We start from the raw sequence: 48,291 nt of genomic DNA on the forward strand, positions 1-48,291 counted from the left end.
CGCCCCCCCCCCCCCCCGCGGCGGCGCCTAATAAAGCAGGGGCCGCCGCGGACGTCAAGGGCACGAACACTATCTGAGACGAATTCCCACGCCGCAACAGTGCCGGGTAACATCCCATAGGAACACGTAACCCGGCTCACAGTATCCAGCGCAGTGTACGAGCCAAGTCCGAACCCTCGAAAGATAGTTTCCATGGCTGACACTGCAGTAAATCCAGGCTCCCATCTCGCAGCAGGCGCTGACACGGCGGGCCCCGATGCCAGCAGCGATCTTGCGTCCGAACTCCGGGCGGACGTCCGTCGCGTCTCCACCCTGCTGGGCGAATCGCTGGTCCGCCAGCACGGGCCCGAGCTCCTCGACCTCGTGGAGCAGGTCCGCCTCCTGACCAAGGAATCCAAGGAAGCCGCCCGCGGCGGCGCGGATGCCACCGGCCCCTGGAGCTCGCACGACGTCGTCGCCCAGGTCCGCGAACTTCTCGGCTCCCTGCCGATTGACCAGGCCACCGACCTGGTCCGCGCTTTTGCGTTCTACTTCCACCTGGCCAACGCCGCCGAACAGGTCCACCGGGTCCGCGGACTGCGGACCCGGCAGGAAAAGGACGGCTGGCTGGCGAAGGCCGTGGAAGAGATTTCCGGCCAGGCCGGACCTGCAGTGCTCCAGGAAGTGGTCAATGAACTGGATGTCCGTCCCATCTTCACGGCCCACCCCACCGAGGCGTCCCGCCGCTCCGTTCTGGACAAGATCCGCCGGCTTTCCGACGTCCTGGCAGTTTCCACCGAGGAAGGCACTTCGGCCCGCCGCCGCCAGGACCGTCAGCTCGCCGAAGTGATCGACCAGATGTGGCAGACGGACGAGCTCCGCCAGGTCCGGCCCACCCCGGTGGATGAGGCCCGCAACGCCATCTACTACCTCAACAGCATCCTCACCGACGCCATGCCGGAGATGCTCTCGGACCTCTCCGAACTGCTGGCCGAACACGGAGTCACGCTGCCGTCGCAGAAGGCGCCCCTCCGCTTCGGCTCCTGGATCGGCGGCGACCGCGACGGCAACCCCAACGTCACCGCCGCTGTCACCCGCGAGATCCTCCAGATCCAGAACCAGCACGCTGTCCGCATCAGCATCGCGATGATCGACGAGCTCATCGCCATCCTGTCCAACTCCACGGCACTGGCCGGGGCGGACCAGGAACTGCTGGACTCGATCGACACTGACCTCAAAAACCTGCCGGGCCTGGACCGCCGGGTGCTGGAACTCAACGCCCAGGAGCCCTACCGGCTCAAGCTCACCTGCATCAAGGCCAAGCTGCTCAACACGGCCAAGCGCGTCGCGGCCGGCTCCTCACACGAGCCGGGCCGGGACTACACCTCAACCGCGGGCGTCCTCGCCGAGCTTGGACTGCTGGAGGACTCGCTCCGCAACCACCACGCCGGACTGGCTGCCGACGGTGCCCTCGCACGGGTGCGCCGCGCCATCGCCTCCTTCGGGCTGCACCTCGCCACCCTGGACATCCGCGAGCACGCCGACCACCACCATGACGCCGTCGGACAGCTCATGGACCGCCTTGGCGGCCCCGGTGTGCGGTACTCCGAACTCAGCCGCGCCGAGCGCCTGGAAGTGCTGGGGGCGGAACTGGGCTCCCGCCGTCCGCTGTCCGGCCACCCGATTAAGCTCGACGGCGTCGCTGACGGCACGTACGACGTCTTTCGTGAGATCCGCCGCGCCCTGAAGACCTACGGCCCGGACGTCATCGAGACGTACATCATTTCGATGACCCGCGGGGCCGACGACGTCCTGGCCGCTGCGGTGCTGGCCCGCGAAGCAGGACTGGTCAGCCTCTTCGGTGAGGCGCCGTACGCCAAGATCGGGTTCGCGCCGCTGCTGGAAACGGTGGAGGAGCTGCGGGCTTCGGCGGAGATCGTGGACCAGCTGCTGTCCGATCCGTCCTACCGGGAACTCGTCCGGCTGCGCGGCGACGTGCAGGAAATCATGCTTGGCTACTCGGACTCGAACAAGGAATCCGGCGTGATGACCAGCCAGTGGGAGATCCACAAGACCCAGCGGAAGCTGCGCGACGTCGCGGCCAAGCACGGCGTCCGGGTGCGCCTCTTCCACGGCCGCGGCGGTTCCGTGGGCCGCGGCGGCGGACCCACCTACGACGCGATCATGGCCCAGCCGAACGGTGTCCTCGAAGGTGAAATCAAGTTCACCGAGCAGGGCGAAGTCATCTCGGACAAGTACTCGCTGCCCGAGCTGTCACGCGAAAACCTGGAGCTTTCGCTCGCTGCCGTGATGCAGGGTTCCGCACTGCACCGCACCCCGCGCACCTCCGAGGACCAGCGCGAGCGCTACGGCCACGTCATGGAGACCATCTCCGATGCCGCCTTCGCCCGGTACCGCTCGCTCATTGACGATCCGGATCTGCCGGCCTACTTCATGGCCTCCACCCCGGTGGAACAGCTCGGCTCCCTGAACATCGGCTCGCGTCCGTCCAAGCGGCCGGACTCGGGCGCAGGACTGGGCGGGCTGCGCGCCATCCCGTGGGTCTTCGGCTGGACCCAGTCGCGGCAGATTGTGCCGGGCTGGTTCGGCGTCGGTTCCGGTCTGAAGGCCGCCCGCGAAGCCGGCAACACGGATCAGCTTGTGGAAATGATGGAGCGCTGGCACTTTTTCCGCTCGGTGCTGTCCAACGTGGAAATGACGCTGGCAAAGACGGACATGGACATTGCCGGCTACTACGTTTCCACGCTGGTCCCGAAAGAGCTGCACCACCTGTTCCGGGCCATCCGGGACGAATACGAACTCACCGTCACGGAGATCCAGAACCTCACCGGCGAGCACGTGCTCCTCGACGCTCAGCCAACCCTTAAGCGTTCCTTGGAGATCCGCGACCAGTACCTGGATCCCATCAGCTACCTTCAGGTGGAACTGATGCGCCGCATCCGGGCCGAAGGTTCCGAGGGCGAAAGCATGTCCGGGGCCGAGATCGATGAGCGCCTCCAGCGGGCCATGCTCATCACCGTCAACGGCGTAGCAGCCGGCCTCCGCAACACCGGATAGTCCCACTCGTCCGATGCCCGGGACGGTTAGCGCGAACGGGCAGATAAGGCCCTGCGGACGAGGATCTGCGGGCGTTATCTGCCCGTTCGCGCTGACGCTAGGGTGGATTCCATGCCTTCGTTCCAGACAAGACTTAAGATCACCGGGCTGAAGCCTGGCAACGCTCCCGAGGCCGTGATGGCCGCCGCCGTCGAAGCCCTCGGAACAAGGCACCACGTGGAGTCCAACCAGTTGCAGATCGCCGGCGGAGTGCCGGAACTGAACCTCCGCTTCCTGGTGGAGGCAACCGAGTACACCGGGGAGAACAACCAGGCGCGGGAGTCGGCAGCGATGATGCGCGACGCCGTCGAACGCGTTGCGGTGACCGGTGCACTTCTTGTGCTCCGCCGCAGCCGCGGCCGTTGGGCTCCCGTCTGACCTGGTTTCCCGTTTAGCCCGAAGGCGCTGCGTCCGGGCTTGGGTCGTCGGCCGGCTCGTCCACCGGGGACCGGCTGCCGCGGCGGCGGGTGACAATCATGCCCACCACCGCGCCGATCACCAGTCCGACGGCGACGCCGATCAGCGAGCTCGCCCAGAACGGCAGCTTGGTGGCGGAGCCCGTGAAGTAGCCGAGCCCCGTGAGCCAGGTGCCCCAGAGAACTCCGCCCACGGCGGCGCAGAAGCTGAACGCGCGGGTGGTGACGTCGGCGATGCCGGCAGCGGCCGACGTCGCCAGCCGGCCGCCCGGAATGAACCGCACGCCGATGATGGCCCCGTATGTGGTGGACCGGCCCGCCTTGGCGATGGCCGCGTGGATGCCGCGGTGGAATTTACGGCCCCACCGCCACCGGTCCAGGACATGGCTCAGGCGGCGCTTGAACAGCTGGAACACCACAACGTCGCCGATCCACGACGCCAGTGCGGCAAGGAATCCCACCAGCAGAAAGTTGGCGCGGCCCTCGGCGGACAACGCTCCGCCCGTGATCACCACCATTTCGGAGGGCACCGGCGGGAAGATGGCGTCGCCAAGGACGATGGGGATGATCCAGAAATAGATCGCGGCGCCCCAGGTGTCAGCGTTGGCGAGGTCCATGGGCACAAGGTACCTCATTTTTGCGCCTCGGGCGGGCCAGTGATGTCTTACTTACGCCAGTCTCAGGCCGGGGCTACGCAGGAGCTTCGCTGAGCTGGAGCCTGCTGCGGTACTCCACCGGCTGCTGGGTGATGGGGTCGACAAAACGGATCCCGCGGGCCAGGAGCTGGAGCGGCCGGGTGTAGTCGTCCGGCGCCTTGTCCAGCAGTTCGGGGTAGAAGGCATCGTTCACGATCCCCAACCCGAGGGACGCCATGTGCACCCTGAGCTGATGGGTCTTTCCCGAGTGCGGCTCAAGCCGGTACAGCGCCCGCCGTTCCGGGGCACCTGGTGAAGTGCCGGCGTCGTACGTTTTCATCACGTCGATCCGGGTTTCCGCATTCGGTTCGCCGTCGACGACTTCGGCGAGCAGGTAGCTGCGGGACTTGGTCATGCGGTTCCGCACCACCACGGGGAACTCGACGGCGGGATGTCCCGCTGCCGGTTCCGCGGCGGACACGCACTCGTACTCCTTCTGGACCTGGCGCTTCTCGAACAGCACCTGGTACCTGCCGCGGGTCTCCGGGTTGGTGGAGAGCAGGAGGATGCCGGCCGTCATCCGGTCCAAACGGTGCATGGGGATCAGGTCCGGGAGGTTCAGCTGGTTCCGGAGCCGCACTAGGGCCGACTCCTGGATGTAAGTGCCGCCCGGGGTGGTCGGCAGGAAATGAGGCTTGTCCACTACCAGGATGTGGTCGTCCTGGTGCAGGATGTTCAACTCCACGGGCAGGCGGGTCTCCGGCGGGAGGGTGCGGTAGTACCAGATGAAGGTGTGGTCCTCGAGCCTGGTCCGCCTGTCCAGGGGGATGCCGCCTTCGCCCACAATCTCGCCGGCGTCGAACCGGTCCTCGATGCCCTGCGGGTCGATGTGGCCCCAGCGGTGCATCATGTAGTCCATTGCGGTGTCCCACGGCCCCTCGTCCGGGAGGCGCAGGCGGGTCGCGTTCACGCCGTCGCGCACGGGGAGGGGGGATTGCATCACCGGTCCATTCTACCGGGGTGGCGCCCGGTGTCCCTCGGCCCGGCAGCTCTGCCCCCGCGCGGCTCGGCCTCTCGCGCCTCTCGGCCCCGCGCCTCTCGGCCCCGCGCGCCTCAGCCCCGCGCGGCCCGGCCCCGCGCGCCGAATTCGCCGGAACCATGCCCGGATCGCCGGAAAATTCCGGCGACCCCGCACGGTTCCGGCGAACTCGGCACCGACGGTAAAAAAGTTCTTGACAAATAAAATTGTCGGTGGCGATACTTAAACCATGTTGGACATCGAAGTGATCGAGGACCCGGCGGCGGCGGAAGCCTCACTGGACCCCATCCGGACCCGCATCCTCCAGGAGCTTGCGGAGCCCGGCTCGGCCACCCAGCTCGCCGCGAAAGTAGGGCTGCCGCGGCAGAAGGTGAACTACCATCTCAAGGCGCTGGAGCGGCACGGCCTGGTGGAGCTGGTGGAGGAGCGCCGCAAGGGCAACGTCACCGAGCGCGTGCTTCAGGCCACGGCCGCTTCCTATCTCATTTCGCCGGCGGCCCTGGCCTCCGTGGCGCCGGATCCGCACCGTTTCGCGGACCGGTTCTCCGCCTTCTGGCTCCTGGCGCTCGCCGGGCGCATGGTCCAGGAAGTGGGGAAGCTGATTGCCGGGGCCGCGGCCGCACGGCAGAAACTCGCCACGTTCGCCATCGACGGCGAAATCACCTTCCGCACCGCCGCGGACCGGGCCGCGTTCGCCGAAGAACTCGGCGTCGCGGTTACCCGGCTCGTGGACAAGTACCACGACGGCGGCGGGACGGGCGGGCGGAAGCACCGGATCGTCGTCGCGCTTCACCCGGCACTCAAAGAACCAAAACAAACCACCCCGTCCGGGGAAAAGGAACAGGAGCAGGACAATGACTGACAACCGGAAATTCGAGATTGTTTACGACACCGAGCTGCCCGGCACCCCGGAGCGCGTCTGGGAAGCCGTCACCAACGGGACGCCCTGCTGGATGTTCCCCACGGACCAGTGGCCGGCCGTGAAAACCGTGGAGGAGTATCCGCAGCACCTGGTGTCGCGCATGGACGGACCGGACGGCTGGTTCAACCAGCTGGAGCACGTCCTGGAACCGCTCGACGGCGGCCGGGCCAGGCTGCATTACGTGCACAGCGGCATCTTCGCCGACAACTGGGACGAGCAGTACGACGGCGCCAGCAAGCACACCGAGTTCTACCTCCACACCCTGGGCCAGTACCTGGAATACTTCGACGGCCGGCCCGTGGTGTTCACGGACATCCAGGGTCCCGCGGCCTCGCAGGTCCAGGACGGCTTCGTGCAGCTGAAGAAGGCGCTGGGCGTGGATGCAGCCTCGCAAGGGGACACCTTTGATGTGGAGCTCGACGGCGTCGGGCGGCTGACGGGGCAAGTGGACTTCGCCAACGAGAATTTCCTGGGCCTGCGCTCCGCGGACACGATGTACCGCTTCTTCGGCCGCAACGCCTTCGGCGCACCGGTGGGCATGACCGTCCATGACTTCAGCAGCGGCGGGGATTCCGAAGCCACGGCGAAGGCCTGGGGCGACTACCTCGGGAAGGTCTACGCGTAGGCGGCCCGTCGACCCGCAAGACGCGACGCGCAAAATACCTGACGATACGCAAAGTGCCTGGCGCTACCGGAATACCGGCGCGTCAGGCATTTTTGCGCGTCATCAATGAATGCCTGCTCAGGCGATGGCGACGGCGGGGGTGTGCCGGAGGCTGCGCCGGAGCTGCGGTGCGGCGCCGAGCTTCTCCTGGGCCGAGCGGAGCGCCCGCACCGACGTCTCCAATTGCCCGGGCGAAAGAGTGAAGGGGAGGCGCAGGTAGTGCTCGAAAGCCCCGCCAACGCCGAAACGGGGTCCGGCCGCCAGCCTCACGCCGAAATCCGGGCCGATGACCGTCAGTGCCGTGCTGATCGGCGCCGGGAGCCTGCACCACACGCTCAGCCCGCCGTCGGGCCGTTCCGGCTGCCAGTCGGGGAGGATGCCGCCGATCAGGTCCAGCAGCGCGGTCCGGTTCTCGCGAAGGTCTGCCAGCCGGGCCGGAAGCGGTTCGTCGAGGGACCGGACCAGGTGAGCCGCGGCCAGCTGTTCCACCACAGGTCCGCCCAGGTCCATGGTGGTACGGGCTGCGGCGAAGCGCCGGATCAGCGAACTTCCGGCCCGTATCCAGCCGGCCCGCAACCCCGCCCAATGCGACTTGCTCAGGGAGCCGATGGTGACCACTTCCGGACTGAAGGCCGCCAGCGGGGCCGTGTCCACGGCGTCGAGGTTCAGTTCGCGCAGTGTCTCGTCCACCACCAGCACCGTTCCCGCAGCGGCTGCGGCCCGGACCAGGCGGCGGCGCTGGGGATCGGACATCAGCCGGCCCGTCGGGTTGTGGAAGTCTGGCACCACGTATGCCATCTTGGGGCGCTGCTGCATCATGGCGGCCTCCATGCCGGACACGTCCCAGCCGCGGCCGTGGGGGAGGGCGACCGGCACGGGCCTGCAGCCGCTGGCCCGGATGGCATCCAGTGCGTGCGGGTACGTGGGGTGGTCCACCAGCACTTTGTCCTGCCGGCCGGCCAGGGTGCGAAGCACGATGTTCAAGGCGTGCTGAGCGCCCGACGTCACCAGGATCTGGTCCGCCGTAGTGGGGACGCCGGCCTCCATGTATCGGGCAGCGATCGCCTCGCGGAGTGGGGCAATGCCAATCGCGTCATAGCCAAAACCCGGCAGCAGGGCCGGCAGTTCCGTCAGTGCGGCGGCAAAGGCGCGGTGCACCACTTCGCCGCTGGCCGGCAGGGACGCATACGCGAGATCGAGCAGGCCCGGCGGGGCTGCCAGTCCCGGCGCGCCGGCCAGGGCGTTGGGGCTGATCAGCTCGGTTGCTCCCGGACCGCCTGCGCCTGCGGGCATCTGGCGGGGGATGCAGGTCCGGCCGCGGCTGCCCTGGCGGCTGCTCAGGAATCCCTGCTCGCGGAGGCTCGCATAGGCGGCCGTCACCGTGGTCCGGCTCACTCCCAGCGTTTCGGCCAGGGCGCGCTCGCTGGGCAGTGCCATATCCAAGGGGACGCGCCCATCCAGAACCAGGAGGCGTACGACGTCGGCCAGCTCGCGGTATGCCGGGGCGGCGCCGCGGTTCCATCCGCCCAGGAGGCGCATCAAGGCAGTGGGGTTCAGGGAGCCGGACATGTAGCCAGTATCTCAAACTGGATATGGATTGCAAGGCCAGTTCTGACGGAGGATGGACGTCATGATGACACGCAGACTCCTCCAACTGTTCACCGGCCTGGCCATGTACGGCATCTCGCTGGCCATGTTCATCCGCGCCGGCCTGGGCCTGGACCCCTGGGATGTTTTCCACCAGGGTCTTGCAGGAAAGACGGGCCTCTCTATTGGGGCGGTGGTGGTCATTGTGAGCTTCCTCGTCCTGCTCCTGTGGATTCCGCTCCGCCAGTGGCCCGGGTTCGGCACCTTGTGCAACGCCGTGCTGGTGGGGGTCTTTGCTGATGTGGGGCTGGCGCTGATTCCGGAGTTCTCACATCTGGGCGGCCAGATCGGCATGCTGGCGGGGGCGGTCCTGCTCAACGGGATCGCGTCGGCCTGCTACATTGGCGCACGCTTCGGCCCCGGCGCCCGCGACGGCCTCATGACCGGCCTGGCGCGGCGGACCGGGTGGTCGGTGCGGACGTCCCGGACGGGCATCGAAATCGTTGTCCTCGCAACCGGCTGGTTGCTGGGCGGATCCGTCGGAGTGGGCACGGTGGTCTACGCATTGGCCATCGGTCCTTTGGTGCAGTTGCTTTTGCCGCGGTTTACGGTGCCGGAGGCTTCCCGCCCGCTGCCGCCCGGGTCAGGCCCGGATCAGCCGGTTCCTGCCGGCGGCGGCTGGCAACTCGGGCACCAATAGATGTCCCGCTCTTCGGTGCCGGCCTGTGTGGCGAGCACACCGTGGCGGATGGGCGTACCGCATTTCAGGCACGGCTGGTGCTCACGGCGGTATACCCAGTATCCAGGCCGGCCGGCCATCCGGCCCACCGGCATTCCGCGCGGGTTAAGGACTGTGGTGCGCCGGCCCGGTCCGAGGTTGGCTTCCAGCAACTGTTTGGCGGTTGCCATCATGGCGGGCAGGTCGGTGACGTCGGAGACCGGAGCGGCGGGGTGGATGCCGGACAGGAAACAGGCCTCGCAGCGGTAGATGTTGCCGATGCCGGCGAGGTTGCGCTGGTCCAGCAGGGCCACGCCGATGGGAACGTCCGGCGCCGCGCGCAGCCGCCGTGCAGCCTCCTCCATGTCCCAGTCCGGCCCGAGCAGGTCCGGCCCGAGGTGTCCGACGACGGAGTCCTCGTCAGCCGTACGGACCACTTCCAGGATGCCGAGGGAAAACCCGACGGCGTCCGCGGTGGCTGTGCGGAGCACGCACCGGGCAGTGAACCCCGGTTTCCGCCAGCGTCCGCCGGGCGGGTAGACCTGCCACGCGCCTTCCATCTTCAGGTGCGAATGGATGGTCAGGCGTTCGTCAGCGGGACTCCGAAGGCGCATGAGGAGGTGCTTGCCGCGGGGCACCACCTCGTCCACAGTCCAGCCTGCCAGCTTCAGGGTGGCGAACCGGGGCACACGGAAATCGGAGGCAGTGAGCTGGTGTCCGGCCAGGGCAGCGTGAAGCTGCGCGGCCGCCCGCCAGACGGAGTCGCCTTCAGGCACGGATTCTCAGTCCTTTCGGGGTGGAATATGCGCCGGCGTGGGTCAGGGCTGCGGCCACGGGCGTGTCCAGGATGCCGTGGCCGTTGACCTTCTCCATGATGAGCTTATCCACGGCACCGCTCCGGACTACCCCGACCAGGGCAGCCGCGGCGGCGGCCAGAACCTCCGGGTCGTCGTCGAAGGCGAGCAGCGTCTTGCCGCCGCGTTCCACGTAAAGCGCCAACGCGCCGTCGACCATCACCACCAGGGCCCCGGCCTTCCGACCCGGGCGATGGCCGCTGCCGGCTTCGACGTTGAGCGCGGGCCACGGCAGGGCGGCGCCGTAGGGGTTGGCGGGGTCCGTCGCGGCAAGCGCCAGGGCAACGGGCTCCGGCTTCGCCAGCTGCGAGTCCTCCGAGTACGACCGCAGCCGGTCCACCGTGGCAGGAACCGCAAACTGGGCGGCGCCGAGGTGTTCAATGAAGTAGCCCCGGCGGCAGCGCCCGGACTCTTCCAGCCTGGCGAGGACTTTGTACATCAGGCCGAATCCACCCAGAATGTTCTCCGCCATGACGGAACCGCGCGTCACGACGCCGTACCGGTCCAGCAGCAGTTCGGCCGTGGCGCGGGCGTGGATGGTGGGGTCCAGTTCCGGCGGCGGGAGGGCCGACCACCGTCCGGCCGCCAGCGGCGGGGTGGGAGCGGCGCCGGTCACGGACCCATAGCGTCCGCCGGTCAGCCCGGCAGATCCCATGAGGCCCGTGCCGTGGGCGCGTCCCAGCCTGCTCATGCGCGGTGCGCGAGCCCGCGGGGCCCGGGCTACCTGCCGGTGCGCTGTGTGGCCACCGGCGATCATGGCTCGGACCGGAGCGAAGGTATCGCCGGTGATGCGGCCTGCCCACGCGAGGTCCCAGAGGGCTGCCACCACATCCTGGTCGCTGAGCACGGAGTCCATACCGCCGGCAATGTCCTTCAGCTGGCGGAAGAAATAGCCGCCACCGTTGTTCTGCAGGTGCTCCAGCAGCCGTTGCTGCGCGTCCCCGGGCTCGTAGTCCGGTGAAGGGTTGAGGGTGAGTTCGGCCGAGTCCGCGAGGTGCAGGCTCACCCAGCCGTCATTGCCGGGCAGCGCACCGGCGCCGGACCAGAGGACTTCTCCGGCGGCCATCAGTTCATCCAGCATGGCGGGCTGGTAGTCACTGATGCGGCCGGCGAGGACAAGCGGTTCCCACGCGGAGGCCGGAACCGGCACGCCGGAGAGCTGGTCGACGGCGGTAATGATGCCGTCCAGACCCCGCAGGGCGGACTGACCCCTGCCGCGTCCGGGGATCCGGACGTTTTGCCAGGCAGGGAGGAACCGTCCGTAGGCGGCGCCGTCCACCGGCTCCACTTCGGCCCGCAGCGCGGCCAGCGAGCGGCGGCGCAGTTTCCGCAGCACCTCGGCATCGCACCATTCACTGGTGCCGGCCAGCGTCGTGACCGAAGCGACCGGCGCAGCCGGGGCCGCAGCATCACCCGGTACTTCGGTTTCGAGGGCGGGTGCGGGCTGGTGTTCCGGCTGCGGGGCATGCGGCCGGAACTCGCCCTCCACCGCGCGGCCGTCCGCGGCGAGCCGCTTGAGCGCGGTGCTGACGACGGCGACGCCGAGTCCCAGCCGGGCCGCCGCTTCCGCTGCAGTGAACGGCCCGTGGGTGCGGGCGTAGCGGGAGACGAGGTCGCCCAGGGGATCGGCCACGGGCTCGATGAACGCCAGAGGCACCCCCATGGGCAGGGGCACACCGATGGCGTCCCGCAGGCGGGCGGCGTCCTCCACGGCCGCAAAGCGTTCGACGCCGCCGATGTTCACCCTGAGTGCGCGGTTGGCCCGCTGCAGGGCGGTGAGGTGGGCGACGGCGTCCGCCACCGGGGCGGGCTCAACCGCCGGGGCAGGCTCACCCACCGAGAGCGCGGCGGGCTCAGTCACCGGGGCAGGCCCAGCCGCCGGTTCCAGCCGCGCCGCCACTTCGTCGGGCGTCAGCGGTCCAAGGAGGCGCAACAGGTCCGCGACTCCCTCCATGCCCCGCACCCGGCGGTCCGGGGCCAGCCGCTGCAGTTCACGCTCGGTGGCTTCGATGACCTTGGCGTCCAGCAGTTCGCGCAGCTCCACCCGGCCCAGGAGCTCGTTGAGCAGGGTTGAATCCAGGGCCAGCGCGGCAGCCCGGCGCTCCGCAAGGGGCGAATCGCCCTCGTAAAGGAACTGGGCCACGTAGCCGAACAGCAGGGACTTCGCGAACGGGGAGGGCTGCTGGGTGGTGGTCTGGAGGATCCGCAGTTCGCGCCGCTCAATGGACGCCGCGATGTCCTTCAGTGCCGGGAGATCGTAGACGTCCTGCAGGCATTCGCGCACGGTTTCCAGCACGATCGGGAACGTCGGATACTTCCGGGCCACGTCCAGCAACTGCGCGGACCGCTGGCGCTGCTGCCACAGGGGCTGCCGCTTCCCGGGGTTCTGCCGGGGCAGCAGCAGCGCCCGGGCAGCGCACTCGCGGAAGCGCGAGGCAAAGAGGGCGCTGCCGCCCACTTCCGCTGTGACGATCTGCTCCAGCTCGTCGGGTTCGAAGAGGAACAGCTCGGCGCCCGGCGGCTCGTCCTCCATCATGGGCACCCGCAGCACAATGCCGTCGTCCGCGGCCATGGCGGAGCCGTCCATCCCGTAGCGCTGGTGCAGCCGCTGGCCAACGGCGAGGGCCCAGGGCGCGTGTACAGGCATGCCGAACGGGCTGTGCAGCACCACCCGCCAGTCGCCCAGCTCGTCATGGAACCGCTCCACCACCAGCGTGGTGTCGCTGGGGACCACTTCGGTGGCGAGCTTCTGTTCGGCGAGGTACTGGATCAGGTTGTTGGCGGCGAAGTCGTCCAGGCCGCTGGCTTTGCAGCGCTCGGTGGCGGGGCCGACGTCGGACGCGGACAGTTCGCGGACGAACGCGCCGAGGGCGCGGCCCAGGTCAACCGGCCGGCCCAGCGAATCGCCCTTCCAGAAGGGGAGCTTGCCCGGCTGGCCGAAGGCCGGGGAAACAAGGACGCGGTCGTGCGTGATGTCCTCGATCTTCCAGCTGGTGGCGCCCAGGGCAAAGATATCCCCCACCCGGGATTCGTAGACCATTTCCTCGTCGAGTTCGCCCACGCGCCGTCCGCCCTTGGCGGCGGATGCACCCGGGCTGGCAGCTTTGCCCTCGCTGGACGGCGACGAGGAGCCTTCCACCTCGGTGCCGATGATGTAGACGCCGAACAATCCGCGGTCCGGAATGGTGCCGCCGGATGTCACGGCCAGCCGCTGCGCCCCTGGCCGGCCTTCGATGGTGCCGGCATTGCGGTCCCAGATGATCCTCGGCCTGAGCTCGGCGAATTCGTCGGACGGGTAGCGGCCGGCCAGCAGGTCCAGGGTGGCCTCGAACGCCGAGCGGGGGAGGGACGCGAACGGGGCCGAGCGGCGGACAGTGGAGAACCATTCCTCCACGTCGATGGAGCCCAGCGCGGTGGCGGCCACTGTCTGCTGCGCCAGGATGTCCAGCGGGTTGGCGGGAACGCTGAGCCGTTCGATCTTGCCGCCCAGCATGCGTTCCACGGTGATGGCGGTGTGCACGAGGTCGGCGCGGTGCTTGGGGAACAGGACGCCCTGCGAGACTTCACCCACCTGGTGACCTGCGCGGCCCACCCGCTGCAGCCCGCTGGCCACGGACGGCGGCGACTCCACCTGGACCACCAGGTCCACGGCGCCCATGTCGATTCCAAGCTCAAGGGAGGACGTGGCAACAACGCACCGCAGCCGGCCCGACTTGAGGTCGTCTTCGATCAGCGCACGCTGGTCCTTGGAGACGGAGCCGTGGTGCGCCCGGGCCAGGACAGGGTCGGCGCCCGCGGTGCTGCCTGCCTGCGCCATCATGTGCGCGGGGGTTGCCGTGGACGTCGGCGTGCCGGCCCCCGCTGCCGGCACTCCGGCCGGTCCATCAGCTGGCGCTCGGCCGGGTCCACCCGCCGGCCCGCCGGCTGGCACCGCTTCGAAATCCGGTGCCCCGGCGCCGAATTCTCCCCAGCCGCCCGCCGCCACCAGCTGGCGTTCGGCATAGATCTCGTTGAGGCGTGCCGTCAGCCGTTCAGCCAGACGGCGCGAGTTGGCGAACACGATAGTGGACTGGTTGGCCATCACCAGGTCCACGATCTTTTCCTCAACATGTGGCCAGATGGATGCCGGCGGCTGCAGCCCGGAAGCGGGCCCGGAATCAAAGGCGCCGGCGGCCCCCTGCAGATCGGACATGTCCTCCACCGGCACGGAAACCGTCAGGTCCCAGTTCTTCTTCGACGGCGGTGCCACGATTTCCACCGGTGCGGAACCGGCCAGGAACTGGGCCACGAGTTCGCGGGGCTCCACAGTGGCCGAAAGGCCGATCCGCTGCGCGGGCTTGGGCAGAAGTGCGTCCAGGCGTTCCAGCGAGACGGCCAGGTGCGCGCCGCGCTTGGTGCCGGCAACGGCGTGGACCTCATCCACGATGATGGTGTCCACCTCGGCCAGTGTTTCCCGGGCCCTGGACGTGAGCATCAGGAACAGTGATTCCGGGGTGGTGATGAGGATGTCCGGCGGGTGGCTGAGCAGCGCGCGGCGGTCCGCCGTCGTCGTATCTCCCGAACGAACGCCCACGGTGATCAGCGGGGCTGGCAGGCCCAGCCTCTTGGCGGTCTGGGTGATCCCAATGAGCGGCGCGCGGAGGTTGCGTTCGACGTCGACGCCAAGCGCCTTCAGCGGCGAAATGTACAGGACGCGTGTTTTACGCTTGGGCGCCTTCGGCTTCCTGCCTTTGGCCGCCGGGTCGAGACCCGGCAGGGCTTCCGGCTCGGCGGGAGCGGATGACTGGAGGCGGTCGAGCGCCCAGAGGAATGCCGCGAGGGTTTTGCCGGATCCTGTCGGGGCGACCACCAGCGCATGCGAACCGGACGAGATGGCCTGCCAGGCGCCGATTTGTGCAGGCGTCGGTGCCGAAAAAGCGCCGAGGAACCACTCCCTGGTGGACTCGCTGAACCTGTCCATGGTCCGCGCGGATGGTGTCTCACCTAATGCGCCGCCGGCGGGCTCCTTTCCCTGCATTCCTCCATCATGCCTTACAGCACTGACACTATTGGCGGCACCCTCCAGGGCACCCACCACCGCACCCACTACGGCACGTTTCGCTGTTCCGGGCACGCCGCCGTCCGGCGGCGCCGGCAGCGGGACCGGTCCCGCCCGGTCAGTCAATCTGGCGGAGGTTCCGGGTGGCTGGTCCTTCCAGCACCGTCCCGTCGCTGCTGAAGCGGGAGCCGTGCAGCGGGCAGTCCCAGGACTTTTCGCTGTCGTTCCAGCGCACGATTCCGCCCAGATGCGTGCAGGCGGCGGACAGTTGGCATCGGACGCCGTCGACGGTGGACACGGCTACGGGTTTCCGCCCGCGACGGGTCACTCGGCCTGCCCCCTCAGGCGGTGGCTCGCGCGACTCATCCAGGCGCTTGAGTCCCACCTGCCCCCAGTCCCGTGCCACGGTGGCCGCAACGGCAGCATTAAGGGAGACCGCGGAGGCGGCCCCGGCCGGGGACGTGACCCGGTGGTGGATGATGCTGGCCCAGGGGAGCCGCGTGCCGAGGATGTCGGCGGTGATGTCCAGCGCCGCACCCACGGCGTTGGTCATGCCCCATTTGTTGTAGCCGGTGGCGAAATAGACCCGGCCCTGCCCCCGCGGGAGCTTGCCGAAGAACGGCATCAGGTTGGTGGCCTGGTAGTCCTGCGCGGACCAGGAGTGGGTGAGGCTGGCACCCGGGAACTGGGCCGTTGTCCATTCAACCAGGGTGTCGAGGTAGGCCTGCGCTGACCTGGCGCGGCCCACAGGGTGTCCGTTGCCACCCACCAGGAGCAGCCGGCGGCCGTCGCCGGGGTAGTCGCGCAGGGAACGGACCGGCTGCTCAACCGAAAGGAACATGCCGTCCGGCACGGCGGTTGTCCCAGGCAGTTCGAACGCCGCAGCATAGGACCGCAGGGCCTTGAGCTTGGCGAAATAGAGCCCGCGGTCCAGGACCGGTGTGCCGGTGGCGAGCACCACCTCCCGGGCGCGAACTGGGCCGTGATCGGTCTGGACCACCGCCGGACCCGGTCCCGTCAGTCCCCGGAGTCCGTTCAGCCGCACGCCGGAGACGATCTGTCCGCCATGCGAGCGGACGTCGTCCACCAGGGCGTCGATGACTTCCAAGGGATGGATCTGGGCCTGTCCGCGAACACGGACGGCACCTTTGACAAGGAAAGGCAGTCCGGGATCGGTGACGTACTCGGCCTCAATCCCGGCGGCCCGGGCAGCGGCCAATTCGAGGCGGAGGGTTTCGGTTCCGTCCGTGGACGTGGCGTAGGTGTAGGCATCGCGATGCTGGAACGGCACACTCCGCTCTGCCAGGTACCGGAGCAGCCATGCCTGGCCTTCGCGGTTCATCTCGACGTAGGCACCCACCACTTTCTCTGAATACTGCTGGCGCAATGCCGACAGCACGGTTCCCTGCAGCAGGGAAACCTTCGCCGTGGTGTTGCCGGTGGTGACGGCGCCCGGGCTCCGGGCTTCGACAACCAGCACTTTCTTGCCGGACCGGGCCAACAGCAAAGCGGCCACCAGCCCGGTCAGCCCGGCCCCTGCCACCACGGTGTCAACCGTGCTGCGGGGATGGAACTGGTCGCTGCGGAAGGAGTGGTTACGGTCCAACCAAAGCGAGGTCACAGTCCTGCCTGCCTTTCCCGGTCCCCGAAGACCCATGCCGTGGCGCTAGCGGCGGGACTCCGAAGGGGTTCATAAGTAGACTTATCATGTCATGAGCAGCGTGACCGGGGAACAGGAGCGGCACCATGAAAACATCCGAAGCCGCCAGGGCCCGATTCGGTTTGCGGAAGAACGTCCAGAAGTCATCACTTATCGCGGGGGCGGCGGTATTTGTGCTGGGCGTGCTGGGTTTCATCCCGGGCATCACCGCAAACTATGGCACGCTGGCGTTTGCCGGACACGGCTCGGAGGCCATGCTCCTTGGGGTCTTCCAAGTGTCCGCCCTCCACAACCTCATCCACTTGCTGTCAGGAGTGGCAGGTGTGCTGATGTCACGGCGCCCGTTGCCGGCCCGGAATTTCCTCATCGGCGCGGGGGTCGCCTACATGGTCCTTTGGACCGTCGGGCAGTTCCTGGCAATGGACTCGCCCGTGAACATCCTCCCCGTGAACAGCGCCGACAACTGGCTGCACCTCTTTCTGGGCTCGGCGCTGATCGGGTTCGGGGTTGCGTTCTCCCGCGATGCGCCCGCAAAGTTGCGGGAATTTCGGGCGTAGGTTCGGGAAGTCCCGGCAGGCCCTACCGGGCGTGGAACGCCCCGATGGTCAGCAGTTCGATCGCGTCGTTGCTGCACGCGGTCCGGGGTTCGGCGAGGAACAGCGAGGCGGTCTCCTCCGGCGGATAGATCCGGTAGCCGGCAGCCTCCGTAGGCGTGCAGTAGGTGTAATTTCCTGCCTGCGTGTAGCGCATGTCCGCGGCTCCGGCCTGCCCCGGAGCAAGCAGGACGTCTGCAACGGACGAGGACCCGTCCTGCCGGGCGGGGGCACCGATGGGGGCGCCGTTGGCGTCTGCGGTGAGGGACACTCCCGGGAAGCCCCGCAGAAGGCAGGGTTCGGTCCCGGAGTTGGTAAGGATGAGCTTGGAATAGACGCTGCCGGCGGCGCCGCCACCTGAGGAATCCGATGACACCGTCAGGTTGGCTGCCTTGCACCGTGACGGTCCCGCGGACGACGGCGACGTCGCCGACGAGGACGACGCCGGAGTGCTGGCCGCCTGGCTGTCGGCCGGGGTGGACGTGGCGGGCGGGGCGCTGGAAGTGGAAGCGCCCGCGGAGGTTCCCTGGGGCTGCGGCTGGCTGGGCCCGCATGCGGTGAGCAGGAAGGCGGCGGCCGCAACCGCCGTCGCGATGGCAAGTCCGTTTTTGATTGGCTGAGACCTCATGGGTCACACTTTATGCCCGCCGTTGCCTGAGTCAACGATGCCACGACCGCTGCAGCGGATTGATGCCCGGATTGTGATTTCCGGGCACCAATCCGGTGCGTTACTTTCCGGGTTCCGAGGGGGTTCCTGAAGCGGCGGCTGCGGCGGGTTTCCGGCTGCGGATCAGCGCCACCCCGCCCAGGGCGAGTCCTCCGACGCCGGCCACCAGGCCCGCCCAGCTGCGTGCCTGCGATCCGTCGTCCGCGCCGGAGCCCGTCACAGAGGAGGCCCGGGCGGTGTCTGCCGCTGTGTCTGTCGACGCCGACGCATGGCTGCCGTGTCCGTCGTCCGCGGCGGCCGTGACGGTGAGCGAGGGCGCAGGCGCCTTGAGCGAGTGCGGGTCCTGGCCGTCCTTGGCGATCTCGGACCAGTCCGTCTGCCCCTGTTCACAGTTTTGCAAGGTGGGGAAATGGAGGGTCTTGCCGGCGGTGTCGGGGAGCTTGACCGAGAGCACCAGGGCGTCCCGCAGCTCGGGGTTCAGCGGAGCCTTGGCGGTGTAGACAATCTTGCTGGTCCGCTTGGTGATGGTGGCGCCGTCGGCCAGCTTTTTCGGTTCGGGCAGCTGCTCCACCACTTTCTCCACGGTCCAGTTCGGGTTCACCGTGGGCTGGGCGTCGTTGAGCTCGTCGGGCAGCGTGATGGTCACCTTGGTGGTGCCCGATTCGTCGCAGCCGTGCGGGATCCCGAAGGTGAGCAGTGCGTAGGAGTTGGCGTCGGTCTTGTCCGGTGTGACGCCGACGTGTGCGGAGGCAGCCGTGACTCCCGCCAGCATGAGGGCTGCGGTGCCGCCGGCCGCAGCCGTAACGGAGAGGGTGCGGCGGAAGGACAGGCGTGAAGAAGACTTTTTCATTGGGGGCCTTTCAAGGGTGCACGTCGCACTAACAGCGGTGCACAAAACTAAGGATTGGGCGTCCGGGCGACTGTCGGACACCGCCCGGAAACGGACGGATCAGCAGGCAGGGCGGAGCCGGGAAAAAAGTGTCAGGAAAGTTAAAGCACGACGACGGCGGGTGGGCCGCGCAGGCAGTCGGCCCTGAGGTTTCGCCAGGGGAGAGGAGCCCAATCGGACGGCCAGCTGGCGTCGGCAGGTGCCGCGACGACGTCGGGCATGGCCGCTTCGGGAAGTTGAACGAGTGGCCGGAGCCACGCCGCAAGCGACCACAGGGCAGCTTCGCCCTTGGCCAGCAGGAGGGCGCAGGCGAGCGTGGCCAGGGCGTGTCCGGCCAGCATCAGGCCGGCAGTCCAGGCGGAATCGAACTGGTGCAGGTGGCTGGCGGTGCTGCCGGCGGTGTCCAGCGTGATGCCTGGCGGCCATGCAGTGGAGTGGTGTCCCGGGGCGGCGGGCTGTCCGGTGCCGGCCGGAGAGCTGAAGGCGCTGAACGCCTCATGGAGGACCAGTTGCCCGGCTCCCAGTAGCGAAGCCATTGCGGGGAAGTTCAGTTTGAGCCGGGTGGCCGCGGTGGCCGCCAATCCGGTGAGGGCCAGGACGGCTGCCATGATGCCGGGTGCCGGCAGTTCGCCGCCGCCAAGGACGTGGGCTGCAGCTGCGAGGGTAACTATCGTCGCGGCGACCATGGCCGCGCGGAGGGAATGGAAAGGAGTCCGGGCGTGGTGAGTGCGCACGGAGTCCTCCCTCGGTTCGGTTCGTTGCCTGTAATTCTAGCGGGGGAAGGTGATAGCCCGGCTAGTCTGTTTCGGGGCCCGAGCAATAGTGGCAGTCGTCGTCGCAGTGCGTGGTGCCGGAGGTGGCCTGCTGCGCGGCGTCCGAGCCTGTAGTGCTGCTCACCGAATTGTCCTGCAAAGTCACGATGGTCCCCGATGCCGTTTCTGAAGCCTGGTTGATTCCCGGTGCCGTCAACTGGTGGTCAGCGCCGACCTGATCCATCTAAGCCGCCGGCAGCGGGGCCACTCAATGGATGAAGTGCCGAGGCGGGGCGGAGCGAATTGTGCAGGCGCCCAGCAACCCCCTATGCCGCACCCGGAGCCCGGCCTAGACTGCTGGCATACGCAGCCAACCTCAAGGAGACAACCATGGACTATGCAGGTACGGGCAACGAGAAAGCGGTTGCGGCGGGCGAGCTTAACCGGACGCACGTCGGGCACACGGTCAGCTTCCAGCCGGACGAGTTCACGCTGGTGTTCGGCCGGATCGGGGCCATTGCGCGCAAAGAGGGCGGGGTGACCATCGCGCTGGACGGCGTTGACGGCGCGGGCGGCCTGCAGTCCCATTACAGCCTGCCTCCGACGCAGGATGTCTACGTCCAGCCGGACATGCTTACGAATACGGAGTCCACCATCAAGGATCTCTTCGGCAAGGTCCAGGACAACCTGCGCGGCCACAAGGGAGACCAGCGCCCCGACGCTCCGTAGCCTGGACGCTCCGTAGCCGCCGGCGCCGCTCAGTGCGGGGTAGCCGGGCCCGCTTCGGCGACGGCGGCGGGGAACGAGGCGCGGAGGGCCGCCAGCAACTGGCCGAAGACCTCGTCTTCGCTGCCCATGCCGTCCACGCTCAGGAGGATCCCGCGCTCGGAATACATCTCTGCCACCGGCTCCGTCTCCCGGTAGTACAGCTTCAGGCGGTGCCGGATGACCTCCTCGGTATCGTCGCTGCGTCCGGTAACGGTGGCGCGTTGGAGGACCCGGCGGACCAGCTCGGTGTCGTCGGCCGTCAATTGCAGTGCGACGTCCAAGGACTGCCCGGCGGCGGTAAGAATCGTGTCCAGTTCAGCCAGCTGGGCTGTGTTGCGGGGATATCCGTCCAGCAGGAATCCATCCTGCACGTCGGCCTGCTCCAGGCGGTCCCGCACCATGCGGTTTGTCAGGCCGTCCGGCACGAGGTCGCCCCCGTCCAGATGCTCCTTGACCTCCTGACCCAGCGGCGTCAGGTTCTTCACATGCTCACGGAACACATCGCCGGTGGACACACCCGGGATGCCGAGGTGCCGCGATAAGCGGTCCGCCTGGGTACCTTTTCCGCAGCCCGGAGGACCAATTATCAGCATTCGCAACATTGAGCCCGCTCCCTGGTGCCGTTGAAAGGTGTCCCACCATGGTGTCCGCCCGGTGGCGGCAGCACAAGGGACCGAGGCGGGACGCGCCGCCTGTTCCGTGTCCCAATTGTGAGCAAATCTTTCGGCGATCCTGCGCCTCGCGGACGTTTGCATGGGTAGCTTCGATACACCACTAGATGGAAGGTGTACCGAAATGACGATCACTGACTACTTCTCAGGCGTAGCCATCATGCTTGGATCCCTGATAGCGGCTGCAGGGCTATCAGCCGGGATCATCCGAGCCAGGTCCCACCATTAGGAGTCCTTCCCCGTCCGTCGCCATCGGGCACGGGGCGACACCTACCGAAGGGTAGTCCGGGCAAAGCAAAAGCCCCGGGTTTTCATCGAAGAAAACCCGGGGCTTCGCTACTTGGCGGTGACGGTGGGATTTGAACCCACGTTGGCTTTGACACCAAACAACATTTCGAGTGTTGCACCTTCGGCCGCTCGGACACGTCACCAACCTGAATAGGTTACCGGAGCAAGGCGCCCTTCCCCAAAACGAGGGCGCGCCGGGCAGTGAACGTCTTCCCCACGCACGCGCCGGGGACTAGATTCATAAGCAAGATGATCAACTCCCAGCCGCACTCCCAAGCCCGGTCACAAGCCGGTTCACAGGCCCGGTCCTATTGGACCGTCGGCCACGAAAAAGGCGAGCTCCGCACCGAGGAGCTGCCCGCACCGGGTCCCGGCGAAGCTTTGGTCCGTGCCCTGTACTCGGGAATCAGCAAAGGCACCGAAACGGTGGTTCACTGCGGCCAGGTGCCGCCGAGGGTTGCCGAACAAATGCGGGCCCCGCTTCAGGAGGGCTCCTTCCCTTCGCCGGTGAAGTTCGGCTACCTCTCCGTGGGGATAGTGGAAGCAGGCCCCGACGAATGGGTGGGCCGCACGGTGTTCTGCCTGCACCCGCACCAGGACCGCTACGTTGTTCCCGTCGAGTCCCTGACCGTGGTCCCGGAGAATGTCCCGGCCCGCCGGGCCGTGCTCACGGGAACTGTGGAAACCGCCGTCAACGCGCTGTGGGAGGCCGGGCCGCGCCTGGGCGACCGCGTGGCAGTGGTGGGCGCCGGACTCGTCGGCGGCATGGTGGCCACGCTCTTGCGTACCTTCCCGCTGCAACGGCTCCAACTCATCGACGTCGATCCCGGGAAGCGTGCCTTCGCCGACGCCCTCGGCGTCGAATTCAGCCACCCCGACGACGCCCTGGCCGACTGCGACATCGTCATCCATTGTTCAGCATCGCAGGAAGGGCTCGAACGGAGCCTTCAGCTAGTGGGCGACGAAGGGGACGTCATCGAGATGTCCTGGTACGCCGACCGCAAAGTCACCATTCCGCTGGGGGAGGACTTTCACGCCCGCCGGCTTTCCATCCGCGCCAGCCAGGTGGGCGTGGTGGCCCGCGCCCGCCGCCACCGCCGGACCAACGCAGACCGCCTCGCGCTCGCCGTGTCCCTGCTCAGCGATCCCGTCTACGACACGTTCCTGACGGGGACGTCACCCTTTGCGGAACTTCCCGCCGTCGTCCACGAACTGGCCGACGGGCGCCTGGACGCACTCTGCCACGTGATTGAATACCCTGCCGAACATCCCGACGAAGACACGAGGTAGCCCTTGTTCAGCCTGACCGTCCGCCGCCACTTCATGATTGCCCACAGCCTTCCCCGCGAGGTCTTCGGACCTGCCCAGGGCCTGCACGGGGCCACCTTCGTTGCGGAGGTGACCTTCCGCCGTCGGGCGCTGAACGACGATTCAATCGTCCTGGACATCGGGGCGGCCGGCGGGCTCATTGAAGAAGTGCTGGCCGGCCTGAACTACAAGAATCTGGACGAGCACCCTGACTTTGCGGGGAAGCTGACCACCACCGAGGCGCTGGCGCAATACATTGCCGAGGCTGTGGCGGCCAAGGTCCGCGGCAACGAGGACGGGCGGGAGCTGGCCGGCCTGGCCGTCACCCTGCGCGAGAATCCGGACGCCTGGGCGTCGTTCTCCCTTGACTTCGACGCCGAATAGCGGCTGATGACTGCGTCCGGCGCTAGCAGGGCGGCGATCCGGCTGATCGTTCCGGGCAATGTGCGGCACAACTCAGGGGGCAACGCCTACAACTCCGCACTGACCCGCGGGCTCACCGCCCTCGGAATGGACGTGGAAATCTGCCCCGTTGACGGCCACTGGCCGGTGGGCCGCGAGGAAGAACGACGGCGGCTGGCCGGAATGCTGCTCGGCGACGGCGGTGCCACGTCCCCGGCGCCTTCCAGCGCGCGGGTCACCATCGTGGATGGACTCGTTGCGCTGGGTGCGCCGGAGGCACTGGAAGCGGCCGCCGCCGCCGGAAGACCGGCCTGGATCCTCGTGCACATGACGTTGCCCGGGCACGCGGATCGGGAGGGGATGGCCTTGGCTGCCGCGGCTGGCGTCATCTGCGCGAGTTCGACGGCGGCCGCCGAGCTCCGGGGCCGCCACAGTTCGGCCGAGCGAAGCCCGGCCCGGATCCATATAGCGCTTCCGGGCACGTCCGCCGCTCCCCTGGCCGCCGGTTCCAGCCCGCCGCACCTCATAGCCGTGGCAGCCCTCCTGCCGAACAAGGACCAGCTCCTGCTGCTGGAGGCGCTCGCGGGGATCAGGGACCTGCCCTGGACCGCGTCCCTGGTGGGATCCGATTCGGCAGATCCCGCGTATGCGGAGTCCGTCCGGGGTGCCGTCATCAGGCTGGGGCTGACGGAGCGGGTCTCAGTCCCGGGGGAGCTCAGCGGGCCGACCCTCGATGCGGAGTGGGGCCGGGCGGATCTCAGCCTGCTCATTTCACGGGCAGAGGCGTACGGGATGGTGGTCACCGAATCCCTGGCCCGCGGGATCCCGGTAGTGGTCAGGGACGGCACCGGCGCGGTCGAGGCGCTCGCGGCCGGGTCGCCTGGCGGATCGGAAGCCCCCGACGACGGCGGGCCGCCCAATCTGCCGGGCGCCGCCGTCGTGCTCGGCGCGGACCCTGCCCCGATGGAAGCGGCACTGCGCACCTGGCTAACAGATCCCGGGCTTCGCTCCCGCTGGCGTGACGCGGCGCTGGCTGCGCGGACCCGGCTGCCGGGCTGGGACGTCACAGCCAGGACCGTGCTGGACGCCATTGCCGCAAGCGGACCCGGGAACTGAATGGTCCCGCCTCATTCCGTTGACGCGCCGGCTGATGGACAATGGCCGCTATGACCAGCGAGCCGCTCACCGTCGAGACTCCGCCTGCAGGGACTCTCACCGCCGAACGCCTCCGTGCCTGGGCTTGGCACCGTCAAGGACTCGACGGTAGCCTCGCCGGCCAGAGCTCTGCCGAGGTGCTGTCCAGCGCCGGCTGGGCACGTTCCCTGGGCGGCGCCAACCCCTACCTCACGCTGTTCGCCCGCGCCGGAATCCGGCGCGAACAGGTTGATGCCGACGTCCTTGCGCTGCGGATCTCCGAACTCCCCAGCGCACGCGGGTGCACTTACATCCTGGGCGCGGAGGACTTCGCGTGGGCGTTGATGCTGGGCAAGGATTCCGCCGAAGTCTTCAAAGTGCTTGGCAGGCTGGGGGTGGACCGCGGTGAACTCACGCTGCTTGAGGAGCAGGTGCTGCATGCCCTGGCCGAGGCTGGCCGCCCGCTGGATCCGAAACAGCTCAAGGACGAGCTGGGTGATTCCGTCCGGAGCCTGGGCGAGGAAGGGAAGAGGCAGGGCGTATCCACCACCCTCCCCACCGCCCTTGGCCTGCTGCAGCGCGACGGCCGGATCCGCCGCGTCTCCGCCAACGGTCGTCTCGACCAGCAGCGCTACGCCTACACGCTGTGGGACCTGCCGCCGAGCCCGTTGGGCATCGATGCCGCCCGCACAGAGCTGATCCGCAAGTACTTGGGCTGGACCGGCGGCTCCACGCTCAGGCAGTCGCAGTGGTTCTCCGGGTTCACGGTCGCCCAGAGCAAAGCAGCGCTGGCCGCCGTCGGGGCAGTCGAGCTGCCCACCGTCCACCCTGCGGCCAAAGGCGAAGCGCTGTGGATGCTGCCCGAGGACGTCGAGCGCCTCGCCGCTTTCGAATTGCCGGCCGAGGAACAGATCCAGCTCCTTGCCGGGACGGACTCGCTCGTGATGCAGCGGCGGAACGCCGCGGACTTGTTCGGAGACCGGGACGGGGACGCGGAGCTGCTCGGCGCAACTCTGGCGCAGCAGGCCGACCTGCCGGACCACCCGATCCTGGACCGCGGCCGGATCATTGGGCTCTGGCAGTACGATCCCGAGGGGCAGCGGATAGCCCACTGGCTGTTCGCCGGCCCCACGCCCGGGGTGCTGCAACGGATCGATGAGGTGGAGTCCTGGATTCGTGCGGACCTGGGTGATTTCCGTGCCTTCAGCCTCGACTCGCCGGCGTCGCGGCAGGAGCGGATTGACGCCCTGGACGCGGCAAATGCCGGCTAGCTGACCTGCCGGTGTCCGGCGAAGAAATCCCGGAGCAGGGTGGCGCACTCCTGCTCGCGGACTCCGGCGTAGACCTCCACCCAGTGGTTGAGGCGGCGTTCGCGAAGGATGTCGAACACGGATCCCGCAGCCCCCGCCTTCTCGTCCCATGCCCCGAACACCACCCGTGGAATCCGGGCAAGGACGATGGCGCCGGCGCACATCGCGCAGGGCTCCAGGGTCACCACGAGCGTGCAGTCCGCGAGCCGCCAGCCGTCGCCTCGGCCGCCGTTTGCCTGTCCCAGCGCCTGGAGCCGGGCGGCCGCCTCGCGGATAGCCACCATCTCGGCGTGCGCGGTGGGATCACCGTGCGCTTCCCGTTCGTTCCTCCCTGTACCCAGGACTCCGCCGTCGGGCCCGATGACGACGGCGCCGATGGGCACGTCTTCGGTGCCCAGCGCCCGCCGTGCCTCGGCGAGGGCAAGGCCCATCCATTGGGCATGGCGCGGCTCCGGGGAAGTCATGGCTCAATGATAGTTTCGAAGGTACGGCAGGCGCAGACGACGGATGAGCTCGGGAGACGTAGTGAAAACCTTGACTGACCGCATTACCGACCGGTGGGGGCGGTGGGTTGTGCCGTACGCCGCCCTCTGGATCACCATGCTGATTGGCGGCGTGATCGTGGTGGCGCTGGCAGTGATGGGCGCCGAAGTCTACGACAACGTGGTGGATGAGGCCGGCCTGGCCAACCTGGACAAGCCTGCGCTGGCGCTGTCTGAGGACCTCCGGACCCCCTGGCTCAATTCCGCCGTCACTGCCTTCACCAATGTCGGCGGCGGGATCGGCATGCCGATCGTCGGCAGCATCCTGACGGCCTGGCTGACGTGGGCCGGGCGCACCTGGCGGCCCCTCATCCTGGTGGGCGGCGCCGCGGCTGTTTCGGTCTCCGCAACCACCTTTGGCAAGAAGCTCTTTGGCCGCACCCGGCCGGATCATGCAGACGCTGTTCCGCCCTATGAATCCTCGCCTTCGTTCCCCAGCGGGCACACACTCAACACCACCGTGGTGATCGGACTGGTGGTCTATCTGGCCTGCCTGCAGATCCAGCGGACCGTTGCGCGGGTGTCCATCATCACGGCTGGTTCGATCTTCATCATTGCCATGGGCCTGAGCCGGGTATTCCTCGGCCATCACTGGCTGACCGATGTCATCGCCGGGTGGCTCCTGGGCCTCGCCTGGGTGGGAATCGTGATCCTGGCCCACAGACTCTTCCATGTGATGCGGCACCGCGAGCATGCCGGGCCCGCCCCGACGTTCGACCACCCGGTGCTCCGGGAGGAACTTGGCGCCCGCCATGGCGCCCACAGGGGCGAGGGCCACCCGGAGGAGCCCCACGGATCACGGGGCCGGGACACCACCTCCGGGTGATAGTTTTGACCCATGCGCACACTCGTCGTGGACCACCCGCTGGTCGCTCACAAGCTCACCGTTCTGCGGGACAAGAACACCCCTTCTCCGGTCTTCCGGCAGCTCACCGAGGAACTCGTCACCCTTCTCGCCTATGAGGCAACCCGGGACGTCCGCACCGAGCCCGTCACGATCGAAACGCCCGTCAGCACCACCATCGGCACCGCGTTCACCAAGCCCACGCCCCTCGTGGTCCCTATCCTCCGCGCAGGCCTCGGCATGCTCGAGGGCATGACCAAGCTTGTGCCCACGGCCGAGGTCGGTTTCCTGGGCATGGCCCGTGACGAGGAAACCCTGGACATCATCACGTATGCGGAGCGCCTGCCGGAGAACCTGACGGACCGGCAGATCTTTGTCCTGGACCCCATGCTCGCCACTGGCGGCACGCTGCGCGAAGCCATCAAGTTCCTCTTCAAGCGCGGTGCCTCGGACGTGACCTGCATCTGCCTCCTGGCAGCGCCGGAGGGCCTTGCCAAGCTGGAAGAAGAACTCGCGGACGCGAACGTGACCATCGTCCTGGCATCCATTGACGAGAAACTCAACGAGAAGTCCTACATCGTGCCCGGACTCGGGGACGCCGGCGACCGCCTCTACGGCATCGCCGGCTAACGAGGCAGCGGGCCGGGTCTACGGTGAAGGGGAGCCGGGGCAGCGAGGCGCTTGCCCCCTTCCGGTTTTCGGCGGCCGCCGCTAGCCTGTGGCCCATGGACTGGAAACTTGAACTGGTGTTTGTCCCTGTGTCCGACGTGGACCGTGCCAAGGATTTTTACGTCAATAAGGTGGGCTTCAACGCCGACTACGACGAACGGCCCATGGAGGGCATCCGTTTCGTCCAACTGACTCCGCCGGGCTCCGGCTGCTCGATCGCCATCGGCGAAGGCTTGAACGATGCCCCGCCCGGCACCGCTCCAAGCCTGCAGTTGGTGGTCAGCGACATCCAGGCAGCGCACAAGCAGCTCAAGGACAACGGCGTTGACGTCAGCGACATCGACATTCAGGCTTGGGGTCATTTCGTGCATTTCGCTGACCCGGACGGCAACAAATGGGCCGTCCAATACATCCCCCACCGCCCGAACGGATAAGTCACAGAATCCGGCTTCGCCCCGGGTGGGGCAGGATGGAAGCATGAGCTTCCGCCCAAAAGCCGCCGTACCGCGCATCGCCGCATCGCCTGTCGCCACGATCTCCGCCAAGGCCGTGCTGTTCGACATGGACGGCACCCTGGTCGACTCCACAGCCGTCGTGGAGCAGGTATGGGGCGAGTTTGCGGCCCGTTACGGCCTGGACATCGCCGAGATCCTCCACACCTCCCATGGCGTCCAGGCAGGGGACACCGTTCGGCGGTTTGCACCTGTCGGCGCCGATGTTGTGGCCCTGACCGCGGAGCTCGGCGCCATGGAACGGGTTCGGACCGAGGGCATCGTTGCGCTGCCCGGAGCCGCCGACCTGCTGCGCAGCCTCCCGGCAGATGCCGTGGCGCTGGTGACTTCCGCCGACCGGATCCTTGCCGACATCCGGATGGGCGCCGCGGGACTGGCCATGCCGGCCACCGCAGTCACGGCCGACCTCGTCACCCGGGGCAAGCCGCACCCGGAAGGCTACCTCCGGGCCGCCGAACTGCTCGGTGTGGACCCGGCCGACGCGCTTGTCTTTGAGGATGCCCCCGCGGGCATTGCGGCCGGACTGGCCGCCGGAATCCGGACCGTGGCCATCGGTCCCAATACCGGCCCCCTGCCGGACGGTGTTCTGCACCTTGCGGACTACTCCGGCGTGTCCGTGACCACGGACATGGACGATTCCGGTGCCAGGAGGATTTCCTTCCGGTTCTGACCCCAAACCGGTTTTCGGTCCATTAGTCTCGGGAGGGACGTCTGAAACTATCTTGGGGGGATAGGATGACCGAGATCCCGATTGCCGGCGACAGAGGCATTGTTCAGCTGCGCACCGGCGTTTTGCATGTGCAATGGATTCCAGGCCTGGCTATTTGCGAGGAAGCTGCCTTGGCTGTCATGGCAGCCGTCAATGACCTGAGCCGCGGGCGTTCGTTTCCGATGCTGGTGGATATGGCTGCGACGGCGTCCATGAGCCGGGGGGCCCGGCGCGTCTTTGCCCGCCCCAGCACCGTAGCGAGGGTGGCGCTCCTCGGATCGTCCCCGGTGGACCGGGCCATGGCCAATTTCTTCCTCAGCATCAACGCTCCTGCCGCACCAACGCGCTATTTCACCTGCCCCACGGCAGCCATGGCGTGGCTCAGGGAAGCGTAGCCGCCGTAGCGACGGGGGCGTAAACCTGGGCGAGTTCGGAACGAAGCTCCCGCACCGGAATGCGGTCCGCCGCCAAGTCCCGGATAAGGCGGCCCATCCCGCGGAGGTCTGCGAGGGCCGTGTGCAGCAGGTCCACGCCCGCGTCGGCACCGCATGTCCAGTCAACCGGAACCTCGTGCACGCGGAGTCCGCATTTTTCCGCCACGATCAGCAGCTCGGTGTCGAAAAACCACTCGTTGTCCGCCGTGTGCGGAAGGATGCGGCGGGCAACATCTGCGCGAATTGCCTTGAATCCGCACTGCGCATCGCTGAAATGTGCACCCATCAGCGCGTGCAGCAGAAGGTTGTAGCCGCGTGAAATGAAACCACGCCAAGGGCTGCGGACCACATGGGAAGCGCGCGCCAGCCGGGTTCCGATGGCCAGATCGGCGTGCCCGGAAATGAGTGGCGCCCCCAAAGGGGCGAGCGCTGCCAGATCGGTGGAAAGATCCACGTCCATGTAGGCCAGCACGGGTGAGGGCGAAGCCAGCCAAACGGTGCGAAGGGCGTTGCCACGCCCTTTTGCGGCAAGCCGCACCACGCTGACTTCGCGGAGTTCACGCGCGATGCGCTCAGCCACCTTAAGAGTGCTGTCGGTGCTGGCGTTGTCGGCCACGGTAATCCGGAACGGGTGCGGGAAGGTGCCGAGCAGATAGTTGTGCAGTCGCCGCAGGGACCGCTCCAGGTCCCGTTCCTCGTTGTAGACCGGGAGGACAACATCAAGGACGGGGATGGCGGTTCCTGAATCCCCCGCGGTCCTGGTGTCGATCGGGGCACGGCGGGTGTTCCCCGTTGCGGGCGGCGAAACGCTGCCGGGCGGGACGTCGACGGCGGCCCGCGGCTGCGATGGCAGTTGGAGCAGTGTTCCCGCGGACTGGTCTGTGAGCGTCATGGTTCCACTATGGGACCGGCGCATATGAAGGATTTAGGCCAAAGCTGTGCAGCTGCTGTGGGATTTGCCGGGTGCGGAAGCGTGCAAGGAAACGGCGGCGGTGCGCCCACCGCCATTGGTGGACGCACCGCCGCCGCGGTTGGGTTCGTTAGGGGGCCAGTACGGCGCAGACGTCGATGACCGTGCCAGGTCCCGAGTACCTCCGGATTTCCGTTTGGAAGTCCCCGGTGACGGCGAAGTTGAAGTTGCCCGATACGAGCACCACACCGGAAACGTCCTCGCCAGCCTGGTCCGTATCGGCGAATGAAAGGAGGTTCCGGCCGGTCGACTTGAATTCGACGCTGTCGGGATCCGTGGCGGTGGGCACGAATTGGATGTGGGACGCGCCCGTGATGACATAACTAACCGTCTCACCGGCATCGTTAGTCAGGGTCACGTTGAGGTTCGGGGCTACGGAAATGACTCTGTCCCCCGGGATAACGATGTCCTTGACCCGCCCGGTCACGGTGGCTTCGATGTCGAAGCCACCTGCGGCTTGGCCGCAGTGAAAGATGTACTCAGTTTGAAGCGGTGGATGCGGCGGGCCGGAAGGCGCAGCCGCGGCCGGAGCGGCGGCTGCGAAAATTGAGGCCAGGACGGCCGTCGGAACTAACCATTTTTTCATTGTTGTGCTCCCTGCATCTTGACGACGGCCCTGGGGCCGGCAGCCGCTTGGAAGACGATTGAAAGCGGCGGCGACCCAGAGTCACTCCACAACCTTGTGAAAACCTTGTGGCTCCAGGAATGAGGGTAGGGACACGGGCGAACCAGCGGGAGAAATGTGCTGTCAGACAGCCGGAGGCCCCGAACCACGTGGATTCGGGGCCTCCGGCTCATGCAGACCAAGCCTGGCGAAGATGCGCCGGCTTAGTACCAGTTGTTGGCGTAGTGGAAGTTCAGGGCGCCGCAGGGGGAGCCGTACCGTTCCTTGACGTAGTTCAGGCCCCAATTGATCTGGGTGCGGAAGTTGGTCAGGTAGTCGGACCCGGCGCTGGCCATCTTCTCGGCCGGCAGGGACTGGACAATGCCGTAGGCGCCACTGCTGGCATTCGTGGCAGTGGTCTTCCAATCCGATTCCTTGGTCCACAGCGTGGTCAGGCACTGCATCTGGTCAGCCGCCCAGCCGTAAGTACCGAGCTGCGATGCGGCATACGCCTGGGCAGCTGCGGGATCGTCGACGGCTACAGGCGGTGCCGGGGCAGGAGCCGGTGCGGGGGCCGCAGCCGGTGCAGGTGCAGGCGCGGGTGCCGGTGCTTCCGGTGCGGACTTCTCCTCGGATGCCGGTTGCGCGTCGGACGACTGCGCTGTCAGGCTGACAGAGGCCGGGGCGGGCATGGCGGAGACCAGGATCTTTTCGAACGCGAGCTTCGACTCGGCGTTTGCGGTAGCGGCGCTGGCTTCGCCCGTTGCAGATGTTGCCGGGGCTGCAGGTTCTGAGGCCTGGCCGGCGGCGCCGACGCCGATCAGGACGGCGCAGGCCGTGGCTACTACTGCGGCCCGCCGGCCTGAGCCCTGCAATCCGGCAGCAATCCGGGACATTGGCGACGCGGTGGTGGCTGGTTCGGCGCGGTGGCGTGAGCGTTCGGCAGGCGCCTTGGACTCGTCGGAAGCGCGCTCCGGACGTACTTCTAGCGTGGATTTAGTCATGGTTGCCTCTCGATGCCGGCGGAGTTAGCTGTCGGGTTCGGATGAGGTCATCCGGCCGCACGGAACTTCACGTGTCGGCTTCACCCCGAGGGCGGCTATGCAAAATGCCCGGAGACCTGGGTCCCCCGCCTCTGCCTAATCATGAGGAAATCCGGGTAGCGGCAGAGTTTGGCGTCCATCCGGATATGCGGCTATAACGGTTGCCGCACTCTAAAAACGCTACAGGAGTCTCGCGCTTAAGTCACATTTAGGTAACGAGGGTCACGACGACGGCGCGTTGACTTGCGCCGGAACGGCTGGCTTGCCAGTGATGCGCCGGAGCTAAGCTGCCGGTGGTTCGCACGGTAGGCGGAGGGCGAACTCGGTGCGTCCCGGGCGGGAATTCACTTCGACGGTTCCGCCGTGCGCTTCCACAATGGACTGCACAATCGAAAGGCCCAGGCCGCTGGTCCCTTCGGACGCAGAGGCGCCGGTGGCTTCCGCGCCCGAAGCGGAGCGGGCCGGACTCGTGCGGGCGGCGTCCGCCCGGGCAAAGCGGGCAAAGACCCGGCCGACGAACTCCGGCGGAATCCCTGCACCGTTGTCGGTTACGGTCACCACGGCACTGCCGTCGGCCGACCGCATCACGCCGGTGACCACGGTGGTTCCGGGGTCCGTATGCTTGCGGGCATTGGAAAGCAGGTTAGCCAGCACCTGGTGCAGCTGCTTGGCGTCGCCGCGGACCACAACGGGCTCGTCGGGCAATTCGAGCTGCCAGATACGGTCCGGCGCCATGACCTTCTCGTCGCTGACGGTTTCCACCACCAGCTGGGTCAGGTCCACGTCGCTGATCTTGAGCGGCTGGCCTTCATCCAACCGGGCCAGCAGCAGGAGATCCTCCACCAGGGTGGTCATCCGTTCCGACTGGCTCTGTACCCTGGCGAGGGATTTCTTGCCGTCCGGCGTAAAGTGCTCGGTCATCCGCATCAGTTCTGTGTAGCCGCGGATGGCGGTGAGCGGCGTGCGCAGCTCGTGCGAGGCGTCGGCAACGAACTGGCGCACCTTCGTTTCGCTCTGCTGCCGGGCCTCGAGTGCCTGGGACACGTTGTCCAGCATGAGGTTGAGTGCGTAGCCCACGCTGCCCACTTCAGTTCCAGGATGCGCGTTCGACGACGGCACCCGGACTGCGAGGGCCACCTCACCGGCGTCGAGAGGCAGTTGGGAAACCTGCGTCGCAACTTCGGACAGCTGCTCGAGGGGTTTCATGGTGCGGCGGATCAGCACAGTTCCGGCAAGGCCGATCAGGGCGAGCCCGCCCATCGACACGATCACCATGGTCCACACCAAGGAGCTGAGGGTGTTCTGTTTTTCATCGAGGGGGAGTCCGGTGATGATCACGTCCCCGTATGGAGCCTCCACTGCCACCAGCCGGTAGGAGCCGGTGGACAGCGTCCGGTCAACCGGCGTTGCGTCGTGTTGGAGCGCCAGGAGGATCTGGTCATCCTCGGGGGACAGGGAAGACGGCGTGGCATCGCTCGCGAGGAACCCGGCGCTGCTGACAGTGCCATTGTCGATGCGGGCGATCAAGGTCCCCACACCTTGGCCCCTGCCCTCCAGCGGATCAGGCCTGCCGGCGGGGTTGCCGAGCCGTGGCCGTCCGGCCTCGTTCGAGAGCCTTGAGGCCTGGCTCAGGCGATCATCGAGCTGCTTGGTCAGGAAGGAATCCATGGACGCGTAACTGAACAGGCCAATTGCGCCGCAGATGGCCACGAGCAATGCCATGGCCACCAGAACCAGCCGCGTGCGGAGGTGCCAGGTGGAAGGATCGAGCAAGCGGCGGCGGTCCTTGCGGATCTTGCCGGAAAGCGTGGGCACCTCAATCCGCCGGTTTAATGACGTAGCCTGCGCCGCGCACCGTGTGGATCATGGGCGGGTGCGTGGCATCCACCTTCTTGCGCAGGTAGGAAATGTAGAGCTCCACGATGTTGGCCTGGCCGCCGAAGTCGTAGTCCCACACGCGGTCAAGGATCTGGGCCTTGCTGACCACGCGCTTGGGGTTTTCCATGAGGTAACGGAGGAGTTCAAACTGGGTTGCCGTCAACTGCAGCTCTTCGCCGGCGCGGGTCACTTCACGTGTGTCGATGTTGAGGACGAGGTCGCCCACTACAAGTTCGGCGGTGTCCATGGCTGCCACTCCGGAGCGCTGGACCAGCCGGTGCAGGCGAAGGAGCACCTCCTCCATGCTGAAGGGCTTGGTGACGTAATCATCGCCGCCGGCCGCCAGCCCGAGGATGCGGTCCTGTACAGCGTCCTTCGCCGTCAGGAAGAGCGCAGGCACCTCCGGCGCGAAGGCGCGGATCCTGGTGAGCAGCTCAACGCCGTCGAACCCCGGGAGCATCACGTCCAGCACCAGGACATCCGGCCGGAACTCCTTGGCCAGTTTCACGGCCTCGGGACCGTCTCCTGCGACAGCCACGGACCAGCCTGCCATCCGCAGGCCCATGCTCATGAGCTCGGAGAGGCTGGGTTCGTCGTCAACCACCAGGGCGCGGATGGGGGAGCCGTCCGGGTGGGTGAGCTGGGGAAGGTTGTTAGTCATGGAGTGCGAAGTGGCCATGGGACAACTCTCCGATCTGCGGTTTAGCCGACGCTATGGGGATCCTGTGGGCCAGCTGTGAATCCCAGCCTAGCGAGCTGGACGCGCGGAGGGGCCCTTCGTCTGCCAACCGGCGCGGATCCGCTGCCTTCCCGCGGCCGGAACGGGCGCATCAAAGGTCACAGCTTGACCCCTTGTCCCGCACAGGCTCCGCACAGGAACCCTCCGGAGTCTGGAGTGGACCAAGCCCCCCTGCCCCAGGAGTACGCCATGAACAACGACCACACCACCCCGGTACCGGAGAGCGAAGCTGACCAGGTGCCGGAGGGCAAGGCGCCGGAGGGCAGGACTCCGGCGGCCAGCTCTGTCAGTAGGCCTGCGGGTGGCGGGCAGAAGGCCGGGTGGGGAACACCGTCGTCGGCAGCTGGCTCCGCTTTCCCGCCCGCAGCAGGATGGGGCTCGCCCCGACAGCACGGCGGCTGGGATGCCCCGGCTGGACGTTCGAAGCCATGGACCATGAAGCGGGGAGTGATGGTGGCCGGAGCTGCGGCTGTCCTTGCGGGCGGAGCCGGCGTAGGAATCTATGCCCTGACGACCAGTTCCGCGGCGGCCGACGGCACCGACGGCACGGCCGATGCAGGCGCGTTGCAGGAAACGTTGCCAGGCTCCCGCGGCGGCGCGCAGGGTGGTTTTGCCGACGGCGGGATGCCGCCCCAGGGCGGCCCCGGAAATTTCGCCCCGGAAGGCCTGGGTGGAATGGGCAGCGGAGTATCCGCCGCCGTTCACTCCGAGTACGTCATCCTCCAGGACGGTGCCTACGTCACTAAAGTTGAACAGCAGGGGACGGTCACTGAGGTCAGTTCCGGCGCCGTGACCGTCAAGAGCACCGACGGGTTCAGCCGCACCTATTCACTGGATTCGGACGTGGCGGTGAGCAATCAGCAACAAAGGCGTCAACAGGCTGGCGGGACGTCCGCCAGCACACTGACTGTGGCCGATATCGTGTCCGGAGCCATGGTAAGGATCGTTGCCGCAAAGGATGGTGACAGCTTCCCTGCGGAGTCCGTCCAGCTCGTGGCCGCGACGCTCACCGGGCAGTCAAACTGAGCTGGCGTGCTGCGGGGGCAGGAATTTTTCTGCGCGGCCCGGCCAAGGGCTGGACATGTGCCACAAGGCAGCGTTGGCATTTCAGCAATACGGTACGGGCTGAATTTTCGCACCGAAAGGCTTCGTTTTGAAGAAGAAAATTCGGATTTTCGTGAATTCTGATCGATCGTTCTGAAAAACACCTGTTATTTTATTGGCATTTCAGAATCGTGATTTGGGCCACATTGTGTGATTTTGTCTCACGATGCGGACGATTCCGTCCATTGTTACTTGCAAGTTTTCATTGTTACGTTGCACACTTCAATTGTGAACAAGAACTCAACAGCACCTGCAGCCGCAGAATCCTGGACCAGCCCACCCGCTGGCGAAGACATGCGCTGTTGTCGAATGCACGCCTAACTTTCCCACCCCGAGAAGTTTTTAGGCATTCGCCCCAAGCCCAGCGTCGGGCGCCCCTCCCCAGATCTCATTGCGGGGAAAGCCAGCATTCGAGCCGCGATGACGGCCATTCACATTGAGGTAAGCATTCCATGTCAGTTGCATCTGGATACGTCCACATCTCCGTCCGAAACGCCAACAAAGGCGGCCAGCCTTCCGGCCTCCGCCAGGGATTCGGGGCCCGTCCTGCGTTCGCCCCGGCAGCGCCCGGCAACAGCTTCCCGGCCCCCGGCTATGCGCCGCAGGGCTACAACCCGAACTCGTACGGCCAGCTCCGCGCTGTTCCCGCCGCCGAGTCCGCTCCGCAGACGGCGCCCACCCCCGTGATCGCCCCGGCCAACGGCAGCGCCGTCCGCCCCGTCGCCAATGAAAATGTTGCCCGTGGATTTGTGCTCTACATGGGAATCGATGAGGAAACCGCTGCAGCTGCCGGCACCTCAATTGCCAAGCTTGCCCAGGAAATCCGCGCCTACGCCCAGTCCCTCGTCTCCGGTGCGGAGAGCTACGCCGCGGTGGCGGTGGCCCCGGCCAGCGCCCCGGGATCCGCGCTCGACGTCGTACGGTCCACCTTTGGTGACCCCACCGTCAACTCCCGACAGCGCACCGAAACTACCCGGCTGCCGCAGCCGCAGGATCCCCGTCCGTCCGGTGTCCTCATCGACCTGGCCCGCCGCGAGGTCCACCTCGACGGAGAATCCCTGAACCTCACGTTCAAGGAGTTCGAGCTCCTGAACTACCTCGTGGAAAACGGCACCCGCACCGTGGGCCGCGACGAACTCCTCGAGGGCCTGTGGCGCAACGCCGAAGAGGTTCCCAACGAGCGGACCATCGACGTCCACATCCGCCGCCTCCGCTCCAAGCTTGGCCGCCTTGCCAACACCGTGCGCACCGTCCGCGGCCAGGGCTACCGGTTCTACGAGCACCCTGAAGTTGTGGTCTGGGCCGCTCCGGAATACTCCATCTAGTCTTCAACGACGCGCGAAAGCGGCATTCTGCCGTGCCTTAGACACCTCCTTCGTTCCTCAGTCGGCGATGCGGCACTACGCAGAATGCCGCTTTCGCGCGTTCTGACCTTGGCGTATGTGCCTCCGCGGCTTAGTTCCTACGGCCCTGTTGGCTTGGAGTGGGGCGGCGTAGGCTCTGATCGTCTATCCGACCATCAGGAGGAACTATGTCTGTAGCACGCATCACCACTCTGAGCGCAAATTCCAAAACGTCGTTTGATGCCGCCATCAAAGAGGGCATAGAACGCGCCAACAAGACACTTCGGGGTGTCACGGGAGCATGGGTCAAGGAACAGAAAGTCGAAATCGCTGACGGCGCCGTCGTCGCCTGGCACGTCGTGCTGGAAGTGACCTTCGTCCTGGACGACTAAACCCTGTGGAGGGCGGCCGTGCCCTGCGGGGCAGGGCCGCCGCACTAGGATTGATGCATGAGCGAGCATCACATCAGGCGTTTGATCCTCATGCGGCACTCCAAGGCAGACTGGCCGGGAGGCGTGCCGGACCACGAACGTCCGCTGGAAGAGCGCGGACACCGTGAGGCTCCCCTGGCCGGCAAGTGGCTGCGCAAGCATGGAGTGATCCCCGATTTCATCCTCTGCTCCAGCGCGCTCCGGACCAGGCAGACGTGCACATGGGTGTGCGCTGAACTGGGGGACCAAGCCCCGACGCCGAAACTTGAGGACGGCCTCTACGGAGCCTCCGCTTTGCGCATGCTGAAGGTCATCAACCATGTCCCGGACACCGTGACCACACTGATGGTGATATCCCACATGCCCGGGGTGCAGGACCTTGCCATGCACCTGGCGTCACGCGATTCCAACCACGATGCCTATATGGACGCCGCCACCCGGTTTCCCACCAGCGGCCTGACCGTGCTGGAAACGGAAAAGACCTGGGCTGAGCTGGACGGCCAGGATGCCCGGCTTACTCGCTTCAAGGTGCCCCGGGCGCACTAAGCAACCGCTGCTCACTGCCAGGGTGTTCATGGTCAGCGCGGGGTTTGTGATGTTTACTGGAGATATTCGTCAGTGCCCCGGTTAAGAGGAGAACATCGTGGACTCAGGACAGCTTGTGGGGATCATTATCGGTGTTGTGGTGGTGGTTGCGATCATTGCCGCGGTGCTGTTCTTCAACCGGAAGCGCAAGGTTGAGGCGGACCGAAACCGGGCCGCCGAGATGCGTGAAAAGGCCAAGGCCGACGAGCTTGGAGCGCGGGAACGCGAGGCCAAAGCAGCACGTGCCGAGGCCGATGCCAAGCAGGCCGAAGTCGAGGCAGAGCGCCTGCGCCGCGACGCTCGCGAGAAGCAAGCAGAAGCCGAACGAGTGCGGGCCTCGTCGCAGGAGCAGCTCCGTAAAGCCGACGAGGTTGATCCGGACGTAGTCACCGCCGAGCAGCGCGATGCCGACCGGCCCGATGCCGACCGGCACGACACGGACCGGCACGACACGGACCGGCACGTTGAGACCATTCCTGCCGAGCCGCAGACGCGTGCCGAAGCCGGAACCCGCGGGCGCGGGGACGCCGTTCCAGGGCCAGCCGTACCGGGCACAACTGAACCGGGCACACCTCGCCAGCACGACGCTGCTGACCGCGATGCTGCTGACCGCGACGCCGACAGCGATGCGGCGCGGCGCGACGCCGTGCCTGACCGCCCCCAGGACGGGGCTCCTGGAGAGCGGCCCCGGAACCTTTGAGCCCGCATCCGGTGACGCGGATTTCCTGAACCGGCAGCCCGCAGCGTGAACCTTCGACATTCCGCCCTGGCTGTCCTCGTGGCAGTCCTGTGGGGCGCCAATTTCGTTGCCATCGACCTTGGCCTGCACGCCGAGGGCATGGAAGTGCCGCCCCTGCTCTTTGTAGCCATGCGCTTCGTCCTGGTTGTCTTTCCGTGGATCTTCTTCATCCGCAGGCCCGCTGTCAGTTGGCGGGCCATCCTCGGCGTCGGCCTCTTCATGAGCGCCGGACAATTCGGACTCCTCTACCTGGCCATGGCGCTGGGCATGCCCGCAGGGCTCGCCTCGCTGGTACTCCAGGCGCAGGTGCTGCTTACCGTTCTGCTGGCTGCCGGAATTCTGGGCGAACGTCCCAGTGGCAGGCAGTTCGCCGGCGTCGTCCTCGGGGTGGCCGGCCTCGCGGTGGTGGCAGTAGGCCGCAGCATGGTGGCACCGGTCCTTCCCATGCTCATCGTGCTGGCGGCTGCGCTGTCCTGGGCTGCGGGCAACATCATCGCCCGGCAGGCCAGGGCCTCCTCCGGCCTGGGGCTCGTTGTGTGGTCCGGCGCGGTGGTTCCGCTGCCCCTGATCGGACTGTCACTGCTCATCGACGGCCCGGCCGCCGTGGGCGGGACCCTGGCCGGCCTGCAATTGGTTACCATCCTGAGCGCTATCTACACGGCTGTCCTGGGGTCGCTGGTGGGCTACGGAATATGGAACTGGCTCCTGGGCATGTATCCGTCGTCCGCGGTGGTTCCCTTCACCCTGCTTGTCCCGGTGGTGGGAATGACGACGGCGTGGCTGATCCTGGGCGAGGTCCCCTCACCGGCCGAGGTAGCCGGCGGACTTCTGCTGCTGGCCGGGGTTGCCATCGCCGTACTCCGGCCGGGCCGGAACGGGGCCACTCCGGGCCAGCGACGATGGCACGCTCAACGCCGTGATGTAGCTTTTGCCGGGGACTTGGGCGACTTGGCCGCCGCCGACGAGGGCCGCTTGGCCGCCGGAGCGCGGACGGCACCTGACCTGGACACGGGAACGCGACCGTAAGTGGTGCCCGCGGCCGGACGGGGTGCCTGCCTGACCGCCGGCCGCCGGGCGGCAGTTGCGGGCTTGCGGCGTCCGGGCTGCATGCGTCTGGACTGATCGCGGCCGGACCTAAGCCGTTTGCCGGCCGGCCACACAGCGCCGGCGAAGAGCACCAGGAGCGTTCCCACGCCGGAAACTGCGGCGAGGTAGAAGTAGATGTCGGAGTCCTGGGTGGTGGCAGCCGCTCCCAGGGAGTCCGGCGCCGCCGTAAACGCCAGGCCCCACATGCGCAGGAATGCGATGGCGAAGCCGATGAACAGGCTGGTGCCAACGCCTCCCACCAAGAGGGCCAGATTGCGTCCTCGGGCCACCACCTGGATGACGGAGGCGAGGTATCCCACAGCGAGGGCTCCGAGGAACGTGAACAGCACGGCCTCTTCCAGCGTGATCGCGGTAAGCACCAGAAGGACCGCGGCGGCGAACGCCGCAACGATGGCTACCCTTCCACTGTTACCCATGTGGCGCATGTGACTAATCTTCCCCGACGCGGGCTATTTCCGGACGTAGCCACGCATGATTGCCATAATGGCCGCAACACTTTGTTCGCGGGTGCGTTCGGGGTTGTAGGTCTGGCGGTCCAGGCCCACCACGAAGCAGGCGCCGAAGATGGCAGTCTCCAGGCTGCCCCTGGAGATGGATTCATCAACGGGGTACTGCGCGGCTACGCCCTCGATCGCGGCGCCGATCACTGCGAGGAGGCGGCCGCGGAGCTCGGCAAAGGTGTCCTGCCATTCACTGGGAGTCCGCCAGTTCTCACTGACCCATAGCCGGGCGAAGGACGGGTACTCGGCCATGAAGTCCATCGCCTGGCCGATCATCCCGTCCATGGCCGCCAGCGGGTCGGCGGAGGAGCCCTGCACGCTTAGCAGCCGGGCATGCAGGATGTCCACGCCGTGGCGCAGCAGCTGCGCGATCAGATCGGACTTGCTGCCGAAGTTGTAGTACACGGTCCCCTTGGAGACGCCGGCTGCCGCCGCGATCTCGTCCACGGTGACCCCGGCCGCGCCGCGCTCGCCGATCAGCTCCATGGAGGCATCGAAGAGCTTCTGCTTGGTGGCATTTGTACGGGCGGGCCGGAGCTTCTTTTCGCCGGCTTCCTGCGTGCTCATACGGCGATCTCCGGTTTCAGGGACTTCAGGGTCCAGAACTTGTGCTTGTGGACGGCCAGCGTTGACAGCGCGGCCCCCAGCACAGTGTAGCCAAACAGGCCCGCCACGGTAGGCAGGATCATGGACAGGTCCGCGCCATAGATCAGGTGCCGCATCCCGGTCACCACATAGCCCATGGGGAGGATCTCGTGCACCACGTGCAGGGGCGGGGGAGTGGTCTGCCAGGGGAATGTGCCGCCGGATGACACCAGCTGGAGCACCAGCAGGATCAGCACCACCAGCTTCCCCGGGGACCCAAGCAGCGCGACGACGCCCTGGATGATGGCACTGAACGCCATCGCGGCCGCCAGCATGAACAGCCACATCAGCACCGGGTGGGCGGGGTTGAGGCCCAGCGCCAGGTCCACCACCAGGGTGAGCAGGCTCGCCTGGACGACCGAGACGGCCAGGAACGGCAGCCAGCCGCCCAAGGCGATCTTCCATGACGGCGCGTTGGACGCCAGCGCCCGCTGCGTGATGGGCCGCATGGCCTGGATCAGCATAAAGATGCCGATCCAGAGGGCCAGGGTGAGGAAGAACGGCGCCAGCCCGGCCCCGTAGGACCCGGCTTTCGCCTGCGAGATGTTGCTGACGGCCACGGGATCGGCCATCACCTTGGAGAGGCTGCTCTTCTGCGCGTCATCGGGGTTGGGCACCTGGCCGGCACCCTTGGCGAGTTCCGATGCCAGGGTACCTGCCCCGCTGGCGGCCGTGGCGGCGCCGTCCTCAAGCTGCGCCGCACCGCCGTCGAGCGCGCCCGCACCTTCGGCGAGCTTCCCGGTGCCGTCGACGGCACTTTGCTCGCCGGCCGCCAAGGCGGAGGTCCCGGCATGGAGCTGGTCCGCGCCGGCGGACGCCTGGGCGATGGCGCCGGTCAAGGCGGGCGTGGCCGCTGCCAGCTTGGCGGCACCGTTGCTCACGGCGGCGGAGCCGTCCGCGAGCTGCTGGATCTGCGCGGCGTCGGACTGGATCTTTGCCTTGGCGCCAGCCACTGGTCCGGAGGCTGCCGCGGCGTCGAAGTCCGCCAGGATGCTGTCCGCCTGCGCCTGGGTGATGATTCCGGCGGCCAGCAGCCTGCCGTTCGACTCCACCACGCGGTTCCTCAGCCCCTGGTCAGCGGCGTTCAATTGCCCGACGACGTCCTGGACTTTGGTGTTCAACGTGGCGTTTCCGGCCGCGACCTGCGCGGCGCCGTCGGCCAGCTTTTGCGAGTCCGCAGGGAGGGAGGCTGTCTTGTCCTTCAGCTGCCCGAGTCCGTCGCTTAGCTGGGCCGCGCCGGCATCCAGCTGGTTGGCACCGTCGCGCAGCTTGACCTGTCCGGCATAGAGCTCGCCGACGCCGGCGCTCAACTGCGTGGTGCCGTCATGCAGGGTGACCGTGCCGTCGTGGAGCTTGGTCACGCCGTCGGAAAGCTGGCCGGCGCCGTCGGCGGCTTTGACCATCTGGGTGTGAATGGTGCCGAAGCCTGTGAGCAGCTGGTTGGCGGTTTCCTCGCCCACTTCCCTGGCCACGCTCGAGTGGACCGCTGTGGTCAGCTTGTCCACGATGGTGCTTAGGAGGTAGTTGTTGGCGTCGTTGGTGGTCACGTTCAGCATGGCCTGGTTGGCGGCGTCAAAGCTGCCAGGGGAGACGAGGCTGGCGGAGAAATCCTTCGGAATCTTGAGGGCGAAGGCGTACTTGCCGCTGCTGACGCCTTGATCTGCCTGCTCGGCGGAGTCCACGGACTGCCAGTTGAACACGTGCCCTTCCACCAGGCTGTCCGCCACGGTCCGGCCTGCCTGCAGCTGCGTTCCGTCGCTGGAGGTGGCGCCGGTGTCTTCCACCACCAGGGCCGCATCGATTTGGTCCAGGTTGCTGTAGGGATCCCAGTTGGCATACAGATACACCGCGCCGTAAAGGAGCGGAACCATGGTCAGCGCAAGGATGGTCAGCTTGGGCAGCAGCCCTCCGGTCATGCGCTTGAGTTCGGAGCGGGCTAACCGCAGCACAGTCACTTGGCATCCTCTGTTTCGTTTTCGGGACTGGGGTCTGTGTCCGGCACGGCGTTGCCGATCACCGCGGCGGGGCCCGTCCAGGTCTCCGGGAGGGCAGCCACGGTGGCGACGACGGCGAGCGGCCGGCCGCCGTTGTACGCCAGCTCCTGGAGCCGCGGCAGCCAGTCCGCGGGATCCGCGCTGTGGCGATCAGGGGAGTCCACCACCAGAAGGTCCGTGTGCGGGTTGGCGAGCGCGAGGGCGGTGAGCAGTTCGATGCGCTTGGCCGGGGCCAGCTGTTCCGTCCAGAGGCCGGCGATGTCCTCGAACCGGTTGACCTTGAGCCACGGCTTGCTGAGGAGTGCGCCGCGATAGCGCCGCGGGATCAGTGCAAGGTCTTCCGTGACGAGATCCCGCACGCTCAGGTGCTGTTCCGGCTCGTTGACACCCGGGGCGTCCACGAGCGAGCTGGCCGCCCGGAGGTGCTTCGTCTTCGCCCGGCCGTCCCACAGGAGCACGCCGGAAGACAGTTTCATCCGCCCGCTCAGGGTGAGTGCCAGCGCGGTCCGCTGGTCCTGTCTGGTGCCGGAGACCAGAAGCAGCTCGCCCCGCCGTGCCTGGAGTGACGTAGGAGGGAGCAGATCGTCCCGCCGGCCATTCACGTGAAGCTGTCGAACCGAGAGCATGGAAGCCTTTCGCAGTGTTTGTCTGCTATAAGGCTAACTAAACTGACCAGTCAGTTCAAATAGATTGGCCGAGTTGTGACCAACCAGTCAGAGTCCGTACTCCTCGAGCAGGCGCAGCCACACTTCGCTGACCGTGGGATAGGACGGCACGGCGTGCCACAGCCGGTCCAGCGGCACCTCGCCCACCACCGCGATGGTGGCGGCATGCAGGAGTTCAGCCACGTCCGGGCCTGCGAAGGTGGCGCCGAGGAGCACCTTCCTGTCCTCGTCCACCACCAGCTGGGCCCAGCCTTCGTAGTGTTCCGAATGCAGCGACGACCCCGCGACGCTGATGGGGAGCTCCACTGAGGAGACACTGTAGCCGTCCGTTTGTGCCTGCTTCACGGACCGGCCCACGCTGGCCAGCTCAGGGTCTGTGAACACGACATTGGGCACGGCATGCTCGTTGGCTGTCTGCGCGAAGCGGCTCCACGGCTCCGGCGTCCCCTTCAGCTCGCCTTTGGCCCGCGCAGCGATGGCATCCCCCGTGGCCCGCGCCGAGTATTTGCCCTGGTGCGTCAGCATGACCCGGCCGGCCGCGTCCCCAACGGCGTAGAGCCAGCGGCTGTCGCCGTCGTCCGTACCAGTGCCGCCGCCGGCGTCGCCAACGGCGTCGGCGCCCTCGATGATCCCCTCGACCAGGCCCGTGGTGTCCGTGCGGAGCGGCGGCACTTTGCCGTCCGTGGAACCAAGCCCCACCGTTTCCAGCCCCAACCCGTCCAGCGCCGGGTGTCGGCCGGTGGCAACGAGGAGGCGTTCAGCCGTGATGCTGTCGCCGTCGGCCAAGTCAACGGTGAAATAGCCGCCCCCGCTTCTGGTGACGCGCTCCGTGCCGGTGTTGAGGCGGACGTCCACGCCGTCGGCCCGCAGGCCGGCCAGCACCAGGTCTGCGGCATCTTTCGGATACATGCTGAGCAGGCCGCCGCGTGCCACCAGCGTCACCGCCGAGCCCAGCCGGGCGAATGCCTGCGCCAGCTCGGTCCCGGCCACCCCGCCGCCGAGGACCGCCAGGCTGCGCGGAACGCTCCGGGCGGAAGTGGCCTCGCGGGTGGTCCAATACCCAAGCCCCGCCAGGCCGTCCACTGGCGGTGCAGTGGGGGCCGATCCGGTGGAAAGCACGACGGCGTGCCTCGCCGAGAGCTGGTAGCTGACACCGTCGCGCCCGGCTACTTCGACGGCTCGCGGGCCGGTGAGACGCCCGCGGCCCCGGATCAGTTCGATCCCCGTATCTTCCAGCCATTTGACTTGGCCATCATCCTGCCAGTTCGACGTGAAATAGTCCCGGCGCTTGAGGACGGCGGAGGCGTCCAGGGTGCGGGTGACGGCCTCCTCGGCACCGGGGACGGTCTGTGCGCCATGGAGGGCCGTCCCCGGGCGCAGGAGTGCCTTGGACGGCATGCAGGCCCAGTAGGAGCATTCGCCGCCCACCAGCTCCGCCTCGATAATGACCGCGGTCAGTCCGCCCTGGACCACGCGGTCCGCGACGTTTTCCCCCACGGCTCCGGCGCCGATCACAATGACATCGAATTCTCGTTCAACTCTGGCCGTCATGGCACCAGACTACGCCCGGCGGCGGTACCGATCCGCGGGATGAAGCGCAGGGGATGGGCGCTGGGAACCGGGTCCCTGTTTGGCGGGGGAACTTAACAGAAGGTGGGACATCCAATATTGTTTGCTGTGACCCACTCAGCACAGTGGTTCGGACACTCGGTTAGGGGAACCATGACAACATCAGGCGTCGCTTCGAAGGCGCGGTTCAGCGCCCAGGCCCGGCTCCGCGCTCTGCAGGCGGACATCATGGACCTCATCCTGGAGCGCGAGCTTGAGGCGGGTGACCCGCTTCCCACCGAAAACGAATTAGCCCTCGCGCTGGGTGTAGGCCGCAATACCCTTCGTGAATCCCTCAAGGTCCTGCAGGCGCTCGGCGTTGTGGAAATCCGCCACGGATTCGGCATGTTCGTGGCGCCCAGCAACTTTGATGCCCTGGCGGACGGCATGACATTCCGCGGCAGGCTGTCGCTGCGCCACAAGGGTGATGAGGCGCTGGAGCTGGTGGATGTCCGGCAGGCGCTGGAATCAGGCCTGATCGGCAGTGCGATGGACAAGATGACCGCCGGCCAGCTCGCAGCCGTTGAGGAATCCGTGACCCGGATGGAGGAACTTGCCGCCGCCGGTGAGCCGTTCGTGGAAGCGGACGCGGAGTTTCACCGGCGTTTGTTCGAGCCACTTAACAACGCGCTCCTGATCAGCCTGCTCGCCGTTTTCTGGAAGGTGTACCGGCAGATCCATCTTGAGGTCGGTACCGGTGCCGAGAACCTCAGCGAGTCGGCGGCAGTGCACCGTCGCATCTACGAGGCCGTGGCAGGCGGGGACAAGGCCCTGGCTGCTGAACGGCTAAACCATCATTTCGACGGCATCCGCCACCGCATCTACGAGGTCATAGAGAAGTAGGCGGCCCGCGGGCGTACCAGTAGGCCTCCGGGTGCAACCCTCAGGGGCGGGCGTACCGGCCCGCGGGCTGAAACAAACGGCAATAAAAAAGATCCGCACCGGCGAACCGGTGCGGATCTTTCTTCATCTGTGCGCCCAAAGGGATTCGAACCCCTGACCTTCTGTTCCGTAGACAGACGCTCTATCCAGCTGAGCTATGGGCGCATTCTCGGCTCCGGGAGTTTTTCGTTCACCCCCGAACCTCGAATTACTTTACGCGAGTTGCCGCCGAGTTCCAAATCGAACCGCCTGTAATATGGGTAACTAGACCGGTCTATGTGACCTTACTCACAAAAAGTGCCGATTTGTCGTATCCAGTTCCTTGATTTTCCGCGGTTTTTGGTTTTTAGGCCCCGGGACATCCCACGTCTGACCCAAAAATTGCAGTGGTCTAGAGCCCTAGCATTTAGGACACACCACTGAACCCGAGGAAGGGAACCGCAATGGGCGATCTCGCACGACTGCCGCTGCTTGAGAAAGCACCCACAACACATGCTGGCCTGCTGGCATGGGTCGAAGAGGTTGCAGAACTAACCCAGCCGGACCGGATCCACTGGGTTGACGGTACGGAAGAGGAATACACCCGCCTCACGGACGAACTCGTCGACGCCGGAACGCTGACCAGGCTGAACCCGGAGCTGTTCCCGAACTCCTTCGCTGCATTTTCCGATCCCGCAGACGTAGCTCGCGTTGAAGAGCAGACCTTCATCTGCTCCGAGAACGAGCGCGATGCGGGCTTCACCAACAACTGGATGGCACCGGCCGAAATGAAGCAGAAGCTTCGCGGCCTGTTTGCCGGCTCCATGCGCGGCCGCACCATGTACGTCATTCCGTTCGTCATGGGCCACCTCGACGCAGAAGATCCCAAGTTCGGCGTGGAGATCACCGACAGCGCCTACGTTGTCGCCTCCATGCGCATCATGGCCAACATCGGCACTGAGGTGCTGGACAAGATCACTGCGACGAACGCGTTCTTCGTTCCCGCCCTGCACTCCCTGGGCGCCCCGCTGGCCCCCGGCCAGGCCGACGTCGCGTGGCCCTGCAACCCGGACAAGTGGATCGTGCACTTCCCTGAAGAGCGGTCCATCTGGTCCTTCGGCTCCGGCTACGGCGGAAACGCCCTCCTGGGCAAGAAGTGCTACGCCCTGCGCATTGCCTCGGTGATGGCCCGCGACGAGGGCTGGCTCGCGGAGCACATGCTCATCCTCAAGCTCACCTCGCCGGAGAAGAAGTCGTACTACATGTCCGCGGCCTTCCCCTCGGCCTGCGGCAAGACCAACCTCGCCCTGCTCGATCCGACGATCGAGGGCTGGGAAGTCGAAACCCTCGGCGACGACATCACCTGGATGCGGATCGGCAAGGAGGGCGAGCTGCGCGCCACCAACCCGGAGGCCGGCCTGTTCGGCGTAGCCCCGGGCACCGGCTGGGGCACCAACCCCAACGCCATGCGCGCCATCGCCAAGGGCCACAGCATCTTCACCAATGTCGCCCTGACGGACGACGGCGGTGTCTGGTGGGAGGGTATGACCGACGACGTTCCGGCGCACCTGACCGACTGGGAGGGCAACTCCTGGACTCCGGATTCGGACAAGCCGGCCGCCCACCCGAACTCCCGCTTCTGCACGCCGATCTCACAGATCGACATGCTGGCCGAGGAGTACTACAGCCCCGAAGGTGTTGAGCTCTCCGCCATCCTCTTCGGCGGCCGCCGCAAGACCACGGTGCCCCTGGTGACCCAGGCCCGCAGCTGGACCAACGGCATCTTCATGGGCTCCACGCTCTCCTCGGAGACCACGGCTGCCGCAGCCGGACAGGTCGGCGTGCTCCGCCGCGACCCGATGGCCATGCTGCCGTTCATCGGCTACGACGCCGGCGACTACCTGAAGCACTGGATCAGTGTCTCCGGCAAGGCCAACCCGGAGCGCCTGCCGCACATCTTCCTGGTCAACTGGTTCCGCCGCACCGCCGACGGCGATTTCGCCTGGCCCGGTTTCGGCGACAACGCCCGTGTCCTCAAGTGGGCCATCGAGCGCCTCGAAGGCAAGGCTGACGCCATTGAGACCCCGATCGGCTTCGTGCCGGCGGGCCACGCGCTGGATCTCACCGGCCTGGACCTGACCCACGCCCACGTGGAAGACGCTGTCCGCGTCGACCGCGAGGAGTGGGACGCCGAGCTGGCCTCCATCGAAGAGTGGTACGCGAAGTTCGGTGACTCCCTGCCCGAGGCCCTGCGCTCCGAGCTGGAAGCCCTGAAGGAACGCATGGCGGACCACAGCTAGTCAGCTGGGGACAAACAGACACAACGACGGCGGGGCCGCACCTTTTCCGAAAGG

The 48,291-nt window shown here is 66.9% G+C and carries 46 protein-coding genes, 2 tRNA genes and 1 riboswitch; of the genes, 25 read left to right on the forward strand and 23 right to left on the reverse strand.

Annotated elements, in window-relative coordinates:
• The first annotated feature begins 192 nt into the window (after positions 1–192).
• Positions 193–3,057: a phosphoenolpyruvate carboxylase gene (gene ppc, locus AC07YR_RS08265; RefSeq protein ID WP_494733671.1), complete on the forward strand. Its 2,865-nt coding sequence runs from the start codon at positions 193–195 to the stop codon at positions 3,055–3,057.
• A 111-nt stretch (positions 3,058–3,168) separates the two neighbouring features.
• On the forward strand, positions 3,169–3,474 hold the full coding sequence (locus tag AC07YR_RS08270; RefSeq protein WP_055800854.1) for a hypothetical protein: 306 nt from the start codon (positions 3,169–3,171) through the stop codon (positions 3,472–3,474).
• A 13-nt stretch (positions 3,475–3,487) separates the two neighbouring features.
• On the opposite strand, the gene AC07YR_RS08275 is transcribed toward AC07YR_RS08270, so the two are convergent.
• Both AC07YR_RS08275 and AC07YR_RS08280 read right to left on the reverse strand, forming a co-directional pair.
• Positions 3,488–4,147: a DedA family protein gene (locus AC07YR_RS08275; protein WP_235505759.1), complete on the reverse strand. Its 660-nt coding sequence runs from the start codon at positions 4,145–4,147 to the stop codon at positions 3,488–3,490.
• Positions 4,148–4,202: 55 nt separating this feature from the next.
• A complete protein-coding gene (locus AC07YR_RS08280; protein WP_494733722.1) occupies positions 4,203–5,147 on the reverse strand; it encodes an RluA family pseudouridine synthase in 945 nt (314 codons plus the stop codon).
• Positions 5,148–5,415: 268 nt separating this feature from the next.
• Between AC07YR_RS08280 and AC07YR_RS08285 the strand changes: the two genes are divergently transcribed.
• Both AC07YR_RS08285 and AC07YR_RS08290 read left to right on the forward strand, forming a co-directional pair.
• Positions 5,416–6,048, forward strand: coding sequence for a winged helix-turn-helix domain-containing protein (locus AC07YR_RS08285; protein WP_055800845.1), 633 nt, complete (start codon positions 5,416–5,418; stop codon positions 6,046–6,048).
• Positions 6,041–6,733: an SRPBCC family protein gene (locus AC07YR_RS08290; RefSeq protein ID WP_494733672.1), complete on the forward strand. Its 693-nt coding sequence runs from the start codon at positions 6,041–6,043 to the stop codon at positions 6,731–6,733. Before AC07YR_RS08285 ends, AC07YR_RS08290 begins: the two co-directional genes overlap by 8 nt.
• A 117-nt stretch (positions 6,734–6,850) precedes the next feature.
• Here AC07YR_RS08290 and yczR read toward each other — a convergent pair whose 3' ends face one another.
• The gene (yczR, locus tag AC07YR_RS08295; RefSeq protein WP_494733673.1) at positions 6,851–8,341 is read right to left on the reverse strand and encodes a MocR-like transcription factor YczR; all 1,491 of its coding nucleotides are present in this window, start codon (positions 8,339–8,341) and stop codon (positions 6,851–6,853) included.
• A 61-nt stretch (positions 8,342–8,402) separates the two neighbouring features.
• On the opposite strand from yczR, the gene yczE reads away from it, so the two are divergent.
• Complete coding sequence (yczE, locus tag AC07YR_RS08300) at positions 8,403–9,059, forward strand: membrane protein YczE (RefSeq protein WP_494733674.1); 657 nt, start codon at positions 8,403–8,405, stop codon at positions 9,057–9,059.
• On the opposite strand, the gene AC07YR_RS08305 is transcribed toward yczE, so the two are convergent.
• The 3 genes from AC07YR_RS08305 to AC07YR_RS08315 all read right to left on the reverse strand — a co-directional run bounded on the left by AC07YR_RS08305 (position 9,014) and on the right by AC07YR_RS08315 (position 16,590).
• On the reverse strand, positions 9,014–9,853 hold the full coding sequence (locus tag AC07YR_RS08305) for an Fpg/Nei family DNA glycosylase (protein WP_494733675.1): 840 nt from the start codon (positions 9,851–9,853) through the stop codon (positions 9,014–9,016). The two genes, yczE and AC07YR_RS08305, sit on opposite strands and share 46 nt — an antisense overlap.
• Entirely contained in the window at positions 9,846–14,948 is a 5,103-nt protein-coding gene (locus AC07YR_RS08310) for a DNA glycosylase AlkZ-like family protein (RefSeq protein ID WP_494733676.1), read from the reverse strand. Before AC07YR_RS08310 ends, AC07YR_RS08305 begins: the two co-directional genes overlap by 8 nt.
• A gap of 139 nt (positions 14,949–15,087) precedes the next feature.
• The gene (locus AC07YR_RS08315; RefSeq protein WP_494733677.1) at positions 15,088–16,590 is read right to left on the reverse strand and encodes an FAD-dependent oxidoreductase; all 1,503 of its coding nucleotides are present in this window, start codon (positions 16,588–16,590) and stop codon (positions 15,088–15,090) included.
• Between the two features lie 125 nt (positions 16,591–16,715).
• Here AC07YR_RS08315 and AC07YR_RS08320 point away from each other — a divergent pair, with 125 nt between their 5' ends.
• On the forward strand, positions 16,716–17,186 hold the full coding sequence (locus AC07YR_RS08320; protein ID WP_494733678.1) for a DUF4383 domain-containing protein: 471 nt from the start codon (positions 16,716–16,718) through the stop codon (positions 17,184–17,186).
• A gap of 22 nt (positions 17,187–17,208) precedes the next feature.
• Here AC07YR_RS08320 and AC07YR_RS08325 read toward each other — a convergent pair whose 3' ends face one another.
• A complete protein-coding gene (locus AC07YR_RS08325) occupies positions 17,209–17,598 on the reverse strand; it encodes a DUF4232 domain-containing protein (RefSeq protein ID WP_494733679.1) in 390 nt (129 codons plus the stop codon).
• A gap of 16 nt (positions 17,599–17,614) precedes the next feature.
• Between AC07YR_RS08325 and AC07YR_RS08330 the strand changes: the two genes are divergently transcribed.
• A complete protein-coding gene (locus tag AC07YR_RS08330; RefSeq protein ID WP_494733680.1) occupies positions 17,615–17,842 on the forward strand; it encodes a hypothetical protein in 228 nt (75 codons plus the stop codon).
• Positions 17,843–17,950: 108 nt separating this feature from the next.
• Here AC07YR_RS08330 and AC07YR_RS08335 read toward each other — a convergent pair whose 3' ends face one another.
• Complete coding sequence (locus AC07YR_RS08335; RefSeq protein WP_494733681.1) at positions 17,951–18,739, reverse strand: YcnI family copper-binding membrane protein; 789 nt, start codon at positions 18,737–18,739, stop codon at positions 17,951–17,953.
• A 140-nt stretch (positions 18,740–18,879) separates the two neighbouring features.
• Positions 18,880–19,512, reverse strand: coding sequence for a hypothetical protein (locus AC07YR_RS08340; protein ID WP_494733682.1), 633 nt, complete (start codon positions 19,510–19,512; stop codon positions 18,880–18,882).
• A gap of 408 nt (positions 19,513–19,920) precedes the next feature.
• Between AC07YR_RS08340 and AC07YR_RS08345 the strand changes: the two genes are divergently transcribed.
• Positions 19,921–20,259 carry a hypothetical protein gene (locus AC07YR_RS08345; protein ID WP_055800810.1) on the forward strand — a complete coding sequence of 113 codons (339 nt, stop codon included), beginning with the start codon at positions 19,921–19,923 and terminating at the stop codon, positions 20,257–20,259.
• A 29-nt stretch (positions 20,260–20,288) separates the two neighbouring features.
• Here AC07YR_RS08345 and AC07YR_RS08350 read toward each other — a convergent pair whose 3' ends face one another.
• Positions 20,289–20,900 (reverse strand): adenylate kinase, encoded by a 612-nt coding sequence (locus AC07YR_RS08350; protein ID WP_494733683.1) that lies wholly within the window; start codon positions 20,898–20,900, stop codon positions 20,289–20,291.
• 410 nt (positions 20,901–21,310) lie between these two features.
• A tRNA-Ser gene (locus tag AC07YR_RS08355) sits at positions 21,311–21,400 on the reverse strand.
• Positions 21,401–21,506: 106 nt separating this feature from the next.
• On the opposite strand from AC07YR_RS08355, the gene AC07YR_RS08360 reads away from it, so the two are divergent.
• From AC07YR_RS08360 to AC07YR_RS08375, 4 genes are read left to right on the forward strand one after another with little or no spacing between them, the layout of a single operon-like run.
• The gene (locus AC07YR_RS08360) at positions 21,507–22,547 is read left to right on the forward strand and encodes a zinc-dependent alcohol dehydrogenase (RefSeq protein WP_494733684.1); all 1,041 of its coding nucleotides are present in this window, start codon (positions 21,507–21,509) and stop codon (positions 22,545–22,547) included.
• 3 nt (positions 22,548–22,550) lie between these two features.
• Positions 22,551–22,949, forward strand: a complete 399-nt coding sequence (locus tag AC07YR_RS08365) for a 6-pyruvoyl trahydropterin synthase family protein (RefSeq protein WP_436056656.1) — start codon at positions 22,551–22,553, stop codon at positions 22,947–22,949.
• A 6-nt stretch (positions 22,950–22,955) separates the two neighbouring features.
• Entirely contained in the window at positions 22,956–24,083 is a 1,128-nt protein-coding gene (locus AC07YR_RS08370) for a glycosyltransferase family 4 protein (protein ID WP_494733685.1), read from the forward strand.
• Positions 24,084–24,133: 50 nt separating this feature from the next.
• A complete protein-coding gene (locus AC07YR_RS08375; protein ID WP_494733686.1) occupies positions 24,134–25,372 on the forward strand; it encodes a DNA glycosylase AlkZ-like family protein in 1,239 nt (412 codons plus the stop codon).
• Here AC07YR_RS08375 and tadA read toward each other — a convergent pair.
• Positions 25,369–25,875, reverse strand: coding sequence for a tRNA adenosine(34) deaminase TadA (gene tadA / locus AC07YR_RS08380; RefSeq protein ID WP_055800759.1), 507 nt, complete (start codon positions 25,873–25,875; stop codon positions 25,369–25,371). The two genes, AC07YR_RS08375 and tadA, sit on opposite strands and share 4 nt — an antisense overlap.
• A 136-nt stretch (positions 25,876–26,011) precedes the next feature.
• Between tadA and AC07YR_RS08385 the strand changes: the two genes are divergently transcribed.
• The 5 genes from AC07YR_RS08385 (at position 26,012) to AC07YR_RS08405 (ending at position 29,082) form a co-directional block, all read left to right on the forward strand.
• Positions 26,012–26,779, forward strand: a complete 768-nt coding sequence (locus AC07YR_RS08385) for a phosphatase PAP2 family protein (protein WP_436059250.1) — start codon at positions 26,012–26,014, stop codon at positions 26,777–26,779.
• Between the two features lie 12 nt (positions 26,780–26,791).
• A complete protein-coding gene (gene upp, locus AC07YR_RS08390) occupies positions 26,792–27,427 on the forward strand; it encodes a uracil phosphoribosyltransferase (protein WP_055800753.1) in 636 nt (211 codons plus the stop codon).
• Between the two features lie 95 nt (positions 27,428–27,522).
• Positions 27,523–27,900 (forward strand): glyoxalase superfamily protein, encoded by a 378-nt coding sequence (locus AC07YR_RS08395; protein ID WP_055800750.1) that lies wholly within the window; start codon positions 27,523–27,525, stop codon positions 27,898–27,900.
• A 43-nt stretch (positions 27,901–27,943) separates the two neighbouring features.
• Positions 27,944–28,648, forward strand: a complete 705-nt coding sequence (locus AC07YR_RS08400) for an HAD-IA family hydrolase (protein ID WP_436056660.1) — start codon at positions 27,944–27,946, stop codon at positions 28,646–28,648.
• Between the two features lie 65 nt (positions 28,649–28,713).
• On the forward strand, positions 28,714–29,082 hold the full coding sequence (locus AC07YR_RS08405) for a DUF7793 family protein (protein WP_436056661.1): 369 nt from the start codon (positions 28,714–28,716) through the stop codon (positions 29,080–29,082).
• Here AC07YR_RS08405 and AC07YR_RS08410 read toward each other — a convergent pair.
• From AC07YR_RS08410 to AC07YR_RS08430, 5 genes are all read right to left on the reverse strand, one after another.
• Positions 29,069–30,013: a dolichyl-phosphate beta-glucosyltransferase gene (locus tag AC07YR_RS08410; RefSeq protein WP_494733687.1), complete on the reverse strand. Its 945-nt coding sequence runs from the start codon at positions 30,011–30,013 to the stop codon at positions 29,069–29,071. The two genes, AC07YR_RS08405 and AC07YR_RS08410, sit on opposite strands and share 14 nt — an antisense overlap.
• A gap of 148 nt (positions 30,014–30,161) precedes the next feature.
• Complete coding sequence (locus AC07YR_RS08415) at positions 30,162–30,677, reverse strand: hypothetical protein (protein WP_436056663.1); 516 nt, start codon at positions 30,675–30,677, stop codon at positions 30,162–30,164.
• Between the two features lie 242 nt (positions 30,678–30,919).
• Positions 30,920–31,699, reverse strand: a complete 780-nt coding sequence (locus tag AC07YR_RS08420; RefSeq protein WP_436056664.1) for an aggregation-promoting factor C-terminal-like domain-containing protein — start codon at positions 31,697–31,699, stop codon at positions 30,920–30,922.
• A riboswitch (cyclic di-AMP (ydaO/yuaA leader) is annotated at positions 31,699–31,873 on the reverse strand. Its footprint overlaps the gene before it by 1 nt.
• A 147-nt stretch (positions 31,874–32,020) precedes the next feature.
• Positions 32,021–33,553 (reverse strand): HAMP domain-containing sensor histidine kinase, encoded by a 1,533-nt coding sequence (locus AC07YR_RS08425; protein ID WP_494733688.1) that lies wholly within the window; start codon positions 33,551–33,553, stop codon positions 32,021–32,023.
• 1 nt (position 33,554) lies between these two features.
• The gene (locus AC07YR_RS08430; RefSeq protein WP_028271072.1) at positions 33,555–34,295 is read right to left on the reverse strand and encodes a response regulator transcription factor; all 741 of its coding nucleotides are present in this window, start codon (positions 34,293–34,295) and stop codon (positions 33,555–33,557) included.
• A 249-nt stretch (positions 34,296–34,544) separates the two neighbouring features.
• Between AC07YR_RS08430 and AC07YR_RS08435 the strand changes: the two genes are divergently transcribed.
• From AC07YR_RS08435 to AC07YR_RS08460, 6 genes are all read left to right on the forward strand, one after another.
• The gene (locus tag AC07YR_RS08435; RefSeq protein WP_494733689.1) at positions 34,545–35,381 is read left to right on the forward strand and encodes a hypothetical protein; all 837 of its coding nucleotides are present in this window, start codon (positions 34,545–34,547) and stop codon (positions 35,379–35,381) included.
• A gap of 530 nt (positions 35,382–35,911) precedes the next feature.
• A complete protein-coding gene (locus AC07YR_RS08440) occupies positions 35,912–36,784 on the forward strand; it encodes a winged helix-turn-helix domain-containing protein (RefSeq protein ID WP_028271071.1) in 873 nt (290 codons plus the stop codon).
• 206 nt (positions 36,785–36,990) lie between these two features.
• Positions 36,991–37,194 carry a dodecin family protein gene (locus AC07YR_RS08445; protein WP_028271070.1) on the forward strand — a complete coding sequence of 68 codons (204 nt, stop codon included), beginning with the start codon at positions 36,991–36,993 and terminating at the stop codon, positions 37,192–37,194.
• 57 nt (positions 37,195–37,251) lie between these two features.
• Positions 37,252–37,779, forward strand: a complete 528-nt coding sequence (locus AC07YR_RS08450; RefSeq protein ID WP_028271069.1) for a SixA phosphatase family protein — start codon at positions 37,252–37,254, stop codon at positions 37,777–37,779.
• A gap of 97 nt (positions 37,780–37,876) precedes the next feature.
• Positions 37,877–38,518, forward strand: coding sequence for a hypothetical protein (locus AC07YR_RS08455; protein ID WP_494733690.1), 642 nt, complete (start codon positions 37,877–37,879; stop codon positions 38,516–38,518).
• 45 nt (positions 38,519–38,563) lie between these two features.
• Entirely contained in the window at positions 38,564–39,583 is a 1,020-nt protein-coding gene (locus tag AC07YR_RS08460; RefSeq protein WP_494733691.1) for an EamA family transporter, read from the forward strand.
• On the opposite strand, the gene AC07YR_RS08465 is transcribed toward AC07YR_RS08460, so the two are convergent.
• From AC07YR_RS08465 to AC07YR_RS08485, 5 genes are all read right to left on the reverse strand, one after another.
• Positions 39,466–40,089, reverse strand: a complete 624-nt coding sequence (locus tag AC07YR_RS08465; RefSeq protein WP_494733692.1) for a hypothetical protein — start codon at positions 40,087–40,089, stop codon at positions 39,466–39,468. The genes AC07YR_RS08460 and AC07YR_RS08465 overlap by 118 nt on opposite strands.
• Positions 40,090–40,113: 24 nt before the next feature.
• The gene (locus AC07YR_RS08470; protein ID WP_055800713.1) at positions 40,114–40,731 is read right to left on the reverse strand and encodes a TetR/AcrR family transcriptional regulator; all 618 of its coding nucleotides are present in this window, start codon (positions 40,729–40,731) and stop codon (positions 40,114–40,116) included.
• Positions 40,728–42,764, reverse strand: coding sequence for a YhgE/Pip family protein (locus AC07YR_RS08475; protein ID WP_494733693.1), 2,037 nt, complete (start codon positions 42,762–42,764; stop codon positions 40,728–40,730). Before AC07YR_RS08475 ends, AC07YR_RS08470 begins: the two co-directional genes overlap by 4 nt.
• Positions 42,761–43,429 (reverse strand): ABC transporter ATP-binding protein, encoded by a 669-nt coding sequence (locus tag AC07YR_RS08480; protein WP_436056671.1) that lies wholly within the window; start codon positions 43,427–43,429, stop codon positions 42,761–42,763. The genes AC07YR_RS08475 and AC07YR_RS08480 overlap by 4 nt, the downstream gene beginning before the upstream one ends.
• 87 nt (positions 43,430–43,516) lie before the next feature.
• Positions 43,517–45,019 (reverse strand): dihydrolipoyl dehydrogenase family protein, encoded by a 1,503-nt coding sequence (locus tag AC07YR_RS08485; protein WP_494733694.1) that lies wholly within the window; start codon positions 45,017–45,019, stop codon positions 43,517–43,519.
• Positions 45,020–45,190: 171 nt separating this feature from the next.
• On the opposite strand from AC07YR_RS08485, the gene AC07YR_RS08490 reads away from it, so the two are divergent.
• Positions 45,191–45,919: a FadR/GntR family transcriptional regulator gene (locus tag AC07YR_RS08490; protein WP_055800704.1), complete on the forward strand. Its 729-nt coding sequence runs from the start codon at positions 45,191–45,193 to the stop codon at positions 45,917–45,919.
• Positions 45,920–46,049: 130 nt separating this feature from the next.
• Here the strand turns inward: AC07YR_RS08490 and AC07YR_RS08495 are convergent.
• Positions 46,050–46,123: transfer RNA gene (locus tag AC07YR_RS08495), tRNA-Arg, on the reverse strand.
• 278 nt (positions 46,124–46,401) lie between these two features.
• Between AC07YR_RS08495 and AC07YR_RS08500 the strand changes: the two genes are divergently transcribed.
• Entirely contained in the window at positions 46,402–48,237 is a 1,836-nt protein-coding gene (locus tag AC07YR_RS08500; protein WP_494733695.1) for a phosphoenolpyruvate carboxykinase (GTP), read from the forward strand.
• The last annotated feature ends 54 nt before the right edge of the window (positions 48,238–48,291 follow it).

Source organism: Arthrobacter sp. GW460-12-1-14-TSB2, assembly GCF_059423525.1.

Coding starts and splice junctions, on each gene's coding strand:
- AC07YR_RS08345 (WP_055800810.1), top strand. CDS start 19,921: ATGGACTATGCAGGTACGGGCAACGAGAAAGCGGTTGCGGCGGGCGAG.
- AC07YR_RS08370 (WP_494733685.1), top strand. CDS start 22,956: ATGACTGCGTCCGGCGCTAGCAGGGCGGCGATCCGGCTGATCGTTCCG.
- AC07YR_RS08320 (WP_494733678.1), top strand. CDS start 16,716: ATGAAAACATCCGAAGCCGCCAGGGCCCGATTCGGTTTGCGGAAGAAC.
- ppc (WP_494733671.1), top strand. CDS start 193: ATGGCTGACACTGCAGTAAATCCAGGCTCCCATCTCGCAGCAGGCGCT.
- AC07YR_RS08310 (WP_494733676.1), bottom strand. CDS start 14,948: ATGCAGGGAAAGGAGCCCGCCGGCGGCGCATTAGGTGAGACACCATCC.
- AC07YR_RS08430 (WP_028271072.1), bottom strand. CDS start 34,295: ATGGCCACTTCGCACTCCATGACTAACAACCTTCCCCAGCTCACCCAC.
- tadA (WP_055800759.1), bottom strand. CDS start 25,875: ATGACTTCCCCGGAGCCGCGCCATGCCCAATGGATGGGCCTTGCCCTC.
- AC07YR_RS08410 (WP_494733687.1), bottom strand. CDS start 30,013: ATGACGCTCACAGACCAGTCCGCGGGAACACTGCTCCAACTGCCATCG.
- AC07YR_RS08335 (WP_494733681.1), bottom strand. CDS start 18,739: ATGAAAAAGTCTTCTTCACGCCTGTCCTTCCGCCGCACCCTCTCCGTT.
- AC07YR_RS08360 (WP_494733684.1), top strand. CDS start 21,507: ATGATCAACTCCCAGCCGCACTCCCAAGCCCGGTCACAAGCCGGTTCA.
- AC07YR_RS08285 (WP_055800845.1), top strand. CDS start 5,416: ATGTTGGACATCGAAGTGATCGAGGACCCGGCGGCGGCGGAAGCCTCA.
- AC07YR_RS08435 (WP_494733689.1), top strand. CDS start 34,545: ATGAACAACGACCACACCACCCCGGTACCGGAGAGCGAAGCTGACCAG.
- AC07YR_RS08350 (WP_494733683.1), bottom strand. CDS start 20,900: ATGTTGCGAATGCTGATAATTGGTCCTCCGGGCTGCGGAAAAGGTACC.
- yczR (WP_494733673.1), bottom strand. CDS start 8,341: ATGTCCGGCTCCCTGAACCCCACTGCCTTGATGCGCCTCCTGGGCGGA.
- AC07YR_RS08500 (WP_494733695.1), top strand. CDS start 46,402: ATGGGCGATCTCGCACGACTGCCGCTGCTTGAGAAAGCACCCACAACA.
- AC07YR_RS08490 (WP_055800704.1), top strand. CDS start 45,191: ATGACAACATCAGGCGTCGCTTCGAAGGCGCGGTTCAGCGCCCAGGCC.
- AC07YR_RS08395 (WP_055800750.1), top strand. CDS start 27,523: ATGGACTGGAAACTTGAACTGGTGTTTGTCCCTGTGTCCGACGTGGAC.
- AC07YR_RS08470 (WP_055800713.1), bottom strand. CDS start 40,731: ATGAGCACGCAGGAAGCCGGCGAAAAGAAGCTCCGGCCCGCCCGTACA.
- AC07YR_RS08400 (WP_436056660.1), top strand. CDS start 27,944: ATGAGCTTCCGCCCAAAAGCCGCCGTACCGCGCATCGCCGCATCGCCT.
- AC07YR_RS08375 (WP_494733686.1), top strand. CDS start 24,134: ATGACCAGCGAGCCGCTCACCGTCGAGACTCCGCCTGCAGGGACTCTC.
- AC07YR_RS08445 (WP_028271070.1), top strand. CDS start 36,991: ATGTCTGTAGCACGCATCACCACTCTGAGCGCAAATTCCAAAACGTCG.
- AC07YR_RS08420 (WP_436056664.1), bottom strand. CDS start 31,699: ATGACTAAATCCACGCTAGAAGTACGTCCGGAGCGCGCTTCCGACGAG.
- upp (WP_055800753.1), top strand. CDS start 26,792: ATGCGCACACTCGTCGTGGACCACCCGCTGGTCGCTCACAAGCTCACC.
- AC07YR_RS08450 (WP_028271069.1), top strand. CDS start 37,252: ATGAGCGAGCATCACATCAGGCGTTTGATCCTCATGCGGCACTCCAAG.
- AC07YR_RS08485 (WP_494733694.1), bottom strand. CDS start 45,019: ATGACGGCCAGAGTTGAACGAGAATTCGATGTCATTGTGATCGGCGCC.
- AC07YR_RS08290 (WP_494733672.1), top strand. CDS start 6,041: ATGACTGACAACCGGAAATTCGAGATTGTTTACGACACCGAGCTGCCC.
- AC07YR_RS08405 (WP_436056661.1), top strand. CDS start 28,714: ATGACCGAGATCCCGATTGCCGGCGACAGAGGCATTGTTCAGCTGCGC.
- AC07YR_RS08275 (WP_235505759.1), bottom strand. CDS start 4,147: ATGAGGTACCTTGTGCCCATGGACCTCGCCAACGCTGACACCTGGGGC.
- AC07YR_RS08415 (WP_436056663.1), bottom strand. CDS start 30,677: ATGAAAAAATGGTTAGTTCCGACGGCCGTCCTGGCCTCAATTTTCGCA.
- AC07YR_RS08270 (WP_055800854.1), top strand. CDS start 3,169: ATGCCTTCGTTCCAGACAAGACTTAAGATCACCGGGCTGAAGCCTGGC.
- AC07YR_RS08280 (WP_494733722.1), bottom strand. CDS start 5,147: ATGCAATCCCCCCTCCCCGTGCGCGACGGCGTGAACGCGACCCGCCTG.
- AC07YR_RS08385 (WP_436059250.1), top strand. CDS start 26,012: ATGCTGATTGGCGGCGTGATCGTGGTGGCGCTGGCAGTGATGGGCGCC.
- AC07YR_RS08480 (WP_436056671.1), bottom strand. CDS start 43,429: ATGCTCTCGGTTCGACAGCTTCACGTGAATGGCCGGCGGGACGATCTG.
- AC07YR_RS08440 (WP_028271071.1), top strand. CDS start 35,912: ATGTCAGTTGCATCTGGATACGTCCACATCTCCGTCCGAAACGCCAAC.
- yczE (WP_494733674.1), top strand. CDS start 8,403: ATGATGACACGCAGACTCCTCCAACTGTTCACCGGCCTGGCCATGTAC.
- AC07YR_RS08465 (WP_494733692.1), bottom strand. CDS start 40,089: ATGCGCCACATGGGTAACAGTGGAAGGGTAGCCATCGTTGCGGCGTTC.